Raw genomic sequence first — 56,367 nt, 5'->3', positions numbered from 1 at the left:
AAGATTTACCTGTATTGATGTTCTTCTTCCTATTTTTTCTGCTATTGGCAAAGAGAATATATTTGCAACAAGAGCACCGTATAACGTTGTAATAAGAGCAATAGCCATTTTAGGACCTATAGTAGATGGATCGTTCAAACTACCAAGCATCAAAACGAGACCTATCAGCGTTCCAATCATTCCGTATGCTGGAGCTAATGTACCCCATGTGTTTAGGATACCCGACCATTTACTTTGTTCCGCTTCAAATAACTCCATTTTTATTTCAAGGATTTTCCTTATTTCTTCTGGATCAGTACCATCAACTGCAGCCCTTAAACCTTCTTTCATAAATTCGTTATCAAGGCCTTCAAGATCTGCTTCAAGGGATATTAAACCTTCTCTTCTTGCTTTTTCTGCAAATGAATATAATGTTTTTAAAATTTCGACCATATCCATTTTTGGTTCTTTTATTCCCATCATTATTGCACTAACTATTTTAAAGGAGATATCTTTTGGCGCGGCAATCATCATACCCCCAATAGAACCAATAACTGTAATAAAGAAGGAGTTTGTATCCCATAATTGTCCTAATCCTGATCCACCACCAATTAATATAGCAACAAAAGCCAAACCCAATCCTATTAAACTTGAGAGATCCATCTAATCACCCCTTGAGTATGTCCCGGAAAATATCCTGCTTTTAAAGTTTATTATTTCTTCTATTATTTTTTTTACATCTTCTTTTACTATATAGATATGACCATTGTTTAAAATTATTGTTGTATCTGGACGGGACTCTATCTTTTCTATCATATCAGGATTTATATAAAACTCTTTACCTCCAAGATTAGTTACTTTTATCAATTAAATCACCTCATTATCTCTTGAGGTTAACAAGCTCTGTTAAAATCTGATCTGATGTTGTTATTACCCTTGCTGCTGCCTGGAATCCTCTCTGGGCTGTAATCATTTTTGTAAATTCTTCTGATAAATCAACATTTGACATTTCTAACGCTCCTGATACAAGAGTTCCTGCACCTTCCTCACCAAAAGATCCTATTTTGGCAATTCCACTGTTATCACTTTGCATAAACATTGAGTTACCTACATCAAGCAATCCTCCAGGATTGGTGAATTTAGCAACAGCTACCTGAGCAATTAAATCTGATTTTCCATTTGAGAATATTCCCAACACTTCACCTAAATCATTAATTGTGAAATTCTGCAATACGCCTTTTGCATTTCCATCCTGATCTGCAATGTTTACTGAATTTGGTGCTGCAAATTGTGTTAAATCATACATGTTTAAAGATACTTTTACAGGTCCAGCCGCTGCAACTGATGATGGTGCAACCCTTTCATTTGGAGATTCACCTGTGCTTGCAGGATCAAACCAGAATCCAATAGCTCCATTGTTTCCATCTGATGTGTCATAATCAACATATCCAACTGAATCCAATCTCCATCTTGAACTTAAATATTGACCTTTTCCATCAAAGGCTATAACACCTTCTGCAGGGTCAGATGTTGTTGTACCATCTTCTGTTATTTTGTATAATGGCTGTCCGTCTACTGTTTCTGCTTTCCAGTACCATGTGTTGTCAGCAATTTTTGTGTATTTTATATTTATATCGTAATCATTTCCAAGTGAATCATATATTTTTGTTGAAATAACCACATTTGGATTTTCGTATTCTGCTATTTTATAATTCTGAGAATTTTCTGTATCTATTAATCTTAATTCACCTGAAACTGGAGTTTGAATTATTTTTCTTGCTGCAATATATCTAACTGTTCCATCTTCTGATGTTTCACCTGCTGTGTTTCCGGTTGTTGCAACAAATGTGTCTGTAGCATTTGCTTCTATTACTGATAATCCAGCTATTGTGTATTTTCCATCTGTTGATTTCCATCCACTTTCCATTTTTGCATTAAATTCTTCAACTGTATCTGCTGATGCGCTATCTCCATCTGCATCTGTAAAGGTTACTGTTTTTAATGAACCACTTTCTTCCACTTTTAATGTTATAGTTACATTTCCATTATTATCTACACTAAATGATATATCCCTTGGATCATAATATACTTCATTGTTCTGACTGTCTTTTAATGAAATACCGCCTAAGAATTTCACATTCCTTGTATTTGTACCATCTGTTAATTGTAATCTATTATCTTCATCCTGATATTTTGGAATTAATTCTCCTTTTGTATCTGTCATGTATATACCATCAAGTCCCCACTCAGTGGCATCATCAGATGAAGATTGATATAATTCTATGGATAATGCGTTTGTAGAACCTACTGGTAATAATGCAACTGATTCTGAAACACCTGAATCTAAAATAAGATTTTTTAATGTTATTTCATTACCTCCACTATCGGTAAGAGTAACTCCCTGTGCAAAATTTCTGTTTAAATCATAAAATGTTCCGTCTGTAGAAATTGTTCCTGTATATTGTGTTCCTCCAGAATCTGTAACCTGGATTGTTACCTGATTTGGATTTGTTGCATCTCTATATATCGCTATATCAGGTCTGCTATCTCTTGTTGAATCCTGAGAACTTAATGTAACAGGATTACCGTTAGAATCTGTTACAGAAATATCTCCATATGCTCTTAATGGCCAATCTATTCCATTTTTACCTATATCTATTCTTGAATCTGCAGGATATGAGGAGTTAAAATCATTTGTTGCATTGGCTCTAACAACATGTCCTGGATAGTTAGACCATCTTAATACATTACCAACTTCATCAAGTTCAACTTCACCGTAATTACTTCCTCCAAGTAATGTATAGTTTTTATCTGGATCTATACTTTGAGCATGCCATCTATATACAATTCTATCTTTATATTGTTCTGACATTATTCTTTCAAAGGTAAATTTTACCGGAACAACATCACCTGATGAGGATTTTATTGTCATTGTTGTTTCTTTTATTCCAACATCAGAATTTAAATTGTCCGCTAAATTAAGGAATGTTGTTTCTCTTGCTTCCATAACAAGATTTGGAGAAATTGTTATATCCTGAATAGGTTCATTGGAATCTATATATCTTTTTCCTGTTTCTGTTATTTTTGCATTCCATCCCTGTAATTTCATACCACTTGATGGATTTACAAAATGCCCTTCTGAATCTAATGTAAAGTTACCTGCTCTTGAAAAGTATTTTGTTAATCCATCTGATAATACAAAAAATCCATCTCCTTTTATTGCCATATCTGTTTTATTTCCTGTATTCTGAAGTGACCCCTGTGTCATTATTTTATCTATTGATGCTATTTTTGATCCCAATCCAACCTGTGTAGGATTTATTCCACCAAATTGTCCACTTGCTCCTCTACTTTCAGATAATGTTTGTGAAAGTGTATTCTGAAATGTTACTCTTGAAGTTTTATAACCAACGGTGTTTACATTGGAGATATTATTACCTATAACGTCTAATTGTGTCTGAAAGTTTTTCAATCCACTCTGACCACTAAACATTGCTCTTAACATATAATCTCCTCCCAAATTTATTTTATTTTTATATTTCTGATATTTCCACTATTTTGTCTGTGCTATACTTTCTTCCATTTACCAAAACATAAAACTGATTGTCTTCAAATTGTACTGCATCTACCTTTCCTCCATCTAAACCTCCGATTTTTACCTTTTTCCCATCTTTGTACGTATATACGTCATACTTGTATGTTCCATCTGCAACCTGAGAACCATCTGTATTTCTTCCATCCCAGTTAAATGTTTTCATTCCTTCTTCCTGAATACCCAAACTCTTTGTAAAAACAAGATTGTCATTTTCATCATAAATATCCACAAATACCTTGGTTGGTTCTTCAAGATTATAAATTATTGCATCAGAAAATCCATTAACAAGATTTATTTTATTGTTTTCTACCACAACATTTTTACCTATTAAATTGGACGTTTGTACTTTAAATAAACTCATTTGGGAGTTAACCATATCCTGAAACGATTCACTCATATTCATTATTTGTTCTGTCATTGACAGTTCAGACATTTGCGAGATAAATTCTCTATCGTTCATTGTATTGGTTGGATCCTGATACTTTAACTGTGTCATTAAAATCTTTAAAAACGCATCTTTATCCAGTTCTTTTTTGGGTTCTGAACTTTTAGGCTTTGAATACTGTGAAAATACTAAACTTGCTGCTGGATCAACATTATTGATCATTTAGATCACCTCTCAAAAATTCCCAGAATGTATTTCTTTTATCTTTTCTCTTTTTTTCATTTTCGCTGTCATTTTCTTTATATAAATTCTCTTTTTGATTATTTTCTCTTTGCTGATTTTGAGAATTATCCTGATTTTGCTCATTTCTCTGATCTGTCTTTATATTTAATTCCATTTTTTCATAATTTTCCTTAAATACCTGTATAACATTTTCAAGCCGTTTTTCAATTTCTCTTCCGTATCTGTCATTTTCAACTGTAATATCAAGGGATAAATTTTTCATTGATTTTATTATTTTTATTTCAACTTCTCCAAGATCTGGTGGATTAACTTTTACTACAGTTTTTTCAAAGTATTTTGGAACATTTTCTATTTTCTTTATTGTATTAACTATACGATTTTGTAATTCATTTATTGTAATTGTTTTTGGAACATTATTGTTTGTTAACTGCCTTGTTTCCTGCGCTGATGTTTGTTTTAACAAATGCGGATGCAAATATTCCACTTTTTTCTCAAATATTGGAGATTTTAATTCTACTTTTTTATCCCTTTTTAAATTTCTAAAATTTTCTATTTTATTTTCTGGTATATAGGATATTTTGTTATTTTTCTTTATCTTAATATTTTCTACTGTTTTTAGTATTTCCCTTGCTTCATCTATTCCTTCTTTACTGTATTTAATCAGAACTTTTATGTCTTTATAATTTTTAACTAATGTATAATCCATTTTATTTTTCGATAATACTCCTTTTAAATCCTTGATATTATTTCCGGAGATATTGTTTTTTAATATATATCCTTCTGATTTTTCTGAAGAATATATTTTTTCAACATGTTTTTTGTTATTTTCCATAAAAGTCTGTATTTTGTGTTTTAATAGATTTACGTCTATATTATTCTGTGGTTTTTTTATATGAGCTTTGTTTAATTCTATACTTTTTAATAATGCTACGGCCTGTTTATTGTTATTAATTAATATTTTTATATTGATATTTTTATCTTTTATCTGCAATACTTTCTGGTTACTATCAAAGGTATTTTTTATTGAAACTTTATAATTATTACCTTTTTTTAGATTCAACGTATTTTTTAATTTTTTGTATTTTACAGATTTAGCCTTTAAGATTTCTGGAACTTTTTCATTTTTAATAAATTCCGCATTATCCACTTCTTTATTTTCCAGATATTTGAACTTTTCAGTATTATTTCTTCTATTTATACGTATCCTTTCAAACTCATTGTTTTTATTATTTTGATCTATTTTGTTGTTTATACGCTTTTCTATCTTTCCTCCATTTTCTCTTTTTATATTATTTATATTATGAGAGGATTTGATTTTTTCATTTTTTTCAGGCAATTTAAAGAAAACTTTTTGAATATCTTTTATTAATTTTTTAAGTTCTTCTGGATATGTTTCAGGAGTTAATTTAGATTGTTCAACATCATGAAAAATATCTTTTATTAATTTTTCTATTTTATTTTGTAGTTCATTTAAATTATTCTCTCTTCGAGTAATATTACTAAGATCTTTTTCTTTTTTTTGTCCAATTGGTGATTCACCTTTTTTATTCTGATTATCTATAATTATTTTCTTTATTTCCTTTATTTCTTCTCTGGTATCTTTGGATAATATTTCATCTTTTTCTTTATAAGATAATATAAATCTTATAACCTTTTTTACATCTTCTTTTGTAAGATTTAATTTTTCATTATGATTTTCTGTTGTTTTTTTATCTATATTGAGCTCTTTGACATCGCCTTCTTTTATTTGTTTATTTATCTTTTTTATCATGGATTCAATTTCTTTTTCAATTTTTATTTTTAAGTCTTTAGTTTTACCTTCATTTTTCTGGAATGGATTTATGTTTAATTCTTTAATTATACTTTCGGTAATTATCTTTGCCGTTTCCTTTTCTTCTGAATTTTCTTTGTTATTTTTTACCGCTTCTAATATTAAATATTCTATTTTTTTTATGTTTTTATCTTCATATTTTATATTATGATTATTTTTTAATATATTAAATATTTTTCCAGCGGTTTCATTTATTATTTTCTTTATTTCTGGATTTTTTATTTCTTTTTTCACTTTATGAAAATCAAAGAGATTTATTAAGCTTTCTAAAAGCTTTTCATTATCTTCATTTAATTTATTGATATTAAGATTATTTATCCCAGATTCTTTAATTTTTTTATAAACTTTCTCTTTGATTTCATCTTTATTTGATATTTTTGTTTTAGTATAAGATTCTACTGTATTAATTATTTCCTCTGCTATTTTCATTATTTTTTCTTTGTGTTTGGTATCAGGATTTCCTTTATTGATTTCAGTTAATTTCAAATCTGATTTTATTAAAATTTTTCTTATTTTATCTTTTATCTGATTTTCATTAAATTCATTATTATTAATTACCTCTATCTTCTTACTTTCTATTATCTCTGATTTCTTATTTTCAATTTCAATATTTATTAGTTTTATTTTTTCCAATGCTTTGCTTAACTCGTTTTTTATTTCTTTAATTTCATTGGATTTGTTTCTATCAGATATTTTATTTATTAAAGCAACTATAATTCTTTTTACTTCATTAATTTCATTTTTGTCTTCTTTTGAATTCATATTTTGTAATTTTTTGTGTATTTGCTTTAATTCCTTAATTAATTTTTCTTTATTTGCTTCGTTTATTTTACTTTCTTTCTTATTTATTAAATTATTACTCTTGTTTTCAACAATCACTTTGTTCATTTTTTCTGATAATTTATCCAGTTCATCAATTTTATTTTTTAACATTTCAATTGATTTATTTATTACTTCCAGTTTATTATCACTCTTATTGTCACTTTTTAATTCTTCCTTTTTTATATTAATCTCTCTGCTGAATTTCTGAGTTTCTTTATTCTCTGAAAATTTTATTAAATCAGAATCCTTTATATATATTTTTCTTATTTGCTTTGAGTTTTCTATATTTTTTATATCTTTTTCAAATATTTCTACTATCTGTTTTAACTTTTCATTTAATCCACTTTTATCTTCAGTCTTTTTTTCTAAAGAAAATATTGCTTTTTTTATATTATCTATTTCTTTTTTTATCTCTATTAAAGCTTTTTTATTTATTTTTTCTGGTTCTATCTTTAAATATTTTATATTTTCTTCTACACTTTTCAGTATTTCTATTATCTTCTTATAATCAACATTTTCTTTATTTTCTATTTTCAAATTGTCATTTTTTAAGCTTTTCTCCAGTTTTGTTAATTTAACCTTCTTTATGGCAAAAGACTTTAAATGGCTATTTCCAGTTTCATAGCCATTTATTTTTTTTATATTTATCTTTTTTATATTTAATGATTTAAGAATCCTGGATTTTTCATTATCCCGGAAAGCTTCTTTTTTAACGAAAGAATTTATTTTTGAAGCGTGATTTAATGAAGAATTTTTATTTTCCACAAATAGTTTGTAGAAAGTTTTATTTGCGGATTTTATTTCATTATTTTCATTGGCGAATAATGCCTTTTTCTCTTTTTTTATCGAGAATAATAAAGGAAGACCGGATATCATTTTTTCCCTCCTATTGACTTTTCACCTCCCCTATCTTTGAAATAACATTTGCAGCTTTTGTTGGATTTACCTGTGCTAATGCTTGCACTATTTCTGCTGCTGTATCAGAAGGCAGCATTAATAACGCATTGACTATTAAATCTATGCTTACTTCATCTCTGGAAAGCGCTAACGCTATTTGAGATGGTGTAGAGGAGGCGAACCATTCGGATAATTTTTTTATTCTATATTTATAATCTTCAAACATTTCCTTTTCTTTTTCAAATTTCTTTTTTTCTTCTTCCAGCTTTTGTTTTGCAATAGCAAGTTCACTTGCTTCATTGCTAAGTTGAACTGATAATTTATTCAACTCTTCAATTTGTGATTTTAATTTTTCATTTTTTATATCTATTTCTTTCATTCTATCTTCAAGTAATTTTTCTTGGATAACGTATGCATTTCCTACATCTAAATATTCATATTTTACTTTATCTTTTAATACAGGCACTTTTTGTAGCATATATGCTACAAAACTTTTCCAGTCTTCCTTTATACTTAAATTTAATGTTTTTAATCTTCCAAATTCAAAATTTATATATATTATTGTGATTACAATACCTGTTATAAATATTGACCAAAAAAATAAACCGAATAATCTCTTAAATCTACTTGGCTTTTTTACATTTTCTTCTTCTGGCATAATCCATTCCTCCTTTATTATTCTCAAAGTATAGTATATCAAATTTTTTCCTTTTTTAAAACAAATATACAAAAAAATCACACACGAAAATAAATTCGTGTGTGATTTTTCTACTTTAACTCTATATATTAAATATCATTATATATATACAGCTATTGTTAATGCTGCCATTACCACTAATGAAACTATTATAAGTAACTTCCATACAAATTTGAAGTATATTTCATATGGAACCTTTGCTATAGCCAATGCACCCATTATTACAGCACTTGTTGGAGTAAATAGATTTATAACTCCTGATGCTGATTGATACGCTGTTATAACAAGATCTCTTCCAACACCGGCAAAATCTGCTAATGGTGCCATAATTGGCATTGTTAATGTTGCAAGACCTGAAGTTGATGGAACAAGGAATGACATAGGTAAATAGAATAAATATGCAATATTTACAAATGCTACAGAACCAAGTTTAGCAAGTGTTTCTTCTCCCCAATGCAATATAGTTGCTGTCATTCCACCATCATTCATAACAACTGTAATACCTCTTGAAACACCTATAATTAATGCAACACCCAATAAATCCCTTGCGCCACTTACAAAAATATCTATGTATTCGCTTTCACTCATTTTATAAATCCTTGCAATAATTAAACTTGCTACAAAGAATAACATTGTAATTTCTCCAAACCACCAGTCACCCAATGGTATAGGATGTCCTATTATTTTTCCCAAAACAGGTATATTCATTAAAAAGTTATTAAAGTTTTCAAATATATGGATATCAAATTTCCATGCCCAAGGAATTACACCCAATACCATTACAATAAATGTTAACCCAAATATCCATAATACCTTTTTTCTTTCCTTTGTTAATTCAACTTCAAGATTTGTATTTTCATTATTGAAATGTTCTTCATGCTCTTCTTTTAAATGATATACTAATGATTTTGTTGGATCTTTTTTTACCTTATCCGCATATCTCATTACATATATAATTCCTATAATTTCAGAAGCTATTAAAATAATCAACCTTAATCCTATACCATCTCCAATAGAAATATTGGCAAAGCCGGAAGCTATTCCTGTAGCAAAAGGGTTAACAGTTGAACCGAGAACACCAAGCCCAGCTCCCAAGGCTATTGTCGCAACAGCTGTTAAAGCATCAAAACCCGCTGCAATAAATACCGGTATAATTAAAGGATAAAAGGCTATTGTTTCTTCTGCCATTCCATATGTTGTTCCTCCAAGACCAAATAATACCATTAATATTGGTATTAACAGCTTTTCTCTTCCATTTAATTTTTTCAGTACACTTGCAATTCCAGCATCAATAGCACCTGTTTTCATTACTACAGACAAAAAGCCACCTATTACAATAACAAATAACGCAATATCAACAGCATCATAAAAACCCTTAATAGGTGCATTAAAGATTTCCCATAATCCCTGAGGATTCTGTTCTATTCTATGATACGTTCCAGGAATAGGTTGTGGCTTTGATGCGTTTGGATCAACATAATCATATTGCCCTGCTGGAATAATCCATGTAAATATTGCTACAATAACGATAATGGAGAATAAAATCGTATAAGCAGTTGGCATTTTAAAACCCTTTTTTCTTTCCATTTTATACCTCCTCACAAATTTTATATATTGCTTTTGCATATATTTTTATTGCTTTGAGTAAATCATCTAATTTAATACTTTCATTTGGCTGATGCTCAGTTTTAGCGGAATCTGGAAATGTCGCACCAAAGGCTATACAATTTTTTAACGCTCTTGCATATGTTGCACCACCTGAGGATATTGGCAATGATTTATAATCTCCTGTTTCTTCTCTATATGTATTTAAAAGAATCTGATACAAAAAGTGCTCTTTTGAAAAATATACAGGTGCTAACCAATCAATTTCTTCAATTATTAAATTATATTTCTGTGCTTTTTCCTTTAATTTTTCCATTACAAATTCTTTTTCTACTGTAACGGGAATTCTTATATCAACGCCTATTTCCTGTTTATTTCCTTTAAATTCTATCTTTCCAATATTAAACTTTAAATATCCAGAATCTTCATCTTTACATTCACCAAAAATCTTCGTTGCATATGGATCTTCACCAACTTCATTGACAATAAAATCTATCATATTTGATCTATAACCTATTTTATTTAATGTTATAATTAATCTTATGATAGCATTAACCCCTTTTTCTGTATCTTTGGCATGAGCAGATTTTCCTAATACAACTAATTTTCCATTTTTTACAGTATATTCATATCCTGCATCTTCGAGTTCATTTTGTAATTTTTCCTGATCTTTGCCAGAATATTCCATTTCATCTGGAACTGCATTTAAAGCGCTTCCACCGGATATATTTAAATCACATTTTTCATTTCCAGATATTTTAAGTTGTAATAAACCTTTTTCAGCATATACTAAAGGAAATTGCGAATCAGGAGTAAAGGATATTGTTGGAATTTCTTCTTTTTCTTTATATTTTTCAATACCTCTCCATAACAATTCTTCATCGGTACCAAAAATAAATCTTATTCTCTTCTTAAATTCATAACCCATATTCTTTAAAATCTTAACAGCGTAAATTGCAGCCAGCATAGGACCTTTGTCATCCTGAACTCCACGACCATATAATATACCATCTTTTATTTCAAGAGAAAATGGATCTGTTTCCCAGTTATTTAAATCACCAGCCGGCACTACATCAAGATGCCCCAGAACACCTATTAATTCTTTTCCTTCTCCAATTTCCGCATATCCATAATAAGGATTATAAAATGTTTTAAACCCCATTCTTTCACAAATTTCAAGTGTTTTTTTCAATACATTATCAATATTTTTTCCAAAAGGAAATTCTTCTGATTCTTCTTCATTTACACTTGGAATTTTTATAACCTCCTCCAAGTCGTGAATAAAATCACTTTTGTTTGCAGATATTAATTTTTCAATATTTTCTAACATAACACACCTCCTTTGCCCAGCTTATTATACAATTAATTATAATTAACTCAAAATCCCAAAAAGGAATAAAAATAAACTTATTAAATCAAAAATAATACTCATGGTCATTTATTATATTATTTTATAAGTATGCATGAGTATGCATGAGTATGCACGAGTATGCGTATGATTATCATTTTATTATTCCTGGCGTATTTTATTATTAATATCAGAATACACTTATTAACCTATATTTTTTGTTTCTAATTAATAAAATATAAATATTGATATATTTTTTTATAAAAAAACTGCCCCGAAATTCGGGGCAGTTTTATTTATTTATTAATATGCTGGCATATCTGGCATTTCTGGTGCTTTTTCTTCTTTTGGTTCATCAACTACTAATACTTCTGTTGTTAAGAGCATTGAAGCAATTGATGCTGCATTTTGTACTGCACTTCTTGTAACTTTTGCTGGGTCGATAATTCCTTTATCGAACATATCTACAAATTCATCATTTAATGCATCATAACCGTAAGCTACTTCGTCTTTTGCCAATACTCTATCGATGATTATTGCTCCATCTACTCCAGCATTTTTAGCAATTTGTCTAATTGGTGCTTCTAATGCTTCATATACAACTTTTGCACCGATTTTTTCGTCTCCTTCTAATTCTTCTAATAATGGTTCAATAGCTTTTTTAGCTCTTAATAATGTTACTCCACCACCAGGAACTATACCTTCTTCTACTGCTGCTCTTGTAGCTGATAATGCATCTTCAATTCTGTGTTTCTTTTCTTTTAATTCTGTTTCTGTTGCAGCACCAACTTTAATAACTGCAACTCCCCCAGCCATTTTAGCAAGTCTTTCCTGTAATGTTTCTTTTTCATATTCTGAAGTTGTATTTTCAATTTGTGCTTTTATCTGTTTAATTCTTTCTTTGATGTTTTCTTCGTCACCTTTTCCACCAACGATAATTGTGTCATCTTTTCTTACTTTTACCATATCTGCTCTACCAAGGTCGTTTAATGTTACATTTTCCAATGTTAATCCAACTTCTTCACTGATTACAACGCCACCTGTTAAGATAGCTATATCCTGTAACATTGCTTTTCTTCTGTCACCAAAACCAGGTGCTTTAACTGCAACTGATTCTAATGTTCCTCTTAATTTGTTTAATACTAATGTTGATAATGCTTCACCTTCAACATCTTCTGCAATAATTACTAATGGTTTTCCAGCCTGTGCAACTTTTTCTAATACAGGAATTAATGGCTTTACTGTTGAAATCTTTTTATCTGTAATCAAGATATATGGTTCTTTCATTATTGCTTCCATTTTTTCTGTATCTGTTACAAAGTATGGTGAAATATATCCTCTATCAAATTGCATACCTTCTGTGAAATCTACAAATGTTTCCATTGTTTTTGAATCTTCAACTGTGATTACACCATCTTCGCCAACTTTGTCCATTGCATCTGCAATTAAGTTACCTATCTGTTCGTTGTTTGCTGAAATTGATGCAACATGTGCAATATCTTCTTTACTTGATAATTTTTTGCTCATGTTCTTGATTTCTTCAACAGCTTTTTCTGCTGCTTTCTGAATTCCATTTTTCATTAACATTGGATTAGCACCAGCAGCTACATTTTTCAATCCTTCTCTTATCATAGCCTGTGCCAATACTGTTGCTGTTGTTGTACCGTCACCAGCCACATCATTTGTTTTTGAAGCTACTTCTTTTACTAACTGTGCACCTAAGTTTTCAAATTTATCTTTTAATTCGATTTCTTTTGCAATTGATACACCATCATTTGTAATTGTTGGTGAACCCCAGCTCTTTTCCAATACAACATTTCTACCTTTTGGTCCTAAAGTTATTTTAACAGCATCTGCTACCTTATTAACTCCTCTTTCTAATGCTCTTCTTGCTTCTTCTGAGAATAACATTACCTTTGCCATTTCACAACACCTCCTTAGTCTTCATATTTTGCTAAAATATCATCTACGTCGATTATAATATAGTCTTCATCGTCAATTTTTATTTCTGTTCCTGAATATTTAGCAAATACTACGTGATCACCTACGTTTATTTCAACATCATCGTCAATAGTTCCAATAGCAACAACTTCTGCTCTCATTGGTTTTTCTTTTGCTGTATCTGGTAATACTATACCGCCTTCTGTTTTCTTTTCTTCAATAACAGGTTTTATTAATAATCTGTTACCAAGTGGTTTTACTTTCACACCAATCACCCTCCTTGTCCATATTTTTTATTTTTTTAGCAGTCAAGTTATCCGAGTGCTAATTTCTATTTGTATGATACTCCTTCTTGAAAAAAATTTCAAGCATTATTATAAGCGTTTATTCCTTTTTATTTTCAATTAATCGTGATTATAATTAAAATTCTAATTATTCTTCCTTTTTCCATAATATTTTATTTGCCCGATCATCAAAAATCTCTTTTATATCCTCTGGTACAGTTAATTCTTCTTTATATGTTTCAATAACCTCTATAATCAAATCCTTTGGCAATGATGAAATTACCCATAAATCACTTATTAAAACCCTGCCTTCATTTTTTACAGGAGCCTTAATAATCGAACTTTCAACTGCTTTTAAAAATATTCTTAAATCTTCTTCTTTATAAAAACCCTTACCTGTATCATTTCCATAATTAATAGGCATTTATACCCCTCCTTAAATTTGTTTTTTGTATTGTTTATTATAACATCTTTTAATTGCTATTAAATTAAAAAAGTTTTTTATATTATTTTATCTTCTTCAACCATACAAAATAACAGGTTATATATACCATTTGTATATATTGAGTATATTATATATAATGATTACTTTCTTGTAAATTACACATGTTTCTAAATCTTTTATTCGATATTCATTAATCATGATTTAACATTTCACAAATAGAAAAACATTTATTTAACACTTTCGTTTTGCTAATGTAATAAAATTGCCTGTAAATTAAATCAAATTATTTTATAATATAGTTGAAGATATTTATTTCTCCATCTTAACTCCGGATTGTGAAAAAAATAATAATATAAGATAATTTTAGTCAGAATTTAATTATTTTTAACTATAACTTAAATATAATTTGTGAAAAAAATAGCTATAAAGTTTATATATATTCATAAAACATATAAATAAAAACTTTATCTTGAGGAGGGAACGGAATGTCCGTAGAACTTGAAAGTAAGTTAAAAGAAGTAGAAGAATATATTGACTCTCTGGAACTCGAAGGGAAGGACAAAGTTACAAAGAGAAGTTATCTAATCCATGTGCTACATAGAGCACAGGAAATAATTGGTTATTTACCAATTGAGGTTCAAAAATTAATCGCTAAAAAATTAGACGTTCATGCTTCTGATGTTTATGGAGTAGTAACGTTTTATAACTTTTTTTCAATGAAACCAAAGGGAAAATATCCTATAAGTGTATGTTTAGGAACAGCATGTTATGTTAGAGGATCAGGAGATATTTTAGAAGAATTTAAAAAACAATTAGGCATTAAAGAAAACGAAACAACAGAAGATGGATTATTCAGTCTTCATGCTGTTAGATGTGTAGGAGCATGTGGTCTTGCACCAGTTGTTATGATTGGTGACGAAGTTCATGGAAGATTAACGAAAAACGATGTAAAGAAATTAATAAAAGAATACCGTGAAAGAGGTTAAGGAGGGAAATATATGCCTAAAATTAAAAGCCTTGAAGATTTATTAAAACAGAAGGAAGCTGCAAAAAATAAATTGAATTTAAGAAAAATTGCTGATAAAGACAATATAATAACTTTAAAGGTTGCAATGGGAACATGCGGAATTGCAGCTGGTGCAAAAGAAACATTTAACAAATTGGTTGAAATTGTTGAGGAAAAAGGACTTGATAATATTAGAATTATTCAAACTGGTTGTATGGGGTATTGTCATGCAGAACCTACTGTTGAAGTTTCTGAACCGGGAAAGGAACCTATATTATATGGAAAAATCAACGAAGAAAGAGCTGTTGAATTAATTGAAAAACATATATTAAACGGAGAATTGCTTCAGGATTCAATAATAGGAGAAACACACAAATCCATTAACGAGTAAGGAGGGAATATAATGCCATCATATAAATATCACATATTAATCTGTGGAGGTACAGGTTGTACATCTTCTAAAAGTGAACTTATAAAGGATAATCTTGAAAAGATTATAAAGGAAAAAAATCTTGAAAATGATGTTCAGGTTGTTAGAACAGGTTGTTTTGGATTCTGTGAACAGGGACCTATTGTAAAGTTCTTACCTGATAATACATTTTATGTTAGAGTTACACCGGAAGATGCAGAAGAATTGGTTAATGAACATATTATAAAAGGTAGAAAAGTTGAAAGATTGTTATACGTGGAACCTACAGAAAAGGAAAAAATCGACGAATCAAAGAAAATGCCATTTTATAAAAAACAAATCAGGGTTGCTTTAAGAAACGCCGGTTTAATTGATCCTGATGATATTGATGAATATATTGCAAATGATGGTTATCAGGCTTTAGCAAAAGCATTATCAATGACTCCAGAAGAAGTTGTTGAAGAAGTTAGAGAATCCGGTCTTAGAGGAAGAGGTGGAGGAGGATTCCCAACAGGATTAAAATGGGGATTTGCCCAAAAAGCAAAAAGCGATGTAAAGTATGTTGTATGTAATGCAGACGAAGGTGACCCGGGAGCATTTATGGATAGATCCGTTTTAGAAGGTGATCCACATTCAGTTATTGAAGGAATGGCTATTGCAGGTTACGCAATAGGAGCAAATCAGGGATATATTTACATAAGAGCAGAATATCCACTTGCAGTTAAAAGACTTCAAAATGCTATTAATCAGGCAAGAGAATATGGACTATTGGGTGAAAATATTTTAGGAACTGATTTTTCATTTGATCTCGAAATAAGACTTGGTGCTGGAGCTTTTGTTTGTGGTGAAGAAACTGCTTTATTAGCTTCAATTGAAGGATACAGAGGAGAACCAAGAACAAAACCTCCTTTCCCTGCCCAAAAAGGTTTATGGGGCAAACCAACTATTATAAATAATGTTGAAACACTTGCAAATATTGCTCCTATTATTTTAAAGGGTGCAAAATGGTTTAGAAGTCTTGGAACAGAAAAATCTCCTGGAACAAAGGTTTTTGCACTAGCAGGTAAGGTTAACAATGTTGGACTTGTTGAAGTTCCAATGGGTACAACATTAAGAGAGGTTATTTTTGATATTGGTGGTGGAATTAGAGATAACAAGAAATTTAAAGCTGTTCAAACAGGTGGACCATCAGGAGGATGTATTCCTGAAGCATATCTCGATACTCCAATTGATTTTGATACATTAACTGCATTGGGTTCTATGATGGGTTCAGGTGGTATGATTGTTATGGACGAAAATACATGTATGCCTGATGTTGCAAAGTTCTATCTTGAATTCTCCGTTGAAGAATCATGTGGTAAATGTACTCCATGTAGAATAGGTAACGTAAGATTACTTGAAATATTAGAAAAGATTACTTCTGGTAGAGCAACAATAGAAGATTTAAATACACTTGAAACTTTAGGAAAAACTATAAAAGATTCTGCATTATGTGGTTTAGGTCAAACATCACCTAATCCAATATTATCCACTCTGCATTATTTCAGAGATGAATATGAAGCACATGTTCTTGATAAAACATGTCCAGCTGGAGTATGTAAGAATTTAATTACATATGTAATTGATAAGGATAAATGTGTGGGATGTACAGCATGTGCGAGAGTTTGTCCTGTAAATGCAATTAGTGGTGAAATTAAGAAACCACATGAAATAGATCAGGAAAAATGTATTAAATGCGGCGCCTGTTATGCAACATGTAGATTCGGCGCTATAGAAAAGATATAAGGAAGGAGGATGCAATATGCCAAAAATTACTATAAATTGTAAAGAGGTTGAAGTTCCTGAAAATTATACAGTTTTAGATGCTATTAATTCAATAGGTGCATATGTTCCAACATTATGTTATATGAAACTTGAAGATATAGGAATTGAAAATAAACCTGCCTCATGTAGGGTTTGTATGGTTGAAGTAGAAGGAAGAAGAAACCTTGCTCCAGCATGTGCTACTCCAGTTTTTGATGGAATGGTTGTTAAAACACATTCAAGAAGAGCTATTCAGGCAAGAAGAACTGCTGTTCAACTTTTATTATCAGATCATCCTCAGGATTGTTTAAAATGTCCTAAAAATGGTGACTGTGAATTACAGAGCCTTGCTCACGAATTAAATATTGTTTCAAATCCTTTTATGGGTAAGATGTCAACTCACAGAATTGACGAATCAGCTGCTATTATAAGAGATCCAAATAAATGTATTATGTGTAGAAGATGTGAAACTGTATGTAATGAATTCCAGACAGTTGGTGTATTATCAGCAGTTAATAGAGGATTTGATGCTGTTGTGAAACCAACTTTTGACTGGAATTTGGAAAATACCGCATGTACTTTCTGTGGTCAATGTGTTGCAGTATGTCCAACAGGAGCTCTTGTTGAAAAATCATATATTGATCAGGTCTGGGATGTAATTGAGGATCCAACAAAACATGTTGTAGTTCAAACAGCTCCTGCAGTAAGGGTTGCTCTTGGTGAAGAATTTGGTTATGAACCTGGAACAATTTCAACAGGGAAACTTGTTTCTGCATTAAAGGTTTTAGGTTTTGATAAAGTATTTGATACTAATTTTAGTGCTGATTTAACTATAATGGAAGAAGCTTCTGAATTTAAAGAAAGACTTGAAAATGGTGGATATATGCCTATGCTTACAAGTTGTTGTCCAGGCTGGGTTAAATTCTTAGAACATCAGTTCCCTGATTTATTAGAAATGCCATCAAGTGCTAAATCACCTCAGCAAATGTTTGGTGCAATAGCAAAAACATATTATGCACAAAAAGCAGGAATTGATCCAAAGGATATAGTTGTAGTTTCAGTTATGCCATGTCTTGCTAAAAAATATGAAGCAAACAGGGAAGAAATGAGAGATTCAGGTTATAAAGATGTTGATTATGTAATTACTACAAGAGAATTGGCAGATATGATCAGAGAATCAGGTATTAACTTCCAGAATTTACCCGAAGGTGAATACGATAATCCATTAGGCGAGTCAACAGGTGCTGCTGATATTTTTGGAAGAACAGGTGGTGTTGCAGAAGCAGCATTAAGAACTGCTTATGAATGGATTACAGGAGAAGAGTTAAAAGAGGTTGAATTTGAAGCATTAAGAGGTTATGAAGGAGTAAGAATTGCTGAAGTTGATATTAAAGGTCAAAAAATTAGAATTGGTGTTGCTCATGGATTGGGTAATGTAAGAAAATTATTAGAAGATATTAGAGAAGGTAAATTAGATCTTCACCTTATTGAAGTAATGGCATGTCCTGGCGGATGTGTTGGTGGTGGAGGACAACCTTATCATCACGGAGACTTTAATATCATCAAAAAGAGAATTGAAGCTATTAATAAAATCGATAAAAGCAAACCTATTAGAAAATCACATGAAAATCCATCTATTAAAAAATTATACGATGAATTCCTTGAAAAACCTCTCAGTGAAAAATCACATAAATTATTACATACAAGATATTTTGAAAGAGAATGGTTATGATATAATAAAAGCGGGGATTTCTACCCCGCTTTTTTATAAATATTAAGGAGGGATTGGATGTATACTTATAGTCTTATTGTTATTGCAGACTCTGAAGAAGATGCTATTAAAAAAGCTTCTAAATACGCTGGAAGATATGGTGATCATAATGTATCTTCATGTATTTCATATGCAAGTGAAAGCAAATTATTTGAAGATACCGTCCAGGAATTAATTTCTTTATATAAAGGTTTATACAATGCATCTGAAAATATGATTAAGCGTTTTGAAGGAAAGGTTCCTGAAGATGATTTTATTTTTAATACTTTAAAGGAAAATCTTGAAAGATATGAAAGAGGGAGTTATGCTTATCCCGAAGAATGGAAGCTTGTCTTTCATGATGGTAGAGATTTTGAGCATATAGACGATTATTCTTTTTTTGAAAATATAAAAAATAATACAAATCATGAAAATTTATATCTTTTAATAATTGATATACCATAATATATAAAATAAAAGGGGGATATCCCCCTTTTATTTTATTCTGCAGCAGGTTCGTTAGATACCTTTCTTTGAAATATGTATTTATTATTAACCCCATGTTTTTTGTTACAATTTTTCATTTTACCGTATAGAAGTGTTACTTTTTTGTATTTTTATGGTATAATATGTAATGAAAAAAATACCTAGGGGGGTATAGGGGCCGCCGCAACGGTAACGTCTGCCGTGCGGCTCTCTTTTTTATTATTACTTTTTATTTTTCTTCTTTTTTCTTTTTACTTTTATCTTTGCATTTGGATATTTCCCTTTTAATTCTTTTTCCATTTCTTCATCTGTTTTATCAACTATTTCAAAATCTATTTCCGCTGTTAATTTATTTGCATTTTTTACCCTTACCTTTATTTTATCTCCTAATTTATAGACTTTCTTTTTTCTGTCTCCAACAAGAACATTTAATTTTTCATTATAAACATAATAATCATCCATAGAGGATACATGAACAAGACCCTGTATAAATTTATCCGGTATTTCCACAAACAAACCAAATTTGGTTACATTAGTTATGTATACTTCAAAGATTTCATTCATATGGTCTAAAATATACTCTACCTTTTTCATATCCGCAAGATCCCATTCCGCTTCATTTGCTACTCTTTCTCTTTTTGAACTGTGAGAAGCTATTTCAGGAAGCTTTTCTGTATATTTCTCTATATCTTTTTTTGAAAGCGTTCCTTTTCCTTTTAGATATTTTTTCAATAATCTATGTACAATCAAATCAGGATATCTTCTTATTGGTGATGTAAAATGCGTATAATTTTCAGATGCAAGACCAAAGTGTCCTACATTTAAATCTGAATATACTGCTCTTTTTAAAGAGCGAACCAATAATTTCTGTATACTTTTTTTCAATGGATGATCTTTAAGATGTTCCAATAAATCCTGTAATAATTTTGGATGTATATTCTTTGGAAATCTGTATCTCAAACCTATAATTTCAAGATAATTTTTTAGTTGTAAAAGCATATCCGGATCAGGTTCTTCGTGAATTCTATATATAAACGGCAATCCCTGCGAATCAAATATAGAGGCTATAGTTTCATTAGCTTTAATCATAAATTCTTCAATTATTACTTCTGAAATGCCTCTTTCAACAGGAATTATATCCTTTACGTTGCCATTTTCATCAAATATAAATTTTACTTCTCCACCTTCAATATCAAGAATAGCTCCTCTTCTTCTCCTGTTTTCCCTGATTATCTCCATTAATTCTTTCATCATTTCTAATTGTGGTCTCAACCAGCCTATTTCCTTTTCAAGTTCCTCATCTGCTTCATTTGATAATAGTTTATTTACTTTGCTATATGTAAGCCTTTTTTTACTCCTGATAACTCCGTTATATACATTAAAATCTACAACATCACCATTTTTATCTATTTCCATAAGCAATGACATGGTGAGTCTATCTTCATTTTCAACAAGAGAACATATCCAATCTGAAAGTTCATGAGGCAACATTGGAATTACAGTATCTATTAAATAAACACTTGTTCCTCTTTTAAATGCTTCTTTGTCAAGGTTGGAATTTTCCTTTACATAATGAGAAACATCAGCAATATGAACACCTAATAAATAATTTCCATTATCTAATTTCTTTATTTGAACTGCATCATCAAAGTCTTTTGCAGTATCTCCATCTATTGTAAAGATAATTTCATCTCTAAAATCTTTTCTACCTTTTAAATCCTTATCCTGTACTGTATTTGGTATCTTTAAAGCTTCATTCATTACATTTTTTGGAAATACTCCAGGCTCAGGAAGCTCGTGTTTTATAATGACTATTGGTAAATCTACTTTTGGATCATTTGTGTCACCTATTATTTTTGTTATCTTTACCTCAGGATTTTTACCACCATATTTTATTATTTCAGCTTCTACAACCTGTCCCGGTTTAGCATCATTAAAGTTTTCAGGAGCTACATAAAAATCTGTGTTTATTTTTTGATCTATAGGAATAATAAAACCAAATAATTTTTTCTTTTCAAATATTCCTACAACCTTTTTCATTCCTCTTTTTAATACTCTTACAACTTTTCCTTTTGGCAAGTCTCGCCATGTTCCAATTATTTCCACCAATACTGTATCTTTATGCATTGCGTCTTTAGCATTTTCAAGAGTTATGGCTATTTCTTCTCCACCTTTTATGGTTACAAATGCCATACTTCCTCTTCTTGTAAATTCTATAATTCCTATTTTCATATTTTTTCCTGGTAAACAATATTTGTTTTTAGAATTTTTGTAGATTTCTCCGTTATCCATCATTTCTTTTAACGCATCTCTTACCTTTTTTCTTTCTTCCTTTGTTTTAGCCTTTAACTTGGCATATATCTCTTTCTGTAATAAAGGTTTTTTTTCAATTAACTGTATAACCTTTTTTTGTATATTTTTTACCATTTTCTTTCCTCCTAATACGGTTCGTTATGTAAATTATCTTTTTCATAAAATAATGTTATTTTTGGATCGAACATTAATTTTATTGTCCCAACTGGACCATTTCTCTGTTTTCCTATAATTAACTCTGATTCATGTGGGTGATTTAATATAAGATTTTCTCCATTATCATCCTGATTCTCTTTTTTATTATCCTTCTTTCTTTTATAATATGCATCTCTGTATAAAAACATTACCATATCGGCATCCTGCTCTATAGCCCCTGATTCCCTTAAATCACTTAAACGCGGTCTTTTATCTTCTCTCTGCTCTACTGCTCTTGAAAGCTGAGAAAGAGCAACTATAACTACATTTAATTCTCTTGCCAGCAATTTCAATGAACGTGAAATTTCCGAAATTTCCTGTTGCCTGCTTTCACCACTTCTTGATTTAGATGACATCAATTGAAGATAATCTATAAAGATTGCTTCTATTCCATATTCTCTTTTCATTCTTCTTGCTTTTGCTCTTAATGTTCTTGGATCAAGCCCCGGCTCATCATCAACCACTATTTTTGATTGGGATAATTTATGTGCGGCATTAACCAATTTATTCCAATCTTCATTGTTTAACATACCTGTTCTAACTTTTTGTAAATCCACATGTGCTTCAGCACATAATATTCTTTGCACAAGCTGTTCTTTTGACATTTCAAGGTTAAACATTGCTATTGGGATTTTATATTTTATTGCAAGATTACTTGCCACATTTAATGCAAATGTTGTTTTACCCATTGATGGACGAGCTGCGATAATGATTAAATCAGATTTATGAAATCCCGAGGTAAGGCGATCTAAAGAAATGAACCCTGTAGGTAGACCTGTAACGAGAGCATTTGGTTCAACTGAAGCACGTTTTTTTAATTCATCAAGTTTTTCAAAAACATCGTGAATTATGTTCGGAACTGAATCATATGTTCTCGTTGCTCGTGATTCCGCTATTTCAAATATCTTTTTTTCTGCAAAATCAAGAATTTCTTCCGCTTCACCAATTGTTTTTGTTGCTTCAACTATTTCTGAACTTGCAGTTATAAGGCTTCTTAATAATGACTTATCCTTTACGATTTTTGCATAATATAAAGCATTTGCAGGTGTTGGAACAACTTCAGCCAGATAAATAAGTTTATCTTCTCCACCTGCTCTTTCAAGCAAATTTGCATTTCTTAAACTTTCCATAACAGAAATTGCATCAACAGGCAATCCTCTATCAAATAAATCCTCTATAATTTTAAATATAATTTGATGTTGTTGATTATAAAAATCATGTGAACGTATTTCTTCCAGAATATCCGGTAATATTTGCGGGTCAAGAAAAATACTACCTAAAAGCGCCTCTTCTGCTTCCTGACTATGGGGTGGAGTTAATTCTTTATTCAATGTTAATACCTCCTTTTACAACTCATGATATAATTATAATACTTAATTGTAAAATTTACAAGGAGGAATAAGTGAATGATTGCCAATATATTATTCTACGCTGGTGTAATTTTAATAATTAACTCTATGTATTTATTTAATAGTTCTGCTAAGGAATTAAGAAAAGGTTACTTAAAAAAAGAATCTGTTATACAAAAAAATGATAAACACGCTTTCATCTCACTTGTCATAGCTATTGTATTGTTTATAATTGTTGCTATTTTCTTTTAAAAGAAATATTTTTTTAAAAATAATATGTTAAAATTCTTTGCTATTCATGGCGGTCGCGGCACCCGCCTTAACAAAACAAGGAGGTGTTTTCTTTGAAAACTAAAAACATGGTATTGGCAGGTGTAGTTGCGGCATTATATGTCGCATTAACTGTGGTATTACAACCTATTAGTTACGGCCCTATGCAGGTAAGGATTTCAGAAGCTTTAACCGTTTTACCTTTTTTAAATCCTATTTTTATTCCTGCATTGTATATTGGAGCTATGTTAGCTAATATTTTTGGTGGATTTGGCGCAATTGATATCTTTCTTGGCAGCGCTTTGACTTTAGTAGCCGCATATTTAACCTATAAAATGCCAAATAAATATCTTGCACCATTGCCACCTGTAATTGTTAATGCATTTGGTGTTTCTGCTTATGTTGCTCCTCTTGCACATGTTCCATATTGGTCAACTGTATTATGGATTGGTATTGGAGAAGCAATAGCATGTTATGCACTTGGATTACCTCTTTTAATTCTCTTAGAAAAAAGAGGAATATTAAACTTTAATAAAGCTACAGAATAATGCACAAAGGCTCCCGTAAGGGGAGCCTTTGATTTTTAAGCATTATGAGGTGCAACTATGACGGCGTATCAATAGTTGTCAGGCCATTCCAAGATAGGCTTTTTGTACACTTTCATCCTTCAATAATAAATCTGAATCATTTTCAAGTATAATATTTCCTGTTTCAAGCACATACCCATAATGGGATACTCTTAATGCCTGAGCAGCATTTTGCTCAATTAATAAGATAGTTCCTCCATTTTCATTTATAACCTTTATAATATCAAACACTTCAGAAACAAGTACAGGTGCTAATCCTAACGATGGTTCATCCATCATTATAATTTCAGGTTTACTCATAATTGCTCTACTAATAGCAAGCATTTGCTGTTCTCCACCTGATAATGTTCCTCCTAATTGTTTTAAACGTTCCTTTAATCGCGGGAATAAATTATATACCCATTCTAAGTCTCTTTCTATACCTTCTTTATCTTTTCTATTATATGCACCCATCATAAGATTTTCATATACGGTTAAATTCGGGAATATTCTACGTCCTTCTGGAACAAGAGCTATACCCATTCTTGTAATTTCATGTGAACTTTTTCCTGCAATATTATTTCCCTTATAGAGTATTTCACCGCTTTTTGGTTTTACAAGTCCGGCAATAGCTGAAAGGGTTGAGGTTTTTCCGGCACCATTGGCACCAATAAGGGTTATAATCTTCCCTTTTGGAACCTTTATGTTAATTCCTTTTACAGCATGTATAGCTCCATAATATATGTTTAAATCTTTAATTTCAAGTACTATTTCATTATTATTCTGCTTTTGCATTCTTCCACTCCTCTCCAAGGTATGCCTCAATAACCCTTGGATTCTTTTGAATCTCTTCAGGCTTACCTTCAGCAATTATTGCACCATAATCGAGAACAAGTATTCTTTCACACACTCCCATAACAACCTTCATATCGTGTTCTATTAAAAGTATGGAAAGATTAAACTCATCTCTTATTTTTCTAATAAAATGCATTAATTCTTCAGATTCCTGTGGATTCATACCTGCTGCTGGTTCATCCAATAACAATACTTTTGGATGCGTTGCCAGAGCACGTGCAATTTCTAATTTTCTCTGTAACCCATAAGGTAATGCTGATGCTTTTTCCTCTGCAAGATGTAATAATCCAACCTTTTCTAATAATAACAATCCTTCTTTTATCATTTCTTTTTCTTTACTTAAATATCCAATTTTTGTAAGAGCCTTTATAAACCACATTGGCGAACTACCCTTTGGATTTTTACCATGCTTTTTCATTATTTTATCCACATCGCTATTTGAAAGCATATGATGTTGAGCAACTATAACATTTTCTAAAACTGTCATATCCTGAAATAATCTAATGTTCTGAAATGTCCTGGCAATTCCAAGATGCGTAATTTCATGTGGTCTAAATGGCGTAATATCAATACCATCAAAAATTACCTTGCCTTTTGTAGGGATATAGATACCTGTAATAACATTAAATGCTGTTGTCTTACCGGCTCCATTAGGACCTATTAAGCCCAATAATTCTCCTTCATACAATTGATTATGAAAATCATTAACTGCTATAAGCCCTCCAAATTGCATTGTTATGTGATTCATTTCAAGAATTTTTTTCATCATTCATCACCTTCTTTACCTAAATAAACCTCTGCTAAGGAAGGTTTTTTCACTTCTATTTTCAAGAATTTTAATATTCTCTCCCATGTAAGTTCGCTTCTTCCCATAATACCCTTCTGCCAGAATATCATCAGGAAGATAAATATTGCAGAAATAACAAGCATTCTCATTCCTGGAATACCTGGAACATGCATACCAAAAATATCAAATGGTTCTTCTAAAGCTCTTAAATATTCAAACATAAGAGCAAATACTCCTGCACCTATAACAGAACCTGTAATACTTCCTAAACCTCCAAGAACAACCATTATTAATACATAGAATGTCAATAACGGACCAAATGTTGTAATCCTTGGATCAATTGTTGTAAGCCAATGAGCATATAATGCTCCTGAAATACCTGCAAAGAATGCACCAAAAACAAAGGCCAATAACTCATGTTTAAATACATTTATACCCATTGATTCTGCAGCTATTGAGTCTTCTCTTATAGCAATCAAAGCCCTTCCATATGAACTCTTAACAAGACTGATAATAGCGATTAATGTAACCAATAACCAACCCCATGCCCAATATACATTTGTGTAATTAGGAAGTCCTTTTAATCCAAGAGGACCATTGGTAACGCTAATCATATTATTTGCTGCAACCCTTGCTATTTCAGCAAAACCCAAACTTGCAATTGCAAGGTAATCACCTGATAATTTCAAAGTAGGCCATCCAATTAGAAATGCAAATACAGCTGCAATTACTCCTCCAGCAATTGTTGCTACCAAAAATCCTGAATGAAGATTCAATAACCATGGCTGAATTGGCATAATTATATAAGACATTTCCTTTTGCATTGGTTCAAGGGTTAATAATGCTGATGTATAAGCACCTAATAACACAAATCCAGCATGTCCCAATGAGAATATACCTGTAATACCATTTATTAAATTCAAACTAACTGCCATTATTGCATAAATAGGTATTAAAGTAATAATTCTTAATGTGTAATCATCAAAGCTATTATTGGCATAAGATAAAAAAAGCGTAAATATAACAATAGCTATTATATTTAATATCCAGTTTAATTTTTTCATACTCATGCTATCACACCTTTACCACAGATTTTTTACCCAATAATCCATCGGGTTTTATTAAAAGAATGATAATAAGGATAATAAAAGCAAAGGCGTCCCTGTAACCTGCTGCAGATGGCATTAATGCAACAAGGAATATTTCCATAATTCCTAATAAAAATCCACCAACAACAGCACCAGGAATAGAACCTATTCCACCAAGAACAGCTGCAATAAATGCTTTAAGACCGGGCATAAATCCCATATATGGAAATACGTTAGGATATCTCATAGCCCACATAATACCTCCAGCTGCTGCCATTGCTGAACCCAATGCAAATGTAAAACCAATTACCATATCCACATTAATACCCATTAATGATGTTGTAGGTATATCTGAGGAAATTGCCCTCATAGCCATACCAATTTTTGTTTTATATACTATCCAGAAAAGGATTAAGAACAATACAGCTGTTATTATGAAAACCATAAAGGTTAAAACTGGTATTCTTGCCCCTCCAATTGTAAATGTTTTATTTAATATCCATTTGTTATTTTCATTAAAAACTGCTGTAAATGATTTTGGAACTGCACCAAAAACAACAACAGCTATACTTTCTAAAAAGAAACTCATACCAATTGCTGTGATTAACGCGGAAATTCTAGGAGCGTTTCTCAAAGGTTTATATGCAATTCTATCTATAAGGAAACCAAGAAATGCAGCTCCTAAAACACCAATAATTACGGAGAGCCATAGGGGAGAACCTACCAATGATGCATAAAACGCAAAATAAACACCCATCATCATAATGTCACCATGGGCAAAATTTATAAGTCTTAAAATCCCATAGACCATTGTATATCCAACGGCTAATAATGCATATAATCCTCCAAACATTAAGCCATTAAATAAATTTTGAAGAAAAATTGAACCACTCACAAAAACACCTCCATTTCAATCAATAAAAAACCCCGGAGTGACCGGGGAATTAAAGCTAAAATTATTTTTCAGCAGGATTTACTGTAGTTACATATGTAAATTCTCCATTTTTAACCATATCAACTACAACTGATTTTTCAGCATCACCATTTTTGTTAATAGTAATCATACCTGTTGCACCAGGGAAGTTTTTAACTTCTCTAATTGCTTTAGCAATAGCTTTTGGATCTGCTTTCCCGGCCATCTCAATAGCTTTTCTCATAACTAAGTATGCATCAAATCCCAAAGCATGCATAGCACCTGGTTTTGTTCCAAATTTTTCTATAAACTTTTCAACAAATACCTTTGTCATTTCTGTTGCTGCACCATCTGGATGGAAATGTGTTGTGTAATATAATCCTTCTACTGCATCTCCACCGATTTTTATTAATTCTTCTGCTTCTGCACCGTCACCAGCAAGTATTGGACCATTGTATCCTAACATTCTTGCCTGTCTTGCAAATAATGAAATTTCTGGATAATATCCTGTGATATATAATACATCTGGATTTTTATTTAATGCATCTGTTAATTGAGCACTAAATTCCTGGTCACCTGTTTTAAAGAATTCAATAAAGTAATTTCCGCCAAGTTCTTTAAATTTCTTTTTGAAGAAATTAGCTAAACCAACACTGTAATCCTGTTCAACATCAATAAATACTGCTGCTTTCTTTGCTTTTAAATTATCAAATGCGAATATTGCTGCTGCAGCACCTTGATATGGGTCGATAAAACATACACGTGAAACATATTTTTTACCTGTTGTAACTAATGGATTTGTTGATGAAGAAGTTAACATAGGAATATGTTTTCTTTCGGCAACTGCACCACCTGCTAATGAATGAGCACTTGCAACTTCACCAATAATTGCTACAACCTTGTCTTTGTCAATTACCCTACTTACAGCATTTGCAGCTTCTGTTTTTTCGGATCTGTTATCAACAAGTACTAAATCAATTTTCTGACCCAATACTTCTGGATACATTTCATGTGCTAATTCAATTCCCTGCCAGCTCATTTCACCAAATGCTGCAATACCACCGGTCATTGGTAAAACAACACCAATTTTAATGTTTGCAAATACAACGAGACTTAAAACTAAAACCATCGTCAATAAAAACTTCTTCATAGAATCCCTCCCTTAATATTACAAATGTAAAATCTTGGTTATATTTTACCACACTTTAATATAACTGTCAAGTATGAAAAAAATTTCATTTATTTTATTAACAATCAAAATATTTTATTAACATAGCGAACCTTTTTATCCAAAAAAAACACATAATATTCTTTATATATATGTTTTATGTATATACAAACTTCAAAGGAAATCTATTTATTCTAAACAAAGCAGCAAAAAAGTAATATAAAAAATAAAAAGAATTTCATAAACTTTAAAAGATTTATGATATACTTAGTTTTTGAATAGATTAGAGGGAGGATTTATTTTGAATATACAGAAATGGTTATTTTCAAGCGGTGTATTACATAGAGTAAGAAAACCTGCAAGATATATTGGCGGAGAATATAATATTATAAAAAAAGATTTAAATAATAAAATAAGAGTAGGTCTTATGTTTCCAGACCTATATGAAGTTGGTATGTCTCACACAGGGTTTCAAATATTATTAAATGAATTTAATTCTTTTGAGAATGTGTATGCTGAAAGGATTTTTTTACCCTGGAAAGATATGATTGAAGAGATGAAAAAACACAATATTCCTTTATATTCTCTTGAAACATTTACTCCTATAAAAGATTTTGATTTAATAGGAATTACCTTGCAATATGAGCTATCTTATACCAATCTATTACATTCGTTAAAACTTGGAAATATACCTGTCTGGTCAAAAGATAGATCCGAAAATGATCCTATAATTATTGCCGGAGGACCGAGCGCTTCAAATCCTGAACCATTAAGGGATTTTATTGATGTTTTTTTTAATGGTGATGGCGAAGAGGTTTCTGAAGATATTATAAAAATAATTTCAAGTGATGTTTCAAGAGAAGAAAAACTTAAAAAATTTCACGAAACGGAAGGATTTTATGTGCCAAAATTTTATCCTGTTGAAGAAAATAATTATGGTTTTTATATTCCAAAATTTAAAGATAGAGTTAAAGTAAGAAAGGTTAGAGATTTAAATACGGTGAAATTTCCGGTTAATCAAATAGTCCCAAAGATTAAAACTATTCACAACAGGGCTATAATAGAGGTTATGCGTGGTTGCGATAGAGGCTGTAGATTCTGTCACGCGGGTTTTTATTATAGACCTGTAAGAGAAAGGACAGCCAAGAGCATAATTGATTTATCCTACAAAACACTTGAAAGTACCGGTTATAATGAAATTTCACTATTATCTTTGAGTACTCTGGATTATAGTGATTTAGAAAGTGTTCTTGATGAATTAAATGATTTTTTAAAAGAAAACAGAATTTCAATTTCTTTACCTTCAAGCAGGGTTGATAGATTTGGTATAGAAATTGGAAGTAAGATTTCTGGAGCCCGAAAAACAGGGTTAACCTTTGCTCCCGAAGCTGGTTCACAGAGATTAAGAGATATAATAAACAAAAATTTAAGTGAAGAAGAAATTATTAATGTCGCTAAATTTGCCAAAGAAGCTGGCTGGAGAAGAATAAAACTATATTTTATGATAGGATTGCCAGGAGAAACCGATGAAGACGTAAAAGCTATTGTTGAATTAGCTCGAAAAATAAAAAAAGAGGCCAAATTAAAGGATATTACTGTTAATGTCTCGATTTTTATTCCAAAACCACATACTCCTTTTGAAAAAGAGCGGTTTGTACAACCAAAAGAGGTTAAGGAAAAAATAAAAATATTAAATGAAGTAAGGAAATTCGCAAGATTAAACATCCATGACCCTTACGAAAGTTTAATTGAAGCATTGTTATCTCGTGGAGATAGTAAAATTGGAAAGGTTATTTATGATGCAGCCTTTGAAGAAGGTGCCATTTTCGATGAATGGGAAGAAGAATTCGATTTTAGAAAATGGGCAAGAGCTATAAACAAAAATAATATAAACACATCTCTTTATTTAGATGAAATAAATACAGATGAATTGCCATGGAAAATCGTGGACATTTTAATAACCGAAGAATTTTTAAAATTTGAAGAAAAAAAAGCTGAAGAAGCAAAAACTACTGAAGACTGCAGATGGGATAAATGTTCTTTATGTGGTGTGTGTATAAAGACTGGATTAAATAATATATTAATGAAGCAGGTGAAAAGATGAAAGAGTTTGAATATTTAAAGGATCTTGTCTTTAATGCTGGAAGAAAGCTTTTGGAATGGCGTGAAGAAGAGTTTTCTGTTAATACTAAATCTTCGAAATTTGATCTGGTAACTTCTCTTGATTTTAGAGTTCAGGATTTCTTATATAATGAATTAACTAAAAAATTTCCTGAAATAGGATTTTTGGCTGAAGAAGATGGTTTTGACAAAAAACCTTCAACTAAAGGATACTGGGTTATTGACCCAATAGATGGAACTGTTAATTTTGCAAAAGGAATTCCAAATTTCTGCATTTCCGCTGCATATGTTGAAGATGATGAACCATTATATGGTGTTATATATGCACCTGTTATGAATCAATTAATATATGCTGAAAAAGGAAAAGGAGTATATGAAAATGGCAAAAAGGTAATTCCTCATTGGAATAAAGATATTGAGAGTTCTATGATATCTTTAGGAAATTTACGTGGTCATACATATAAATTTTTCCGTGCTCTTGAAAACAATGTAATGAGAGTGAGACTGTTAGGTACTGCTGCTTTACAAATTGCATATGTGGGAACTGGAAATCTTGATGCATTTATTTCTGTAAAAGGAAATTCATGGGACGTTGCTGCAGGATATATTATTGTAAAAGAAGCTGGAGGAATAATTACAGATTATTCCGGAAACAAAGCTACAATCTTTAATAAAAAAGCTATTTATTCTAATCCATATATACATGAAAGATTATTAAAAATTATACAGGGGGTGCAAATATGAAGGCGTTGATATTGTGTGCTGGTAAAGGTACAAGGTTAAGACCTTTAACATTTACAAATGCAAAACCATTAATTCCTATTGCAAACAAACCAACTATTGTATATAGTCTTGAAATGATTAAGGAAGCTGGTATTACAGAAGTTGGTATTGTTGTAAACCCAGATAATAAAAAGGATTTTGAAGCCACTTTAGGAACTGGAGAACAACTTGGTTTAAACATAACATATATCGTTCAGGAAGAACCTAAAGGATTGGCTCATGCTGTTGCTATCTCAGAAGATTTCTTAAAAGATGATGAATTTTTAATGTATTTAGGTGATAATCTGGTAACTGTAGATTTGAAAAAGTTTGTTGAAGAATTTAATAATGAAAATATGGATTCATTTATTCTTTTAACTCCTGTAGAAGATCCTTCAAGATTTGGTATTGCTGTTTTAAAAGATAATAAGGTTATAAAGGTTGTTGAAAAACCAAAGGATCCTCCATCGGATTTAGCAATTATCGGTGTATATATATTTAAACCTGTTGTTTTTGAAGCTATTAAAAATATTAAACCATCATGGAGAGGCGAATTGGAAATTACAGATGCTATTCAATGGCTACTTGATAATGAAAAAAATGTAGGGGCACATATTATATATGGCTGGTGGAAGGATACAGGAAAACCAGAAGATTTGATTGAAGCCAATAGAAAAATATTAGAACAGTTAAAAGATAGCAGAAATGAAGGTATTGTTTATGAAAACTCTTCAATTCACGGTAATGTGGTAATTGGAAAGGGTGCAAGAATTTTAAATAGCGTTCTTAGAGGTCCAATAATTATAGGAGATAATGTGCTTATTTCAGATTCATATATAGGTCCTTATACAAGTATAGGAACAGGAGTTACAATTGAAAATGCTGAAATAGAAAATTCTATAATACTTGATAATGCAACAATTGCACATCTTGAAACAAGATTGGATTCAAGTATAATTGGAGCAAATGCAACAGTGGTTCACAGCGATAGAAAACCAAAAACTATAAGACTTGTTGTTGGTGATTATTCAAAAATAGAAATACCAAGATAAATATATTCAATTCCCGGCTTTATTGCCGGGAATTTTTATTTCTTGAAAATTACAATAATTGAGAAAAATATAAGTTCATGATTTGATTTCGTTGTAGATTGAAAAAAATAAAAGTTCTTTAAAAATATCATTCTAGAAAACTTCATAAAAAGATTCACTCATGAGACTCGATTGCTAATCCTCAAAAACTTTTTTCGAAAATAGAAATAATAATAATCGCTCAAACAAGTAGAAAATTCTAATCCTCAAAAATTCTCGTTCCCGCCGGTCGTTGCAGACTCACATCCATGTTCGTCTTCACTCAAAATCACATCCGTGTGATTTTGTCCGGCTTCACATCGAATTTTTTCGGGAATTTTCAAGTTTTCGCTCATATTATTATTTCTATTTTCTTATTTCTTATTATATGTCATTATATAAGTAAAACATAAAAGAAAACACGAGTAAAAAGGTGAATGAAGGCTTGAAATTTCCCGAACGGAGATATTGCGTGAGCCGGAACAGCAAAAGTATTGTGAAAAATAAAAACGAATGAAGACTCGAAGAACGCCCGAAAAAACTGCGAATGGAGAGGGTCAAAAAAACAGGATGTTTTTTTGAGCGCAGCTTCTGCAGGGATGCAGAATCTAAGCGACCCCGCGTATATGAGCAGTTTTTGAGGATCAGCGTTCGAGTTGTCTGAAAGAGTTTTTATTTTTCACAATTATAAGAAATTTTTATAAAGGCATAATATAACCCCAATTCTATAATACCTTCTAAATAAGTAAAAATTAAAAATCGAATAAAAATAGCGTGTAATATTTTATAAATAGCTTTAATAGCCTTGAGTAACTGTTTTAATGATTATGTTTTTTATTAAAGAAGTGATATAGTACACATGGTGAAAATATATTATTGGAGGTGCAGCTATGATTAACTTTTTTAAAGTGGATAAAATTCCTGAAGAGTATGATTTTTTAGATATTATGGTTGTTGATATTTTCGGAAGATTAAAGCACGTTACTCTTCCAAAGAGTTATGTTTCAGAAAAGACTTTTAAAGAAGGTATCGGTTTTGATGCTTCTAACTTCGGTTTTGCCAAGGTTACTGATTCAGATATGGTGGCTATTCCTGATTTATCAAAAATCTTTGTCGAAGAAAATGAAGGAATGAAAATTGTTCATGTTTTATCAGATGTAATCAGTCCTTCAACCGGTAAATTTTTTGCACAATATCCAAGAAGCATTGCTAAAGAAACTTTAAAATATATAAAAGAAAGCGGCATTGCAGATGATGCAAAAATGTTAGTTGAATTGGAATTTCATATATTTGATGGTATAACCTTTAAAACTGGCGAAACAGAATCATATTACTTCCTTGAAAATGATGAAGGACTCGGTTATGAAGACAATCAGCCAAAAACTTATGGTTCATCATATCATTTAAATGAACCTTATGATATTCATTTCACTTTAAGAAATGAAATTGTTAAATCACTTGAAAATGCTGGTATTCCTGTAAAATACCACCATCACGAAGTTGGTATTGCACAACATGAAATTGAATTGAATTTCATGAGTCTCGTTGATGCTGCAGATAACGTTACTTTGGCAAAATATATAATAAGAAAAATAGCCGAAAGATACGGATTATATGTAACCTTTATGCCAAAACCTATGTTTAATATGGCAGGAAATGGTATGCACGTTCATCAATACCTTGAAAAAGATGGAAAGAGCTTGTTTGTTGGTGATGAATTGTATAATTTAAGCGAATTGGCTTTAAATTATACTGCCGGTATTTTAAATCACAGTTTAACAGGTTCGTTGTTATCCTGGTCAAATCCTTCAACTAATTCATACAAAAGACTTGTTCCAGGTTTTGAAGCACCTATTTCTGCTTCATTTTCAAAAGGTAGCAGAAGCGCAGCTGTAAGAATTCCTGGATATTTAAGCAAGGCTGATACAAGAATTGAATTTAGAACTGGCGATGGCTCAGCAAATGTTTATTTCTTCCTTTCTGCAATGGTTTTAGCAGGTATTTCTGGCATAGAAAAGAAGCTTGATCCCGTAGAATTAGGCTTCCATTCTAAAGGAGAAAATGAAAAGGTATTCCCTCTTGATTTAAGATTGGTAATGAAAGGTCTTAAAGATGACAAAGATTATTTAAAAACATTCCCTGAAGAATTAATTAATAAATGGTATGACACTAAAATGAAAGAAGCAAATCTTATTTATTCAATTCCTGTTTCAAAAGAATTTGAAATGTATTTTGAACTTTAATAATAAAATAAGGCTGGCTTAAAGCCAGCCTTATTTTATTGAAAATGCTTTTTTAGCATTGTTTAATAGTATTTCCGATGTTTCATCAATTGATATTTCCTTTATTTCTGCTATTTTTTCAATAACGTATTTTACATATAACGGATTGTTTCTTTTGCCTCTATATGGAACAGGGGTTAAAAATGGGGAATCTGTTTCCGGTAATATCATTTCAATTGGCGTATTTTTTACAACTTCTACAAGCTTATGATTGTTTTTAAATGTAATTGGTCCATCTATTCCAATATAAAATCCCAGATCAAGGAATTTTCTTGCCGTTTTCCAATCTGAAGAGAAGCAATGAACTACACCTAATTTATCTGGAATCCCATTTTCAACTAATAGATTAAATGCATCTTCATATGCTTCCCTGATATGTAAAATAACAGGCAAGCCAATTTCTTTTGCAATTTCTAATTGATTTATAAAAGATTTATACTGATCTTTTTTTGTTGTGTATTCCCTATAATAGTCAAGACCTATTTCACCAATTGCAATAACCTTTTCATTTGATGCAAGAATTTTTATTGTGTCAAAATCTTTATTGCTTAAATTAGATGAATCATTTGGATGAATACCAACAGAGGCATATATTTTTTCATATGTATTTGCAAACTCTACTGTATTAAATGAATTGTCTATATCTATTCCAACCTCTATAACAAATTCCATATTTTCATTATCAAATTTCTTTATTATTTCATTTCTTTCTTCTATTAAATTTAAATGACAATGTGTATCTACTAATCTCACTTATTATTCTCCTCCACTTTTTGGAATTACACAAATAAATTGACTTTCTCCATCATTTATATTTTTAAATTGATGTTCTACATTTGGTGGAACAAATACAAAATCTCCTTCTTCAGCGATAACTGTTTCTTCGCCATTGAATACCTCTAATTTTCCTTTTACCACAAAAACCTCATGTTCCCAATTGTGTGTATGTTTAGGTGTAAATCCACCTTTTTCTATTGTAAAAAGTCTCATTACAAAGTTAGGTGCACCCAATTTATTACCTATGAGCACTCTTTTGTGAGCACCTTTTACATTCACACCATCATCATATGTAATTGGCTCTACTTCCATAGCTTTTCCTACATAAGCCTTTTCCATTTTATCCCTCCTGTTTAGCTTTTTTGGATAATATTATGTATAAAGATATTCCTATTATTATAAATAAAATACTTATTAATACTGCTACCTTCATATTTAAGAACATTAAAGAATCTGTTCTTAATAATTCTATTACTCCACGTCCTGCTGAGTATAATATCAAATACAATGATATTATTTCACCGTCAAACCTTTTTTTATTCCTTGCATAATAGAATAAGAATAAAAATATTAATAAATCCCATGTTGATTCATACAAAAAGGTTGGATGGAAGTATTCATAGCTTTCATATCCTGGCATTCTAAATTGTGGCGGTATATACATCTTCCATGGAAGATTTGTGGGAGAACCATATGCTTCATAATTAAAAAAGTTTCCCCATCTTCCTATTGCCTGCCCAAGCGGGAGCACATGTGCCATTAAATCCAATCCCTGTAAGAAATTAAATGTTATATTCTTTTTTATTTTTGTATATAAATATACTGCTATTAACGCCCCCAGAATTCCACCATGAATTGCCATTCCACCATGCCACGTTTTAAATACTTCACTAAAAGGTAATTTCGAATAATAATCCCAATTAAATGTTACATAATATGCACGTGCTCCAATAATGGAAAATATAATCCCTATCATCACAGCATTTGAAAGGTCATCTTCTGAAATATTCCATTTTTTTGCAGTATCATTTGCAAGATAAAAACTTAAAAAAACACCTGTTGCAATTAATAAACCATACCATCTTATTTGTAATGAACCAAAATTCAATATAACCTGATTTAATAAGATTTTTCCTGAAAACACTCCAGGTAATAGAAATATTACAGCTAAAAGATATATTGAAATTGAAATTATAAATACTTTTTTAAATAATCTATCTTTCATAATTACCCCCTTGAAATCATCTTTTAAAAATGGTATAATTTGTATCGGTTGCGGGTGTAGCTCAGCTGGTAGAGCGTCAGCTTCCCAAGCTGAATGTCGCGGGTTCGAATCCCGTCGCCCGCTCCATTTTTTTATTTTTCTTCTATTCTATCATCAGTTCATCTCTATTTCTTTCCGCGAAAATTTCCTTGAATATTGTATGTAAGTCTCCTTTTGAATAAACTCCACCCTTGTTTGCAACTTCCTCATCCAGATTTTCTAAACTTTCTATTCCTTTTACATTTGAAGCTACTATTGCCCCACCTGGTTCTTTCATAATTTTATTATATTTCGCGACAACTTCCATATGTGGTTTTACAGTTTCTATTTCATCTAAGTTTTTTACTTTATCTTTTTCTATAACTTCATCAATTGTATTATCGCCCTCATCAGTATCAGTTTCATTTTCAGCTTCTGTATTTTCTTCTTCACCTGTTTCCTGATTTTTTTCTTCGATTAAATCCTCTATATCTATGTTCTTTTCCTCTACTTGCTCCTCTATATTTTCTTCTATATTTTCCTCTGTCATATTTTCTTCTTCTATATTTTCCTCAACATTTTGAGGCGGTTCGCTTTCTTCAAGCAGATTATCCACATCTAATTCTTCCAGATTTTCCTCTGTATTGTCCTGCATTTGTGGTGCAGGTGGTGGAGGAGGCGGTGGTGGTGCATTTTGCGGTTCAGCTTCTGGCAAAACTGATTCATTGGATATTTCTTCTTCATCAATATCCATTTTTTGTTTCATCTTTTCATATTCCTGCCATAATTCCTCTAATTCATCAACCTTTACTTCAAGTATTTCTTCTACAGGAATTACTTCTTCTTCAACTTCAACTTCTTCAATAGTTTCTTCTTCTTCTTTTTCAACCTTTGCACCTTTAGCACCTAATGAGTATTTTCTAAATACAAAGAAATATGATAAACCTACTAATAATAAAATAATTAAAAGTATAATGGCAGAGGCTATAATATAAGCAGTAATTGGAATTTTTATCTTTTCTTCTTCTGTTCCAGTTGCTTCTTCGGTGGTTATGTTTGCACTTTTAAAATGTAAATCTTCTTCTATATTACCTTCTCTTATACTTTTCAAAGCTAATTGAACTTTTTCATCATTGGGATAATATTTTAAATATTTTTCAGCTTCAGTATATTTTTTTAAATAGAATTTTGTCCATCCAAGCATATATCTAATATCAGGATATTTTATCTCTATTTCAGCTGTTAAACTTAAAGCTTCCTGAAAATATCTTTCTGCAGCTTTGTATTCGCCAGACTGAAAAGAGCTTTTCCCATTAAAATAATACACTTCAGCCTTTTCAAGAAGTGTCTGGGAAAAAATCACTATATTCAAAATTATAAAAATTAATAATATTAAAACTTTACTTTTGCTTTCCATAATTCAAATCCCCCGTCTTTTTTTATAAGAAGCAAAAACGTATCTTTTTCTATTCCTATTATATCTATAATTTCAAAATCTGTAATTGAATCATAAACACCTGGAAACACCTTGTTTTTTAAATCTATATATGTTGCAAAATTTCTATCAAATATCCATAATCTATTGTTATTTTCAAGTAACTTCATCTTGCCTACATCGCCATCTCCAACAAATTGAACTTTTGAGTTTTTAGTATCATATACCACCAATCTATAATCAGATGTAAGCAGGAAAATATAATATGATCTTGAATAATAATCAATTATATTACCTATAGGTTTTCTTGTTAAATCTTCTATACCAGCTCTGGTAACTACTGTAACCCATTTATCTTCTTTTCTTTTTAAGACCTTATTTCCTAAAATTATATAAAAGTCATTATTTATTACTTTTATAGAGTCAAAAGGGGTCTTTTCAGATATAAGTTCATTATTTTCATATACTTTTGCAAGACCATCCTGATAATCAACATATATATATTTCCTGATTTCCGGAAGGTAATAAACGTTATTATGGACTTCAAAATCTATATTTTTTATTTTCATAAATTCATTTGAACTGGCATCTATAGCATAAACCCCATCCATTGTAGTTACATATAAACGTTTTTTATATTCTATGCTTCCAAGTATTTTTTTATTTAATATATTCCTTCCATCAAGATCATATACCCCATTATCTGAAACCACAAAGGCATTATCTCCAAGCATATATATTTTTCCATAAGTTAATTTAGAAATATATAACAATTGTTCTTCTAAATCTATCATGTGAAGTTTCATATAGGAGCTGGATTTTACAAATATATTTGCCAGTGATTCTTTTTCTGTTTTTAATTCCATTTCTTTTTTCTTTTCTTCTAACTCTTTTTGTGATTCAACAAAATCATCGTCTTTTATTTGAGGGATTTTTACCGTTTTTATATCTTTTGACAATAATTTTTGAACAGTTTTTAAAACATTGTTGTCAGAATATAGTTTGTCATAGGATAAATCAAATGTAAACATCCTGGCGTTTTTTAATTCGGCACTTTTTAACGTAACAAGCCCATCTCCTATACCATCAATTAATTCTGGATAAAAATCTTTTAACTTTGAATTTTTTAAATAAGCATTTAAATCTGGTTTTGTTCCCATTATTACATAATAGTCAATATCTTTTCTTGTTTTCATATTATTTAATTTTCTTATAAACTTTGAATCCGGAAGCAAATCTTTATAATATGATGCATACATTTCGATTTTGGAGCTAATATTTAAAAATAATGAATTATAATCCTCTTTGTTTATACCATAAGAGAGCTCCATAACCTCAGGATTCTTCTTGTATATGATGTTGTAATATATAGGATTAACTATATTCATTCCTTTATTTGGTGGTGAAAATAAGGTTAAAGTTCTAACATTTTTTATTTCAGGATGTGTTTCTAATGCATATCTTACAATTAATGCTCCTATCCCCTGAGCAATAATATCAAATTGTTTATTCTGTTTTGCTTTTAATTCTGCGGCAAATCTTTCTGCTTCAAACTCTAAAAAACTATTGCTTCCAGTTCTTATATAAAATCCAAAATATGAATCCATATAATTTTTTGGCTTGGATTCAAGAATTGGGTATTTATAATACCATATTGTTCTATTTGGGAAATACAAGCTCCATACATTTTCACCATAAAGGTTATTAATAGTTTGTGTGTTTGGAATATATCCAAGAAAATCATTGTCAACTCCAGGCACCAGCAAAAGATCAGGTTCCAATGATGGCGGTTTTTCTATTAATGTTTTTATACCATATGAAACCTCTTTTGGATTTGAATCTACATACAATCCAAATTTTGAAAAATGGAATACATTTGCCTGAACTATATATTGCCCAAGACTTTCGTCTTTAAATATTTCGCATCCTGGTAATTTTTTTATTATTGGCGGATCATCATTTGAGGCATACATAATCGCAAAATTATTAAAATTATCTCCATAATATAAATCCAATGGTATTCTATATTTTATTTTTATGGGTTTTAACGAAGATTCTTCTTTATTATCATCTGGTATTATTTCATATATTGGACCATAAAAATTACCAAAGGTTTTAAGATTCTGATATTCTGCAGAATTTTCCTTCAATGCCTTTATAGTAAAGGTTTTTCTATATTGAAATGCTCCAGGCGGAACATATAAAAAGAGATTGGATACAGATGCAGACTTAGCTTCATCTTCAACCTGTAATTTTTTTGTTCTAAATGTTGGAATTAAGATTAAAGAGATTATAAATATAATAAAAACCAAAAAACCTCCAAGCAACGTGATTTTCTTCTTTTTAGGTAGTTGCTTGAAGTTTTTTATATCTGCTATTAATTGTTTTATATTTATTTTTTTTATTATTCCAGTTATCTTGGAAAAATCTATTTTTTTCTTTTTTCCTTCCTTTTTTTCTTCCTTTTCTTCCTTTTTTTTCTTCTCTTTTTTGGCCATTTTTACTTCCTTTCAATTAGCTGTTTTATTTTTAATATCTCATTTGAAAAATCTTTAAGACCTAATTTCAATAATATATCATTTGCCTCTTTGAAAAGAAATTCAGCATAATTTTTAGCTTTTTCGTCTGAATATAGTGCTATTAAAGTAATTTTGTTTTCGTCATTATTTAAATCTTTTCCAACCTCTTCGAATTTGCCATATTTATCTTTTAAATCATCATATATTTGAAATGCAAGTCCAAAGTTTTTACCTGCTTTTTTCATTAATTGATATTCCTCTTTAAGATCCTTTAAATAAGGAATTACACCAAACGAAAATTCAAATAACGCCGATGTTTTTTTTCTATACATTTCTTCAACAGATTTTTGCGATGGTAATATCATGCCTCTTTCAAATGCTACATCAAGAGCTTCTCCTTGTATAAGATCTAACATAATTTCACTGAAAAATCCTGTTAATTTATATGATTCATCTATAGAAAAATTATTGGAAAACACCTTAAATGGAATAACAAATCCTGCATCCCCTGTAAGTATGGCCTGCCATTCTGAAAATTGCTTGTGATTGGTTAATTTTCCACGCCTATAATTACTATTATCTATTGCCGGTAAATCATCATGAATTAACGATGCAGTATGTAATATTTCTACAGCAAAACCTATTCTAAGCAATTTTTCCTCTTCTATATTATAATATCGTCCAATATTATATATTATCCATGGCCTTAATCTTTTTCCTCCAGCAAAAAAAGAATATTTAAAAGGTTTTTCTATTTCTTCAAGCAAATTTAGTTCAGAAAAAATCTCTTCTGCCTTTTTTTCAAAAATCTCTTTAAACTCTTTAATCTCCATCTTCTTTCTTCCCTTCATCAAAGAAATGTTTTTTTATCATATCAATATCAAAATTCTCTATAAATTCTTTAAATTCCTTTCTTTTTTCTCTCTCTTCATCTGTTTCTTCATCATCACGTTCACCAATTGGAATAAAGGATATATCTATGCCATTTTCTATGATTATAGAATCTTTAATATATATTGGAACTCTCGTTTTTACAGCCATTATTATTGCATCTGAAGGTCTTGAATCATATATTAATTCATCACCATCTTTTTCAAAAACTATATTGGCATAATATATGTCTTTCACCATATTTATTATTTCTACTCTTTCAACTGTATATCCCTCATTCTCTAAAAATTTTAAAAATAAATCATGTGTAAGCGGTCTTGGCGTTTTTTGCTCGTTTATAGATAATGCAAGATAAGTTGCTTCACAGGCTCCTATCCATATTGGAATTCCTATATTTGTATTTTCTATTCTTAAAAAGATTACCGGAGAGTTGGATACTTTATCTAACCCCATTGTAATTACATCTACCTTTTTAAACATTAAACCACTTCCTCAAATTCTTCCTTTTTATTCACTTTTGAGGCAATTAATTTATATATATAATCCCTTAATTCAGCTTCGCTACCAAATTCTTCAGGATTTACAGGCTTAAATATAGTGATGTTTATTGGGTGTGGTGTAATATATAAACGTCCCTTTTTAGCAATTTCATAGGCTCCATCAATTGCAACAGGTAATATTTTTACCTTATATCTGTATGGAATCATCAATGAGCCACGTTTAAATGGCTTAACTTCACCATCTAAGGTTCTTGTCCCTTCTGGAAATAAAACAAGTTTCTGGCCATCTATTAATTTTTTTCGCAGTTCTCTTAATGCTTTTGCACTTTGAGTTGCATTCCCTCTTTCAATAAATACAGATCCCAATGCCTTAATAAAAAATGAAACAATAGGAACTTTAGAAAGCTCTTTCTTTGCTATAAACGCTGTTGGGAATACATATCCTATTATAAGAGGAATATCAAGTAAACTTTGATGATTTGCCACTATCATATACGCTTCATCGCCCATTTGAGACAGATCAAATTCACTTTCTACATATACCTTAACTCCCATTAACTTAAATGCATTTTTCCCAAATTTTTTTAAAACATTTATAATATATTCTTCTGCCTTTTCTTTTCCTTTTGTTTTTTCTATGATTTTAGATCTGATTATAACCCAGGTACCATAAATTCCAACATACCATATTAATCCCAGATAAAACCATATTGTTAATAAAATCCTTTTAAAAAACAGCCCTATTTTATTCACTTATCCACCACCTCTCTCTCATGAAAGATGTATTTTTCCTCTACTTCCCCGTTTTTAATAACATATACAATGCTATTTTTTATTGCTTCTTCTTCTAAAATTTCAAGATTTTCTATTCTTTCTTCGTATTTTTTCATTTTGTCCGGAAATGATTTTGTAGCTGGTTTTTTAGGTAAAAATGCCACACAGCTATCATTATATGGCCATATAGAAATGTCATAAGTTCCAATTTCCTTTGATTTATTAACAATATCAAGCTTCTCAAAAGCCAATAATGGCCTTAAAATCAACATATCAGTTGCGTCTGAAATGGATATCATATTTTCCAGTGTTTGTGAAGCCACCTGACCTATATTTTCACCTGTAATTAATGCCTGAGAACCACTTTTTTTAGCAATAATTGTTGCAATTCTCATCATTGATCTTCTCTGCAAAATCAACGAATATGATTCAACGTTAATATTCTTTATAGCCTTTTGAACTTCAGTGAAAGGAATTATATAATGATAGAATTTAAATGGATAATACGTACTTAAAACTTTACTCAACTCCACTAATTTCATAACAGTTTTTTCACTATTATTAGGCGGACTATAGAAAGAAATAGCATTCATTTTCATTCCACGTTTCATCATCATCCATGCAGCCACAGGACTATCAATACCACCAGATAATAAAATACTTGCTTTTCCTCCTGCACCTACAGGATATCCAGCATGACATTCAAGATTTTCAAAATACACAAATGCCATTTCATGTCTTATTTCAATTCTTATTAAATAATCAGGATTATGAACATCAACCTTCATCCCAGGAAATTTTTCAAGTATTTCTGCACCAATATCTTTATTTAAATCAAAACTTCTAATAGGAAACATTTTATCAACACGTCTCGTATCAACCTTAAATGTACCTGATTCTATATTTTTTTCTTTTAATAAACTTATTATTTTATTTTTTATATCTTCATAATCCTTTTCAACCTTTACAGCTGGAGATATTGACTTTATACCAAAAACCTTTTTTATTCTATTTAACATTTCATCATTTATTTTTTTATTATCCTTTGGAATAATTATGATTCTACCATAAATCTTCTTTGCATTTACTTCATGATTCAATTGAAGTACTATATTATTCATTAATTTATTCTCAAACACATTTCTATTTTTCCCTTTCGTTCCTATTTCACTATATTTTATAACAACAAAATCGTACATTAAAATATTCCTCCTTAATTTTATTTCATATTAATTATATCATATTTAAACTCTCAATTTTTCAAATCCAAAACCATAAACACCTGTTGCAGAAGTCATGGAAACAAATGCATTTTTATCGTTATTTTTTATTATTTTTAATACAGTTGGCAATTCGCGTCTTCTTACTATTGTAAGAATAACATTTTTATTTTCTTTTGTATACCAACCCATGCCAGGTAAGATTGTTACCCCTCTTCCAAGAGTTGATGTAATTTCATCTGCTATAGCTTTATAATTATTGCTGAATATGAAGAGCTGAACAGAAGATTTTTCACCTTCAAGCACAAGATCTGTTGCATACCCAGCAATAGCCATCGTCACATAACCATATATAATTTTTTCAAATGAACCAAATACAAAAAATGAACTACCTATAATCAATACATCAAATAAAAATAGTGTTCGTCCTGGACTGAGATTTTTATATTTATTTATAATCATAATAATAATTTCTGTTCCACCAGTGGTTCCTCCTGCAAGAAAAACTATACCTACACCACTTCCAAGTAGTATTCCGCCAATAACCACTGATAAAAATTGATCATTTATAATAGGAGAATGAAAATAGTTCTGCAGCAAGGTAATGAAAAATGAAGAAGCAGCAATTCCATATATAGTTTTAAAACCAAAGGATTTGCCTATAATTCTCATTGCAATGAAAATAAGAATTACGTTCATGGCGAGATAACTTAAACCAACTGGAATACCGGTAATGTAATAAATCATTGTACCAACACCATTTAATCCCCCACCAACTATTTTCCAGGGAATTAGAAACAATGTCCAACCAAGAGCATTTATAAATGTACCTATTGTTATTAACAATACCTCTTTTAAAACTTCTTTTTTCACTAAAATCACCTCCAATAAAAAATACAATTAATTATATCAAAATAATTTTAATTTATGATTTTTATTGTTAAAAAATTGCTTTTTTTATAGTATAATAAAGACAGAGAGTTTAATTTGTCCCTTAATTTATAAAATCCGGGAGTGATTATATGCTTAATAACTTACTCAGAAGTTTTTCAAATGAACCTCCTACTAAACTTTTAAAAACCATATTGAATAATACTGCAAAAAGTCTGGCTGAAAAGTTCAATACAGATATTTTTATATTTATCCATGAACCGCCAAGAAATCTAATAAAACTTCTTGGTGCATCAAATGATTGTCAGGCAATTGAAAAATTTAAAATTTATTTTTCTGATAATAAGGGATTATATGAGTCTCTTTTAAAAAATCAGATTTTTAAAATAACTGTAGGTGATTTTGAAGAATTGCATTGTTTAAAATATAATGAAATTTTTTTAATTCCTATTAATATAAATGATTCTTTAATAGGTGCTTTCGGTGTCCCAAAGCACTTTTCAGAAAAAGAATTGGAAAAATTTCACGAAGAAACTATAAGCTATAGCGTTATTCTGAAAATGACCATGGAGTTTCTTGTACTTGAAGAAACAAGAAACAGACTTGATTACGTGGAAAAAATAACTGATTTATTTGAAAATATCCTTGATGAAAAAAAATTAATGAAAGAAATATTAAAAACAATTCAAGATATGCTTCATGCTGAAGGGGTTATTTTCTGGAAATATGAGGGAAATAAACTTATATTAAAAGAATATACTGGATTTAAAGAAGAAGTTATTTCAGATATGATGCTTGATACCGAATCTTCTCTTGAAGGAATGGCAATAAAAAATAAAAAACCTTTTCTTGTTGTTGGAAGAAAAAGATTTAAAGAGTTTAAAATTCCTATAGCTAAAGAGTTACTTTCAGCATTATACGCTCCTATATTAATTGATAACATTGAATATGGAGTGATAAGTGTATATAATCGTGAGGAAGGATACGGATTCAGACCTTATAAACATTTTGATGAATTTGATTTATCTTCATTAAGAAATATCACAAGACGTCTTGGCCTGGCTTTAAGCAGGATATATTTATATGATAAATTAAAAGACGAAATAGAAAAACTTATTACATTAAAACAAAATCATGAAAATCTTATAAAAGTGCAACGAGACCATCTTGATAAACTTAATTCACTTCATAAAATCAGTCAGGCTGTTAGAACAACTTTCGATAAGACTAATGCTATAAAAATTATGCTTATGGGGTTAACAAGCGTTAGAGGTTTAAAATTTAACAGGGCTTTATATTTAGAAAGAGATAGAGTTCGAGGAATTTTAATACCTAAAATATGGATTGGTCCCGCAGATGATGACGATGTTGAAGCAATATGGAAAAACGCCAATAAAAGAGCTTTAAAATATGGTGATATTGTTCAATATTTAAGAGAAGAGGCAATACAATTACCGACTAATAATAAATTAACCGAAAGTGTTAAAAACAAGGTTATTGTTTATAAGGGACAGACAATTTTAGAAAGAGCCGTAACCAAAAAACATATTATTCATGTTGTTCCGCAAATGCTAAAATTTAAAAAAGATGAATTGCAATACTTATATGATATTATTCAGTATGATGAATTTGTTATTATTCCAATTACAGGAAAATGGGAAACAAAAGGTATTGTTATTGCAGATAATAAATTCACAGGACAGGAAATTTCTGCTACGGATATTGAAATTTTAAGATTATTCCAGGATAGTATAGGGTTATCTATAGAAACCATTGAAAATTACGAAGAATTAAAGGAAAAAACAAAGTCACTTGAAGAACAAAAAAATCTTATAGATTTTTATAGACGTTTTAATGAAAATATACTCCAAAATCTCGCCATGGCTGTTATTGTTATTGACAGAAAAGGTAAAATATTAGAATGGAATAAAAAGGCAGAAGTTTTTTTTGATAAGCCTCGCGAGCATGTAATAGGAGAGACAACTGATATTTTATATGAAAAACTTGGAGCAGATGTTGTTAATTCAATTGAAAGCATTTTTTTCACCCGTGAAGAAATGAAAATGCCAAAATATATAATCTCCACAGGCGATGAAGAAAAAGTTTTCGATATTCAACTTTCACCTTTATGGAACAGAGATTTAGATGTAATCGAAGGAGTTATTGTTACTTTTGATGATGTTACTGAAAATTATAAAATGGAAAAGGAAATTGCAAGAAGAGAAAAATTAGCGGCAATTGGTGAAATGACAGCAAGAGTGGCTCATGAAATAAAAAATCCTTTAACTATTATAGGCGGTTTTGTAAATAGGATGATGAAAAAACTGGATAACCCTGAAAAAATAAAACAGTATTCAAATATTATAAAAGATGAGTTAGAGCGTCTTGAAAGCATTGTTTCTGAAATTTTAGAATTTAGTAGAGGTAGTAGAATACCGACATTTGAAATTGTTGATATGAATGAAATGATAGATGAAATAATAATAATGTACCATGATTTTTTAAGTCAAAAAAATTTAGATTTGAAATTTGAGAAAATGTTTGATAAAATAGAGGTAAAATGTGATAGAAGCAGAGTAAAACAGGTACTTATTAATTTAATAAAAAATGCCATAGAGGCCACTAATGATGGTGATTATATTAAAATAAAAACAGGATATGAAAACAATTACGCATTTTTTGAAATTGAAAATAATGGTGATCCAATACCAGAAGATGTACAACAAAAGATATTCTCTCCATTTTTTACCACAAAAGTTCAGGGAACAGGTTTAGGATTGCCTATATGTAAAAAGATAATAGAAGAAGAACATAAAGGTAAACTTTATTTAGTAAAATCAGATGAACAATCTACTGTATTTAGATTTGAAATTCCTTTAAATTAAAAGGGAGGGGTTAAAATGGCAAGAATTTTAATCGTTGACGACGAAGATAATATAAGATTATTATTAAAGGAAGAATTGGAAGATTCCGGTTTTGAAGTTGTAGAGGCAAATGGCGCAAAAAAAGCTCTTGAAATTCTTTCAAATGATCAGAATTTCGATGTTATATCTCTTGATATTGAAATGCCAGAAATGAATGGCCTTGAACTTGCAAGCGAAATTAGAAAAAAATACCCGGATAAAAAGATCGTTTTAATGACAGCTTATAGTCATTACAAAAGCGATATGGCTTCATGGGCTGCAGATGCATATGTTGTAAAATCACTTGATCTTACTGAATTTAAAGAAACAATAAATAGACTTTTAAATATGTGATGGAGGTGTGTTAAATTGGATTATAAGGATACTTTGAACTTACCAAAGACGCCTTTTAGTATGAAGGCAAACTTAAAAAAGAAAGAACCAGAAACATTAAAAAAATGGGAAGAAATGGATCTCGAACATTATGTAAGAAAAGAAAGAGAAAAGGCTCCTGTGTATATTTTGCACGATGGACCTCCATATGCAAATGGTCATATTCATATTGGACACGTATTAAATAAGATTTTAAAGGATATAATTATTAAATATAAAACTATGCAGGGGTTTAAAGCTCCTTATGTCCCTGGTTGGGATACTCATGGATTACCAATAGAACATAAGGTTACAACAGAACTTGGCGACAAAGCAAAACAAATGTCAAAATTAGAAATAAGAAAATTATGTGAAAAATACGCTCTTGATTTCGTAAAAATTCAAAAAGAAGAATTTAAAAGATTAGGAGTTCGAGGGGATTGGGAACATCCATATGTAACCTTAGAACCTGCTTATGAAGCAAAAGTACTTGGAATAGTAAAAAAACTTACTGAAGACGGAAATATTTTTAGAAGCAAAAAACCTATATATTGGTGTCCAAGTTGTGAAACAGCATTAGCCGAAGCAGAAATAGAATATCATGACCATACATCCCCATCAATATATGTAAAGTTTGAAATGGAAGATGAACCAGGTACATATATTGTAATCTGGACAACAACACCATGGACATTACCTGCTAATGTTGCAATTGCCCTTCACCCTGAATATGATTATGTAAAAATCTCTGTTGGTGAAGAAAAATGGATTCTTGCAGAAGCATTAGTGGAAAATTTAATGAAGGTTGCAGGTATTGAAAAATATGAAGTACTTGAAAAATTCAAGGGAAAAGATCTCGAATACAAAAAGGCTAAACATCCATTTATGGATAGAGAATCATTAATTGTATTGGCTGATTATGTAACTCTTGAAGATGGTACAGGGTGTGTTCATACAGCTCCTGGACATGGTGCTGATGACTATCAAACTGGTTTAAGATACAAACTTCCTGTATTGTCTCCAGTAAACCATGAAGGCGTATTTACAAATGAAGCTGGCAAATATGCTGGCTTACATATATGGAAAGCAAATAAGATTATTATTGAAGATTTAAAAGAATCTGGTCATTTAATTGCAAGAGCAGATATTACTCACTCTTATCCACATTGTTGGAGATGTAAAAACCCTGTTATCTTCAGAGCTACAGAACAATGGTTCATCTCTGTAGACTCTAATAATCTCAGACAAAAAGCTCTCGATGAAATTAAAAATGTAGAATGGATTCCAGAATGGGGAGAAAATAGAATCACCGCCATGGTTCAGGACAGACCTGATTGGTGTATTTCAAGACAGAGAGCATGGGGTATTCCAATACCTGCATTATACTGTGAAGATTGTGGTGAAACATTCCTCGATCCAGAAGTATTGGATAAAGTAATAGAAATAGTTGAAAAAGAAGGTACAAATGCATGGTATGAAAGACCTGTAGAGGATTTCTTACCAGAAGGCTATAAATGTCCAAAATGCGGAGGAACACATTTCAAAAAAGAAGAAGATATTCTTGATGTATGGATCGACTCAGGTTCATCATGGGATGCTGTAGTAAATGTAAGGGAAGACCTTGGTAAATATCCTGTTGATCTTTATCTTGAAGGTACAGACCAGCATAGAGGTTGGTTCCAGAGTTCATTATTCCTTTCAGTTGCAAAAAATGGCAAAGCACCATTTAAAGCTGTATTAACTCATGGTTTTATAAAGGATAAAGATGGAAGAAAGATGTCAAAATCCCTCGGTAATGTTATAAGCCCATTTGATGTTATAGATAAATATGGTGCAGACATTTTAAGACTCTGGGTTGCTTCAAGTGACTATAGAGGTGATATAAAGGTTTCATTTGAAATTTTAAAACAACAAACAGAAGTATATAGAAAATATAGAAATACAATAAGATTCTTATTGGGTAATACCTCTGACTTTGATCCTGAAGTAGATGCTGTTCCATACGAAGAAATGGAAGAATTGGATAAATGGGCAATGATGAAGATTCATCAGTTAATTAAAAAGGTAACTGAAGCCTATGAAAATTATGAATTCTTCAGGGTTCATCATTTAATCAATAATTTCTGTACAGTAGAAATGAGTTCTATGTACCTTGATATAATTAAAGACAGAATTTATACAGAATTACCAAAATCAAGATTAAGAAGATCCGCACAAACTGTAATGTATGAAGCTCTTGTAGCTTTAACAAAATTGATGGTTCCATTACTTGCATTTACAACAGAAGAAATATATTCTTATTTACCAACTAAAAAATATGAAACTGTTCAGCTTGAAGAATGGCCAGAAGTAAACGAAAAATACTTTGATAAAGAACTTGAAGAAAAATGGAATAAAATATTCCAGTTGAGAGAAGACGTAACAAAAGCACTTGAAGAAAAGAGAAGAGAAAAATTCATTGGACATCCACTTGATGCCAAAATCATTGTTGAACCAAAATCAGAAGAATTAAAAGAAATTTTGGCTTCTTACGATCCATACTTTGTCGCTGATCTATTTATTACTTCACAATTTGAATTGGGAAGTGTTGATGAAGGATATGAAGGAGAATTTGCAAAGGTTAAAGTTGTAAAGGCTGAAGGTAAGAAATGTGAAAGATGCTGGAAAATACATCCAGAAGTTGGAAATAACGAAAAGTACCCTGACGCTTGTCCGAGATGTATTGCTGTTTTAGAAGAATTAAATAAATAATATAATATAAAGATGCTGGTCTTTTGACCAGCATTTTTATTTTATAATGGAAACTTTGCCAATCCACCATCAACTAATAATGTTTGACCATTTATATAAGATGCTTTTTCTGAGGAAAGGAAGATTACTGCATTTGCAATTTCTTCAGGTTCTGCCATTCTTTTTAAAGGTATGTTATTTGCTATTTGAATTTCCTTTTCCTTGTTTACCAATTCCTTTACCCTTTCTGTTTTTGTCCAACCTGGTGCAACAGCATTAAAGGTTATATTATACTTTCCGTATTCTAATGATAATGTCTTCATTAAACCTGTTATTCCCAATCTAATACTATTTGAAACATATAGATTTTCTATAGGTGTTTTTACAGATAACGAAGTTAAAAAAACAACTCTTCCCCAATTTTTTTCTTTCATTTTAGGCAAAAAATAATTCAATATTCTCACAGTACTCATAAAATTTTGTTCAAATGCATAATACCATTCCTTTTCTGAAGTTTCCTCAAAATATCCGGATTTTGGACCTCCGGCATTTAAAAATATTACATCAGGAACACCATATTTTTCTTCAAATTCCTTCATCATAAAATCTATTTCTTCTTTTTTGGATAAATCACATTTTATATAAGGTAATCCTGTATTTTTTAATTTTTCTTCATTTCTTGATACTACAACCGGTTTAGCATTTTCCAATTCAAATCCTTTTGCTACTGCTTTTCCTATGCCAGAACTCCCTGCTGTAACCAACACTATTTTATCTTTTAATCCTAAATCCATATTGTTCCCCCCTTATTTTGATAAAAAAGAGCGAGATTATAAAAGTTCTCGCTCTTTTTTTAATAATTCATCTGTATTTACTCTTGTCCCAAATTTTATAATTCTCGTATTGTTATTACATTTTGGACATGGAATAGAACTACTTATATCTATCTTTTCTAAATATTCACCACTTTCACACTTTGGACATACAGGATTATACTTTTCCACAGAACCTGTCCAATAACTTGACTTTACCTTAAAAGAAAATATTTCTCTACATCTTTTGCATTTATAATGCGAAAACTCTTCCTCTGCATGTTGCTCTTCCTGTTCCAGTGTAAATTCATATCCACAAAGATCGCATTTATATGTAAAGAAGACGCTCACTTATTTACATCCCCCTTTCTTTTTGCGAAAACTACTTTAATTGTAATAGAAAGGGGTTAACAAAAGTTTAAAATCTTATGAAATAATTATTAAATCCTGATCTCCTTCTATGCTATCTCCTTTTTTAACAAGTATGCTTTCAACAACTCCATCATAATCACTTAATATTTCGTTTTCCATTTTCATTGCTTCAATAACCAATAACTTTTGCCCTTTTGTAACCCTTGCACCTTCTGCAACATTTATATCAACAACAACTCCTGGTAATGGAGCTTTAACTACATTTTTACCAGCTGGTGCTGTTGAAGCAGGTTTTGATGGTGCTGGCTGTGGAGCTGGTTGTGGTTTAGGTGCTGGAGCAGGTGCTGTTGCTGGTTTTGGTGCTGGAGCTACTGGTTGTGAAACTGTCTGTGATGAGCTTTCTACTCCTAATTCTTCAACTTCAACCTCGTATGATTTTCCATTTACCTTTACATTGAATTTTCTAATCATCTCTATTCTACCTCCCGATCTTTTTTACTCGCCAAACTGTAGCGGCTGGTAATTTTCCCCACATGCTTACGGTTCTTGATTTTAAATTATTTTTATTTACTTTAATATTATTTATTTTAAATCTATTATGCCCTAACATGGCTGTAATAGCTCCCATAATAGCTGCAACTACTTCTTCATCTTCATCAAATTCTTCAGACTTTATTGCTGCTGGAGCTGTTACAGGTTTTGGATTTGTATGTGGTATATTAATTTCACGTTTTACTTCTCTATTGTTCCCTTTAGAAAAATATTTAAATAGAATAAAGAAACCACTCAGGATTGCAAGAACTAAAAATACTATAATAATGCCCACTATTGTTATTCCCAATACATCACTCATAATATCACCAACTTATAATGGAATATTTCCATGTTTTTTATTCGGTCTTGCTTCTGCCTTGGTTTCTGCAACAAACAATGATTGAATTAATATTTTTCTTGTATCTTTTGGATCTATTACATCTTCAATATAACCTCTTGATGCTGCTACATATGGATTTGCAAATTCTTTTTTATATTCTTCAATCTTTTCTTTTCTTACCTGTTCAGGATTTTCTGCATTCTGTATATCTTTCCTGAAGATAATATTTGCAGCACCTTCAGATCCCATAACGGCTATTTCTGCTGTTGGCCATGCATAGACAAAGTCTGAACCTATATGCTGTGAAGCCATTGCAATATATGCTCCACCATATGCTTTTCTTAAGATAACTGTTAATTTTGGCACTGTTGCTTCACTATATGCATATAATAATTTAGCTCCATGTCTGATTATTCCACCGTGTTCCTGACTTACCCCTGGCAAGAATCCCGGAGTATCAACAAATGTTACAATTGGAATATTAAATGCGTCACAGAATCTAATAAATCTTGCAGCTTTATCTGATGAGTTTATATCCAATGAACCTGCAAGAACCTTAGGCTGATTTGCTATAATTCCTACACTTTTTCCACCTAATCTTGCAAACCCAACTACAATATTCGGTGCAAAGTATTTGTGTACTTCAAAAAATGTTCCTTCATCCATTACTAAATTTATTATATCCCTTACATCATATCCTTTTTTAGGATTAGGAGAAACAATATCATATATTTTTTCAGGTAGTTCCACGCTGTCAAAATCTGTTTCCTCTGGTGTTTCAAGATTATTTGAAGGTATATATGATAGTAGTTTTTTTATTATTTCTGTTGCTTCCTGATCTGAAGAAGCTACAAAGTGTGCTACACCACTTTTTGCATTGTGAGTCATAGCCCCACCCAATGCTTCTTTATCAACACTTTCTCCTGTTACCGCTTTTATTACCTGAGGACCTGTAATAAACATCTGCGATGTGTTTTCAACCATAATTATGAAATCTGTTATTGCTGGTGAATATACTGCACCACCTGCACATGGACCGGCAATAACAGTAATCTGTGGTATTACACCAGATGCAAGTGTATTTCTATAAAATATTCCACCATAACCATATAAAGAATCTACACCTTCCTGAATTCTTGCTCCTCCGGAATCATTAATACCTATTATTGGCATTCCATATTTCATTGCCATATCCTGGAGTTTCATTATTTTCTTGGCATGCATTTCACCAAGAGAACCACCCTGAACTGTAAAATCCTGTGAATAAATAGCAACTTTTTTACCGTTTATTGTTCCAATTCCTGTTACAACACCATCATATGGAAATGACTTTTTATCCAATCCAAAATTTGTACTTCTATGTTTTACAAATAAATCTGTTTCTACAAATGAACCTTCATCTACTAGTAACTCGATTCTCTCTCTGGCGGTTAATTTACCCAATTTATGTTGTTTCTCGATTCTTTCTTTTCCGCCACCTTCGTAGAGCTTTTCTCTTCTTTTCAGGAATTCTTCGTAAATTTCCTGGAATTTTTCGTCCATTAAACAACACTCCTTTCGAGGTAATTATCTATGTTCAACTAATTCTGTAAGCACTCCATTGGTTGTTTTTGGATGTAAAAATGCAACCTTTGTATTGTGTGCTCCATCTTTTGGCTCATCGCTAAGCGGTTTTATTCCCAACTCTTTTGATTTATTTATCATTTCCTGAACATTATCAACAGCATATGCTATATGATGAATACCTTCTCCTCTTTTAGCAAGAAATCCAGAAATTTCAGAGTTTTCATTTAATGGTTCTAACAATTCAATTCTTGTCTCACCAACCTGAACAAAAACCACTCTAAGCCCTCTATCTTCTAAAACTTCTTCACCAGTAACTTCTAATTCAAGAAGATTTTTATAGAGATTTAATGCTTTATCAATTGATTTTACAGCTATACCAATATGATCAATCTTTTTCATTTTCATCCACCTCACAGATAGATTTTAGTATTTCTTTTTTTAATTCTACCATATTTTCAAAATTAAAACTATAGTTTTCTATCATATTGTCAATATTTCTTATTATTGAACTCCTTACTCTTCTTTTCATTCTTCTTTTTTTTCTATATTCGTATTCTCCAGAGAGTTTTAACTCTTCAAAGTGTTTATTTATCCAGCTAATGCTCTCCTTTATTCCTTCATTTCTGATAGAACTTACAGGAAGTATTGTTCTTGATTTCGACTCATTTTCAAGAGCAAGTGTATTTTTTAATTGTATCATAAATTTATTTGATTCTGGCAAATCCATTTTATTTATTACATATGCATCTGCTATTTCCATTATTCCTGCTTTAAACATCTGTATTTCATCGCCAGTATTTGGAGATAATACCAGCATTATGGTATCTGCAACGAATATTATCTCTATTTCTGACTGCCCTGCACCAACTGTTTCTATGATTATTTTGTCAAAACCAAATGATTTCATTACATCAACTATATCATAAACTGAATCACAAAGTCCTCCAACACTGCCTCTTGAAGCAACACTTCGAATATAAACATTTTCCTTGCTTGAAATATTTCTCATTCTTATTCTGTCGCCAAGAAAGGCTCCACCTGTAAAAGGACTCGAAGGATCTATTGCCAGAACTCCTACCTTTAATCCTTCTTTTGCCCATTCATTAACAAGTTTGGAAACATATGTGCTTTTTCCTGCACCTGGACTTCCCGTTATTCCAATAATTTGAGTATCCTTTGAAGGTTCTGGTAATTGTTCTATTATTTCCCAGGCGTAATTTATA

49 protein-coding genes and 1 tRNA gene (1 of these 50 cut by a window edge) are annotated in these 56,367 nt (G+C 30.7%); 15 read left to right on the top strand and 35 right to left on the bottom strand.

Annotated features, from left to right (window positions below):
- From XO10_RS09495 to XO10_RS09445, 11 genes are all read right to left on the bottom strand, one after another.
- Positions 1 to 642, bottom strand: a 642-nt coding sequence (locus XO10_RS09495) for a motility protein A (RefSeq protein WP_175418532.1), incomplete at its 3' end; no start/stop codon positions are given.
- The gene (locus tag XO10_RS09490; protein WP_014297358.1) at positions 643 to 846 is read right to left on the bottom strand and encodes a flagellar FlbD family protein; all 204 of its coding nucleotides are present in this window, start codon (positions 844 to 846) and stop codon (positions 643 to 645) included.
- A 13-nt stretch (positions 847 to 859) separates the two neighbouring features.
- Positions 860 to 3,484, bottom strand: a complete 2,625-nt coding sequence (locus XO10_RS09485) for a flagellar hook-basal body complex protein (protein ID WP_014297357.1) — start codon at positions 3,482 to 3,484, stop codon at positions 860 to 862.
- Between the two features lie 28 nt (positions 3,485 to 3,512).
- Entirely contained in the window at positions 3,513 to 4,181 is a 669-nt protein-coding gene (locus tag XO10_RS09480; RefSeq protein ID WP_014297356.1) for a flagellar hook assembly protein FlgD, read from the bottom strand.
- Complete coding sequence (locus XO10_RS09475) at positions 4,171 to 7,731, bottom strand: hypothetical protein (protein ID WP_175421434.1); 3,561 nt, start codon at positions 7,729 to 7,731, stop codon at positions 4,171 to 4,173. Before XO10_RS09475 ends, XO10_RS09480 begins: the two co-directional genes overlap by 11 nt.
- 10 nt (positions 7,732 to 7,741) lie before the next feature.
- Positions 7,742 to 8,410 (bottom strand): hypothetical protein, encoded by a 669-nt coding sequence (locus XO10_RS09470; protein ID WP_014297354.1) that lies wholly within the window; start codon positions 8,408 to 8,410, stop codon positions 7,742 to 7,744.
- Positions 8,411 to 8,548: 138 nt separating this feature from the next.
- Positions 8,549 to 10,036: a YfcC family protein gene (locus XO10_RS09465; protein ID WP_014297353.1), complete on the bottom strand. Its 1,488-nt coding sequence runs from the start codon at positions 10,034 to 10,036 to the stop codon at positions 8,549 to 8,551.
- Position 10,037: 1 nt separating this feature from the next.
- Positions 10,038 to 11,384 (bottom strand): M20 family metallopeptidase, encoded by a 1,347-nt coding sequence (locus XO10_RS09460; RefSeq protein ID WP_075780746.1) that lies wholly within the window; start codon positions 11,382 to 11,384, stop codon positions 10,038 to 10,040.
- Between the two features lie 321 nt (positions 11,385 to 11,705).
- A complete protein-coding gene (gene groL / locus XO10_RS09455; protein WP_014297351.1) occupies positions 11,706 to 13,325 on the bottom strand; it encodes a chaperonin GroEL in 1,620 nt (539 codons plus the stop codon).
- A 14-nt stretch (positions 13,326 to 13,339) separates the two neighbouring features.
- Positions 13,340 to 13,609 carry a co-chaperone GroES gene (gene groES, locus XO10_RS09450; RefSeq protein WP_014297350.1) on the bottom strand — a complete coding sequence of 90 codons (270 nt, stop codon included), beginning with the start codon at positions 13,607 to 13,609 and terminating at the stop codon, positions 13,340 to 13,342.
- 166 nt (positions 13,610 to 13,775) lie between these two features.
- Entirely contained in the window at positions 13,776 to 14,051 is a 276-nt protein-coding gene (locus XO10_RS09445) for a hypothetical protein (protein ID WP_014297349.1), read from the bottom strand.
- 506 nt (positions 14,052 to 14,557) lie between these two features.
- Here XO10_RS09445 and XO10_RS09440 point away from each other — a divergent pair.
- Genes XO10_RS09440 through XO10_RS09420 form a run of 5 tightly spaced genes read left to right on the top strand, consistent with a single transcriptional unit; the run spans position 14,558 to position 19,505 of the window.
- Positions 14,558 to 15,058, top strand: a complete 501-nt coding sequence (locus XO10_RS09440; protein ID WP_014297348.1) for an NAD(P)H-dependent oxidoreductase subunit E — start codon at positions 14,558 to 14,560, stop codon at positions 15,056 to 15,058.
- Between the two features lie 12 nt (positions 15,059 to 15,070).
- Positions 15,071 to 15,469 carry a ferredoxin gene (locus XO10_RS09435; RefSeq protein ID WP_014297347.1) on the top strand — a complete coding sequence of 133 codons (399 nt, stop codon included), beginning with the start codon at positions 15,071 to 15,073 and terminating at the stop codon, positions 15,467 to 15,469.
- 12 nt (positions 15,470 to 15,481) lie between these two features.
- Positions 15,482 to 17,272, top strand: a complete 1,791-nt coding sequence (gene nuoF, locus XO10_RS09430; RefSeq protein ID WP_014297346.1) for an NADH-quinone oxidoreductase subunit NuoF — start codon at positions 15,482 to 15,484, stop codon at positions 17,270 to 17,272.
- A gap of 16 nt (positions 17,273 to 17,288) precedes the next feature.
- Entirely contained in the window at positions 17,289 to 19,022 is a 1,734-nt protein-coding gene (locus XO10_RS09425) for an NADH-dependent [FeFe] hydrogenase, group A6 (RefSeq protein WP_175421433.1), read from the top strand.
- Positions 19,023 to 19,079: 57 nt separating this feature from the next.
- Entirely contained in the window at positions 19,080 to 19,505 is a 426-nt protein-coding gene (locus XO10_RS09420; protein WP_014297344.1) for a hypothetical protein, read from the top strand.
- A 243-nt stretch (positions 19,506 to 19,748) separates the two neighbouring features.
- Here XO10_RS09420 and rnr read toward each other — a convergent pair whose 3' ends face one another.
- Together rnr and dnaB are read right to left on the bottom strand one after the other, a co-directional pair.
- On the bottom strand, positions 19,749 to 21,953 hold the full coding sequence (gene rnr / locus XO10_RS09415) for a ribonuclease R (RefSeq protein WP_175421432.1): 2,205 nt from the start codon (positions 21,951 to 21,953) through the stop codon (positions 19,749 to 19,751).
- 11 nt (positions 21,954 to 21,964) lie between these two features.
- Complete coding sequence (dnaB, locus tag XO10_RS09410) at positions 21,965 to 23,365, bottom strand: replicative DNA helicase (protein ID WP_014297341.1); 1,401 nt, start codon at positions 23,363 to 23,365, stop codon at positions 21,965 to 21,967.
- A gap of 75 nt (positions 23,366 to 23,440) precedes the next feature.
- Here dnaB and XO10_RS09405 point away from each other — a divergent pair, with 75 nt between their 5' ends.
- Entirely contained in the window at positions 23,441 to 23,635 is a 195-nt protein-coding gene (locus XO10_RS09405; RefSeq protein ID WP_014297340.1) for a hypothetical protein, read from the top strand.
- Between the two features lie 92 nt (positions 23,636 to 23,727).
- Entirely contained in the window at positions 23,728 to 24,201 is a 474-nt protein-coding gene (locus XO10_RS09400; protein ID WP_014297339.1) for a QueT transporter family protein, read from the top strand.
- A gap of 78 nt (positions 24,202 to 24,279) precedes the next feature.
- On the opposite strand, the gene XO10_RS09395 is transcribed toward XO10_RS09400, so the two are convergent.
- The 5 genes from XO10_RS09395 to XO10_RS09375 form a co-directional block, all read right to left on the bottom strand.
- A complete protein-coding gene (locus tag XO10_RS09395; protein WP_014297338.1) occupies positions 24,280 to 25,014 on the bottom strand; it encodes an ABC transporter ATP-binding protein in 735 nt (244 codons plus the stop codon).
- Positions 24,998 to 25,843 carry an ABC transporter ATP-binding protein gene (locus XO10_RS09390; RefSeq protein WP_175418528.1) on the bottom strand — a complete coding sequence of 282 codons (846 nt, stop codon included), beginning with the start codon at positions 25,841 to 25,843 and terminating at the stop codon, positions 24,998 to 25,000. Before XO10_RS09390 ends, XO10_RS09395 begins: the two co-directional genes overlap by 17 nt.
- Entirely contained in the window at positions 25,840 to 26,931 is a 1,092-nt protein-coding gene (locus XO10_RS09385; protein ID WP_014297336.1) for a branched-chain amino acid ABC transporter permease, read from the bottom strand. Before XO10_RS09385 ends, XO10_RS09390 begins: the two co-directional genes overlap by 4 nt.
- A 4-nt stretch (positions 26,932 to 26,935) precedes the next feature.
- Positions 26,936 to 27,844, bottom strand: coding sequence for a branched-chain amino acid ABC transporter permease (locus XO10_RS09380; RefSeq protein ID WP_014297335.1), 909 nt, complete (start codon positions 27,842 to 27,844; stop codon positions 26,936 to 26,938).
- 61 nt (positions 27,845 to 27,905) lie between these two features.
- Positions 27,906 to 29,012, bottom strand: coding sequence for an ABC transporter substrate-binding protein (locus XO10_RS09375; RefSeq protein ID WP_014297334.1), 1,107 nt, complete (start codon positions 29,010 to 29,012; stop codon positions 27,906 to 27,908).
- A gap of 319 nt (positions 29,013 to 29,331) precedes the next feature.
- Between XO10_RS09375 and XO10_RS09370 the strand changes: the two genes are divergently transcribed.
- The 4 genes from XO10_RS09370 (at position 29,332) to XO10_RS09355 (ending at position 35,226) form a co-directional block, all read left to right on the top strand.
- On the top strand, positions 29,332 to 31,134 hold the full coding sequence (locus tag XO10_RS09370) for a TIGR03960 family B12-binding radical SAM protein (protein ID WP_175421431.1): 1,803 nt from the start codon (positions 29,332 to 29,334) through the stop codon (positions 31,132 to 31,134).
- Positions 31,131 to 31,895 (top strand): inositol monophosphatase family protein, encoded by a 765-nt coding sequence (locus tag XO10_RS09365; RefSeq protein WP_014297332.1) that lies wholly within the window; start codon positions 31,131 to 31,133, stop codon positions 31,893 to 31,895. The genes XO10_RS09370 and XO10_RS09365 overlap by 4 nt, the downstream gene beginning before the upstream one ends.
- Entirely contained in the window at positions 31,892 to 32,965 is a 1,074-nt protein-coding gene (locus tag XO10_RS09360) for a glucose-1-phosphate thymidylyltransferase (RefSeq protein WP_014297331.1), read from the top strand. Before XO10_RS09365 ends, XO10_RS09360 begins: the two co-directional genes overlap by 4 nt.
- A gap of 908 nt (positions 32,966 to 33,873) precedes the next feature.
- A complete protein-coding gene (locus XO10_RS09355) occupies positions 33,874 to 35,226 on the top strand; it encodes a glutamine synthetase family protein (protein WP_014297330.1) in 1,353 nt (450 codons plus the stop codon).
- A gap of 30 nt (positions 35,227 to 35,256) precedes the next feature.
- Here XO10_RS09355 and XO10_RS09350 read toward each other — a convergent pair whose 3' ends face one another.
- Genes XO10_RS09350 through lgt form a run of 3 tightly spaced genes read right to left on the bottom strand, consistent with a single transcriptional unit; the run spans position 35,257 to position 37,267 of the window.
- Positions 35,257 to 36,018, bottom strand: coding sequence for a TatD family hydrolase (locus tag XO10_RS09350; protein WP_175421430.1), 762 nt, complete (start codon positions 36,016 to 36,018; stop codon positions 35,257 to 35,259).
- 3 nt (positions 36,019 to 36,021) lie between these two features.
- Positions 36,022 to 36,381: a cupin domain-containing protein gene (locus tag XO10_RS09345; RefSeq protein WP_014297328.1), complete on the bottom strand. Its 360-nt coding sequence runs from the start codon at positions 36,379 to 36,381 to the stop codon at positions 36,022 to 36,024.
- A 1-nt stretch (position 36,382) separates the two neighbouring features.
- Positions 36,383 to 37,267, bottom strand: coding sequence for a prolipoprotein diacylglyceryl transferase (gene lgt / locus XO10_RS09340; RefSeq protein WP_014297327.1), 885 nt, complete (start codon positions 37,265 to 37,267; stop codon positions 36,383 to 36,385).
- Between the two features lie 50 nt (positions 37,268 to 37,317).
- Between lgt and XO10_RS09335 the strand changes: the two genes are divergently transcribed.
- Positions 37,318 to 37,393, top strand: a tRNA-Gly gene (locus XO10_RS09335).
- A gap of 16 nt (positions 37,394 to 37,409) precedes the next feature.
- On the opposite strand, the gene XO10_RS09330 is transcribed toward XO10_RS09335, so the two are convergent.
- Genes XO10_RS09330 through XO10_RS09300 form a run of 7 tightly spaced genes read right to left on the bottom strand, consistent with a single transcriptional unit; the run spans position 37,410 to position 45,497 of the window.
- Positions 37,410 to 38,702, bottom strand: a complete 1,293-nt coding sequence (locus tag XO10_RS09330; protein ID WP_175421429.1) for a hypothetical protein — start codon at positions 38,700 to 38,702, stop codon at positions 37,410 to 37,412.
- Positions 38,678 to 41,218, bottom strand: a complete 2,541-nt coding sequence (locus XO10_RS09325) for a hypothetical protein (protein ID WP_175418525.1) — start codon at positions 41,216 to 41,218, stop codon at positions 38,678 to 38,680. Before XO10_RS09325 ends, XO10_RS09330 begins: the two co-directional genes overlap by 25 nt.
- Positions 41,219 to 41,220: 2 nt before the next feature.
- Positions 41,221 to 42,072, bottom strand: coding sequence for a polyprenyl synthetase family protein (locus XO10_RS09320; RefSeq protein ID WP_014297324.1), 852 nt, complete (start codon positions 42,070 to 42,072; stop codon positions 41,221 to 41,223).
- On the bottom strand, positions 42,062 to 42,610 hold the full coding sequence (locus XO10_RS09315) for a bifunctional nuclease family protein (protein ID WP_175421428.1): 549 nt from the start codon (positions 42,608 to 42,610) through the stop codon (positions 42,062 to 42,064). The genes XO10_RS09320 and XO10_RS09315 overlap by 11 nt, the downstream gene beginning before the upstream one ends.
- Positions 42,610 to 43,383, bottom strand: coding sequence for a 1-acyl-sn-glycerol-3-phosphate acyltransferase (locus XO10_RS09310; protein WP_014297322.1), 774 nt, complete (start codon positions 43,381 to 43,383; stop codon positions 42,610 to 42,612). The genes XO10_RS09315 and XO10_RS09310 overlap by 1 nt, the downstream gene beginning before the upstream one ends.
- A complete protein-coding gene (gene thiI / locus XO10_RS09305; RefSeq protein ID WP_014297321.1) occupies positions 43,380 to 44,603 on the bottom strand; it encodes a tRNA uracil 4-sulfurtransferase ThiI in 1,224 nt (407 codons plus the stop codon). The genes XO10_RS09310 and thiI overlap by 4 nt, the downstream gene beginning before the upstream one ends.
- A 45-nt stretch (positions 44,604 to 44,648) precedes the next feature.
- On the bottom strand, positions 44,649 to 45,497 hold the full coding sequence (locus XO10_RS09300) for a YitT family protein (RefSeq protein WP_014297320.1): 849 nt from the start codon (positions 45,495 to 45,497) through the stop codon (positions 44,649 to 44,651).
- 149 nt (positions 45,498 to 45,646) lie between these two features.
- Between XO10_RS09300 and XO10_RS09295 the strand changes: the two genes are divergently transcribed.
- From XO10_RS09295 to ileS, 3 genes are read left to right on the top strand one after another with little or no spacing between them, the layout of a single operon-like run.
- The gene (locus XO10_RS09295; protein WP_014297319.1) at positions 45,647 to 48,400 is read left to right on the top strand and encodes an ATP-binding protein; all 2,754 of its coding nucleotides are present in this window, start codon (positions 45,647 to 45,649) and stop codon (positions 48,398 to 48,400) included.
- Between the two features lie 15 nt (positions 48,401 to 48,415).
- Positions 48,416 to 48,772, top strand: a complete 357-nt coding sequence (locus tag XO10_RS09290) for a response regulator (RefSeq protein WP_014297318.1) — start codon at positions 48,416 to 48,418, stop codon at positions 48,770 to 48,772.
- Positions 48,773 to 48,787: 15 nt separating this feature from the next.
- Positions 48,788 to 51,541 (top strand): isoleucine--tRNA ligase, encoded by a 2,754-nt coding sequence (gene ileS, locus XO10_RS09285; protein ID WP_014297317.1) that lies wholly within the window; start codon positions 48,788 to 48,790, stop codon positions 51,539 to 51,541.
- 41 nt (positions 51,542 to 51,582) lie between these two features.
- Here ileS and XO10_RS09280 read toward each other — a convergent pair whose 3' ends face one another.
- The 7 genes from XO10_RS09280 to meaB form a co-directional block, all read right to left on the bottom strand.
- On the bottom strand, positions 51,583 to 52,314 hold the full coding sequence (locus XO10_RS09280) for an SDR family oxidoreductase (protein WP_014297316.1): 732 nt from the start codon (positions 52,312 to 52,314) through the stop codon (positions 51,583 to 51,585).
- A 36-nt stretch (positions 52,315 to 52,350) separates the two neighbouring features.
- Positions 52,351 to 52,683 carry a hypothetical protein gene (locus XO10_RS09275; protein ID WP_014297315.1) on the bottom strand — a complete coding sequence of 111 codons (333 nt, stop codon included), beginning with the start codon at positions 52,681 to 52,683 and terminating at the stop codon, positions 52,351 to 52,353.
- 75 nt (positions 52,684 to 52,758) lie between these two features.
- On the bottom strand, positions 52,759 to 53,175 hold the full coding sequence (locus tag XO10_RS09270) for a biotin/lipoyl-containing protein (protein ID WP_014297314.1): 417 nt from the start codon (positions 53,173 to 53,175) through the stop codon (positions 52,759 to 52,761).
- A gap of 7 nt (positions 53,176 to 53,182) precedes the next feature.
- On the bottom strand, positions 53,183 to 53,557 hold the full coding sequence (locus XO10_RS09265; protein WP_050899166.1) for an OadG family transporter subunit: 375 nt from the start codon (positions 53,555 to 53,557) through the stop codon (positions 53,183 to 53,185).
- A 12-nt stretch (positions 53,558 to 53,569) separates the two neighbouring features.
- Entirely contained in the window at positions 53,570 to 55,120 is a 1,551-nt protein-coding gene (locus XO10_RS09260) for an acyl-CoA carboxylase subunit beta (protein ID WP_014297312.1), read from the bottom strand.
- Between the two features lie 24 nt (positions 55,121 to 55,144).
- Positions 55,145 to 55,549, bottom strand: a complete 405-nt coding sequence (gene mce, locus XO10_RS09255; RefSeq protein ID WP_041638618.1) for a methylmalonyl-CoA epimerase — start codon at positions 55,547 to 55,549, stop codon at positions 55,145 to 55,147.
- Positions 55,530 to 56,367, bottom strand: partial view of a methylmalonyl Co-A mutase-associated GTPase MeaB gene (gene meaB / locus XO10_RS09250; RefSeq protein ID WP_014297310.1) — the 3' portion only. 95 nt of this gene lie beyond the right edge of the window; 838 of the gene's 933 nt are visible here — the last part of the coding sequence; the start codon falls outside the window, past its right edge; it ends in the stop codon at positions 55,530 to 55,532. Before meaB ends, mce begins: the two co-directional genes overlap by 20 nt.

Source organism: Marinitoga sp. 1135 (assembly GCF_013363245.1).
GTDB lineage: Bacteria > Thermotogota > Thermotogae > Petrotogales > Petrotogaceae > Marinitoga > Marinitoga piezophila.
The sequence above is the reverse complement of the archived record's forward strand: the minus strand, read 5'-3'. Positions and strand labels throughout refer to the sequence as shown.

Coding starts and splice junctions, on each gene's coding strand:
- XO10_RS09280 (WP_014297316.1), bottom strand. CDS start 52,314: ATGGATTTAGGATTAAAAGATAAAATAGTGTTGGTTACAGCAGGGAGT.
- XO10_RS09360 (WP_014297331.1), top strand. CDS start 31,892: ATGAAGGCGTTGATATTGTGTGCTGGTAAAGGTACAAGGTTAAGACCT.
- rnr (WP_175421432.1), bottom strand. CDS start 21,953: ATGGTAAAAAATATACAAAAAAAGGTTATACAGTTAATTGAAAAAAAA.
- XO10_RS09385 (WP_014297336.1), bottom strand. CDS start 26,931: ATGAGTATGAAAAAATTAAACTGGATATTAAATATAATAGCTATTGTT.
- XO10_RS09395 (WP_014297338.1), bottom strand. CDS start 25,014: ATGCAAAAGCAGAATAATAATGAAATAGTACTTGAAATTAAAGATTTA.
- XO10_RS09445 (WP_014297349.1), bottom strand. CDS start 14,051: ATGCCTATTAATTATGGAAATGATACAGGTAAGGGTTTTTATAAAGAA.
- XO10_RS09440 (WP_014297348.1), top strand. CDS start 14,558: ATGTCCGTAGAACTTGAAAGTAAGTTAAAAGAAGTAGAAGAATATATT.
- XO10_RS09390 (WP_175418528.1), bottom strand. CDS start 25,843: ATGATGAAAAAAATTCTTGAAATGAATCACATAACAATGCAATTTGGA.
- XO10_RS09480 (WP_014297356.1), bottom strand. CDS start 4,181: ATGATCAATAATGTTGATCCAGCAGCAAGTTTAGTATTTTCACAGTAT.
- XO10_RS09325 (WP_175418525.1), bottom strand. CDS start 41,218: ATGGCCAAAAAAGAGAAGAAAAAAAAGGAAGAAAAGGAAGAAAAAAAG.
- XO10_RS09470 (WP_014297354.1), bottom strand. CDS start 8,410: ATGCCAGAAGAAGAAAATGTAAAAAAGCCAAGTAGATTTAAGAGATTA.
- XO10_RS09460 (WP_075780746.1), bottom strand. CDS start 11,384: ATGTTAGAAAATATTGAAAAATTAATATCTGCAAACAAAAGTGATTTT.
- thiI (WP_014297321.1), bottom strand. CDS start 44,603: ATGTACGATTTTGTTGTTATAAAATATAGTGAAATAGGAACGAAAGGG.
- XO10_RS09320 (WP_014297324.1), bottom strand. CDS start 42,072: ATGGAGATTAAAGAGTTTAAAGAGATTTTTGAAAAAAAGGCAGAAGAG.
- XO10_RS09465 (WP_014297353.1), bottom strand. CDS start 10,036: ATGGAAAGAAAAAAGGGTTTTAAAATGCCAACTGCTTATACGATTTTA.
- XO10_RS09265 (WP_050899166.1), bottom strand. CDS start 53,557: ATGAGTGATGTATTGGGAATAACAATAGTGGGCATTATTATAGTATTT.
- XO10_RS09485 (WP_014297357.1), bottom strand. CDS start 3,484: ATGTTAAGAGCAATGTTTAGTGGTCAGAGTGGATTGAAAAACTTTCAG.
- XO10_RS09405 (WP_014297340.1), top strand. CDS start 23,441: ATGATTGCCAATATATTATTCTACGCTGGTGTAATTTTAATAATTAAC.
- XO10_RS09420 (WP_014297344.1), top strand. CDS start 19,080: ATGTATACTTATAGTCTTATTGTTATTGCAGACTCTGAAGAAGATGCT.
- XO10_RS09365 (WP_014297332.1), top strand. CDS start 31,131: ATGAAAGAGTTTGAATATTTAAAGGATCTTGTCTTTAATGCTGGAAGA.
- XO10_RS09435 (WP_014297347.1), top strand. CDS start 15,071: ATGCCTAAAATTAAAAGCCTTGAAGATTTATTAAAACAGAAGGAAGCT.
- XO10_RS09315 (WP_175421428.1), bottom strand. CDS start 42,610: ATGTTTAAAAAGGTAGATGTAATTACAATGGGGTTAGATAAAGTATCC.
- XO10_RS09295 (WP_014297319.1), top strand. CDS start 45,647: ATGCTTAATAACTTACTCAGAAGTTTTTCAAATGAACCTCCTACTAAA.
- XO10_RS09345 (WP_014297328.1), bottom strand. CDS start 36,381: ATGGAAAAGGCTTATGTAGGAAAAGCTATGGAAGTAGAGCCAATTACA.
- XO10_RS09290 (WP_014297318.1), top strand. CDS start 48,416: ATGGCAAGAATTTTAATCGTTGACGACGAAGATAATATAAGATTATTA.
- XO10_RS09375 (WP_014297334.1), bottom strand. CDS start 29,012: ATGAAGAAGTTTTTATTGACGATGGTTTTAGTTTTAAGTCTCGTTGTA.
- XO10_RS09475 (WP_175421434.1), bottom strand. CDS start 7,731: ATGATATCCGGTCTTCCTTTATTATTCTCGATAAAAAAAGAGAAAAAG.
- XO10_RS09425 (WP_175421433.1), top strand. CDS start 17,289: ATGCCAAAAATTACTATAAATTGTAAAGAGGTTGAAGTTCCTGAAAAT.
- mce (WP_041638618.1), bottom strand. CDS start 55,549: ATGAAAATGAAAAAGATTGATCATATTGGTATAGCTGTAAAATCAATT.
- nuoF (WP_014297346.1), top strand. CDS start 15,482: ATGCCATCATATAAATATCACATATTAATCTGTGGAGGTACAGGTTGT.
- lgt (WP_014297327.1), bottom strand. CDS start 37,267: ATGAAAGATAGATTATTTAAAAAAGTATTTATAATTTCAATTTCAATA.
- XO10_RS09355 (WP_014297330.1), top strand. CDS start 33,874: ATGATTAACTTTTTTAAAGTGGATAAAATTCCTGAAGAGTATGATTTT.
- XO10_RS09260 (WP_014297312.1), bottom strand. CDS start 55,120: ATGGACGAAAAATTCCAGGAAATTTACGAAGAATTCCTGAAAAGAAGA.
- XO10_RS09270 (WP_014297314.1), bottom strand. CDS start 53,175: ATGATTAGAAAATTCAATGTAAAGGTAAATGGAAAATCATACGAGGTT.
- XO10_RS09330 (WP_175421429.1), bottom strand. CDS start 38,702: ATGGAAAGCAAAAGTAAAGTTTTAATATTATTAATTTTTATAATTTTG.
- groL (WP_014297351.1), bottom strand. CDS start 13,325: ATGGCAAAGGTAATGTTATTCTCAGAAGAAGCAAGAAGAGCATTAGAA.